Origin of the sequence: Massilia pseudoviolaceinigra, from assembly GCF_030846505.1 — a bacterium.
In the GTDB taxonomy this organism is placed as follows: domain Bacteria; phylum Pseudomonadota; class Gammaproteobacteria; order Burkholderiales; family Burkholderiaceae_D; genus Telluria_A; species Telluria_A violaceinigra.
Genome location: NZ_JAVCWL010000029.1, coordinates 56,433 through 99,142, shown reverse-complemented (window position 1 = coordinate 99,142; position 42,710 = coordinate 56,433). Strand labels below are relative to the sequence as shown.

Sequence of the window (42,710 nt, the reverse complement as noted above, 5' to 3'; positions counted from 1 at the left end):
ATTGTTCATCCAGGAATCGATGATTTTCTGGTCGCTCAGTGGTTTCATGATGGGACGTTGTCCGGGTCGGATTGAGGGATGCGTGTGTACATCGATGACTGCCCGGCGATTTTACCGTGTCGATCGCCGCGCGCCTGCTGCCCTATAGGTTAGGTGCGCCACATACCGCCCCGCCGTTGTTACGTACCATGAAGCCTGCCTGCTTCGCTACCGAAGCGCATCGAACGTATTGACACTGAAAGCGGAGACGACATGGACTCGATTAACAAGAACCAGCCGGAAGATAATTACAAGGATTTGGGCGGCAGCGAAGCGCTCGAGAAACTGAAAGAGCTAGTCGATAGCGCGGAAACATGCTTCTTCTGCACCCGGCATGAAGGCAGTGCAAGGCCAATGAGCGTGCGCCAGGCGGATGAACAGGGCAACCTGTGGTTTCTCAGCGCCGACGACAGCCACAAGAATAAGGAGATCGCCGCCGATCCGGCCGTGAAGCTGTATTTCCAGGGCTCGACCAACTCCGAATTCCTCGTCCTCGACGGCGTGGCCACCATCACGCGCGACAAGGCCAGGATCAAGGAACTGTGGACCTTCATCCTGAAAACCTGGTTCACCGAAGGCGAAGACGATCCGCGCATCACGGCCATTAAAGTCACGCCGGGCCAGGGCTACTACTGGGATAACAAGCACGGCAAGGCCGTCGCGGGCGTGAAAATGCTGGTGGGTGCGGTGATCGGCAAGACCCTCGACGATTCGATCGAAGGCAATATCGCCGTATAACGCCGCGCCGCCCAGCCGGCGACAAACCGCGCGTGGCGAAACGTTGGCGGCGGCCGTTCTCCAGTCAGATTAAAAGGCAGCTCACGCCACGCCCATCGCCCGCGCCAGTTTGCATAGATAGTCATAGAGTCGCGCACTGGAGTGCGGCATGTGCGGGAGCAGCGATTTGTAATCGAAGTTGGGGCGAGTGGTCGCCCACGTCAGCGCCGCCGCTATCCGTTCGAGCGTCTCATCGTCGTGATCGGCCCTGATCAGGCTTGCCTGGGTTTGCGCCAGCCCGGCAAAATCGGTGACGTCTCGCGTGAATAATATGCGGTAGAGAACGAGGCGCAAGGACTGGACGCGTCCGAGGTCGCGCTCCGCACGGGTCTGCATCAAGCGGGCACTCCGGCCTGAACGCTGTCGACGTCCTCGAAGAAAACGCCGATCCAGGCATCGAGCGCTGCCCAGAAATTGACCACGTCGGGGTGCCCCGGATCGTCATGCCACCAGATCAAGCCCGTTGCGATGCCGTCAGGCGCCGAAAAATCGAGGCACAGGTAATCGCCACCGCCGTTGTGAAAGACGGTCAGGACCTTGCCGATATCGACGGGCATGCCGGCGGCCGTCTCGTCATCGATATCGAAGCGGTCAGCGGACAGGTAAGCCCAGTCCCCGACAGGCAGCGGCCCCATGGAATTGGCGGACAAAAAGGTCCAGCCCTTATGGACCATGGTGTAAAAGTCGCGCAACTGTTGCGGGATGCGCGCCCACACCGCCTGGAACTGTCCAGGCGCAGCCGGCAGCGGCGGATGCCCCCGATACGCGTACACCTCGCCGCCGGAGGTAAACGGATACAGCAGCGACACGGCACGGTCCACATCGGCCAGCAATAGCAGCGGCCTGGCCTGTTTGTTGAAAAAAGCCGCCACGTTCGGCAATTGCGCCGAAAAATCGCGCCAGCCGGCGGATGCCTCCAGGCGCCCGCTCGCCTGCTGCGCCTGCAGGATCGCCACCCATTGCGGCGGCACCGCCAAGCCGGACGGGAGTTCAGCCGCCGTTTCCGCCAACACCGACGCCCGGATGAAGCGCGGCAGCGCATCCCACATCATTTGCTTGCTGATATTCATGATCATGCCGAATGACCGAGACGACCGGGCTTGCTATCTGGTGCTTGAAAGGACATCCGGCGTTGCTCCCGCAAGTGTGAAAAACAGATCGATCCGGACCGCAGCCCGGGCCCGAACGGCCGCGCAACATGTAAAAAAAGGAAGCTTATCGTTTTGGAAATTGGCTATACTAGCATGATTATGTTGATTTTTAGATACTGAATTCAGCCTTCCGACGACCACGACCAAGCACGAGCCCGCATGACAAATCATTTCGATTCAAACGGTTGGACCAGTTTCAATAGTACCTTGCGAAAAATGCAGCAGAGCTACGAGATGGCGGGCGACCAGGCGCGGCGCGACATGCACCGGCGCCTGCGGTGCCTGTCGAATCACATGGTGGAGTCGCTCGAACGCATCGGCGACGCCACGCTGCAGATCGAAAGTGTGCGTTGCGGCATGTTTGTTTCGACAGCGCTCGACCAGTCCGAACACCGTTTCACGGAATTGCTCAAGGCCCAGCTGGCCGGCCTGGACCTGTCGCAGGTGTGGGTGGTGCTGTGGGCGGCGGCCAAGGAAGTGGCGCTGTATGTGGGCGGCGGCGCCGTGCTCGGCGGCGCCATCGGTGGCGGCCTCGGCGCGCTGGGCGGCGGCATCGGCGCGGTGCCGGGCGCTGCGGCCGGAACCACCTTGGGGGCCCAGCTCGGCACCGAAGTCCTGGTCTGGATGGGCTTGGGCGAACTGGTCATCCACATCGGCAAGACCATTCCCGACATGGCCGTCAAGATGATCGAAGGCTTTGCCCTCGCGTGGCAGGCAGGTCGCCTGCCGGAAAACGCGCGCGCGCAGTCCGCCACCATGATGCAGCAGTCGGTCGACGCGTTTGCCCAAGGCAAGATGCTGCTGTTTATCGCGATCCTGTCGGCCATCGCGCTCTATCTGTCGCGCGGACAAGCCAAGCAGACCATGCTGCTGCAGCATCTGAGCAACAGCAAGCTGGGACCCAAATTTTCCAGCTGGGTTGGCGCCAACCGCGACAAACTGGTCAGCCATCCGGCCCTGCAGCCGCGTAGCGCCGCCGCCGATGTCAACGCCGCCGCGTCCGCCGCCAAGGCCAATCCTGCGCCGCCGGCAAGCAAGTCGGCGAGCGAGCCGGTGAACAACCCGGCGCCGGTCAAGGAAAAGCCCCGCAAGGAAGGCCAAGCCGCCGAGTCTTGCCCGGCGTGCCTGCTGGTGGCCAATCCAGTCAACCCGATTTCCGGCAGCAAGATCCTGGCAGGAAACAGCGAGCGCGATTTTGCGTTGCCCGCCGCCCTGCCCCTGGTCTGGCAACGCATCTACAGCTCGGCGCAGCGCAAGGCTGGCTGGCTTGGCCAGGGCTGGAGCACGCCGCTGTCGGACGCGCTGCACATCAGCGACGGCCAGGTGGTCGTGCTGGACGCGTTTCATCGCGAGATCACCTTTTCGCTGCCGCGCGTGGGCGACGCCCTGTATTCGCTGTCGGAAAAAATCACCCTGGAGCGCACCGGCGAACGCAGCTTCGAGCTGATCGATGAAAAGGGTTTGCGCAATCAGTTCGCCATGCTTGGAAGAGCGTACGACACCGCGGTGCTGGTCGGCATGGTCGACGCCAACGGCAACAAGATCAGCATCACCTGGAACGCGCGGCAACTGCCCGAATCAATCGAAGACAGTGCCGGGCGCGTGTTCGTGCTGGACTTCATCGAGCATCGCGGACAGATGCGGCTGGGCAGCGTCAGCGTGCAGCGCGACCCGGTCGATTACGAGGAAGCGACCAATGAGGTGCTGGTGCGGTACGCGTACGATGAACTGGGCAACCTGTCCGGGGTGCGCAACCGCATGGGCCAGGTCGTGCGCCAGTTTGCGTACAGCAATCATGTCATGGTCGAGCACGCGCAGCCGGGCGGACTGGTATCGCGCTACGAATACGATGAATATGAATGGACCGGCAAGGTCACGCGCAACTGGACCAACAATGGCATGTCGTGGGATTTCCGCTACCTTGCCGGCGAAACCATCGTCACCGATAACCTGGGGCGCCAGCAGCACTACCGCTTCGACAAGAAACGGCGCTTCACCGGCATGGTGGACGCCATCGGCGGCGAGACCACGCGGCGCCTCGACAGCAACGGCAACCTGATCGGCATCGTCCATCCGGGCGGACAGAGCACCAGTTACCGCTATGACGGCCGCAGCCGCGTGGTGCGGGTGGAAAGCGGCGGCAAGGGCACCGGAATCGTGTACGACACCGTGTTCGACAAGCCGGCCCTGATCACCGATGCGCTCGGCGCCACCACCGCGCTGCGCTACGACGAGCGCGGCAACCTGCACAGCGTGACCGACGCGCTCGGCCAGCGCACCACGTACCAGTACGACGAACAGGGTCTGCCGGTAAAGGTGGTCGACGCCGCCGGCGGCGTCAAGCGGCTGGCGTTCAACCGCGCCGCGCAACTGATCAGCTATACCGATTGCTCGGGCCAAAGCAGCTACTACAGCTACGACGTGGACGGGCGCCTGCTGCGCGTGACCGATGCCCACGGCGGCGCGACCTCGTACGCGTACGACGCCGCCGGACGATTGATGAGCGCGGTACAGCCGGACGGCAAGACCGAGCGTTACGAATACGACGCGCTGGGCCGCCTGCTGGCGCGCATCGACGCTGCCGGCAACCGCACCAGCTACGAGCTCGACGAGGACGGCAAGCCGCGCAAACGCATCGATGCGCGCGGCGGCGTGCTCGAATACCGTTACGACGACGTGCGGCGCATGGCCGAGCTGATCAACGAAAACGGCGACGTGCACCGCTTCGTCTACGATGCGCTCGACCGCCTGATCGAGGAAACCGGCTTCGATGCGCGCCTGACGCGCTACCGCTACGACGACGGCGGGCAACTGGTCGCCAAGGAAGAACACGGCAGCGGCGCGCGCACCGAATACACCCGCATCGACACCAGCTTTGTGCGCGACAGCGCGGGCCAGCTGGTCGACAAGATCATCTCGCGCGTGACCGGCGAAGCGCGCGCGGAACAGTTGCGCCTGCGCTACGCCTACGACGAGCTGGGCCGGATGACCCAGGCCGCCAATGCCGATGCGCAGGTGTCGCTGCAGTACGACGCGCTGGGCCGGCTGGTGGCCGAGCGGACCGACACCGACGGCGGCACCACGCTGCTGCGCCATGCCTACGACGAGATGGGCAACCGCATCCAGACCGTGCTGCCCGATGGCCGGGTGCTCAACAACCTGTTCTACGGCTCGGGCCATCTGCACCAGATCAATATCGATGGCGAGGTCGTCACCGACATCGAGCGCGACCAGCTGCACCGGCCGGTCAGCCGCACACACGGCGCCCTGACCAGCCAGTTCCGCTACGACTCCGCAGGGCGGCTGCTGTCGCAGGTGACCGGACAGATCGGCGCCGGCGAAGGCGCAGGTCCCGTCATCGCGCGCCAGTACGAATATGACGACAGCGGCAACCTGCTAGCCATCGACGACAAGCGCAACGGCCGCACGGCGTACAGCTACGATGTGATCGGACGCATTTTGTCGGCGGTGCAGCCGCGCTCGGACGAGCGCTTTGCGTTCGACCCCGCGCATAATCTGCTCGATGACACCATCGCCGGCGTGGGCCGGGTCGAAGGCAATCGCGTGCGCGTGTTCGAAGACAAGCGCTACGACTACGATGCGCACGGCAACCTGAGCGAAAAACTGGTCGGCGGCCACACGCGCATGCGCTTCGAGTGGAATGGCGCACATCAGCTGGTCAAGGCGGTCATTACGCGCAATGCGCAGGGCGATCAGCCGGCCGTGCACACGGTGAAGTATGCGTACGATCCGTTCGGGCGCCGCATCGCCAAGCGCGACAAACAGGGCACCACCCGCTTCTCGTGGGATGGCAACCGCCTGCTCGGCGAATCGCGTGGGGGCCACAGCCGCACCTACATTTACGAGCCGGATTCGTTCGTGCCGCTGGCGCAGTTCGACCTGACCACGCCGTCGGGCGCAGATGCGGGCACCGAGGCCCGTTCCGTTCTCCACTATCTGCACACCGACCACCTCGGCACGCCGCGCGAAGCGACCGGGCCCGATGGCGAGCTCGCGTGGGGCGCCACCTTCAAGGCATGGGGCGCGGTACTGGAAGAGACGGCGCCGCAAGCGGCAGCGCTGCCGGACGGCCTGGACCAGTTCCAGGCAATCCGTTTCCAAGGCCAATACCACGACATCGAAACCGGTTTGCACTACAACCGCTTCCGCTATTACGATCCGGATGTCGGCCGCTTTGTGTCGTGCGACCCGATCGGTCTGCAGGGTGGCAACAATCTGCATGCCTACGCCCCGAATCCCACCCAATGGGTCGATCCGCTCGGGCTGACACCGTGCCAATGCGGCGCTGATCATACGGGAATGTCGTTCGAGCAGATTTTGGTCGCCCATGGCGCCGAGAAGCGTGCCCTGATCGTCGCCGAAATCGAAGCGGCGGTTCAGCCATCGATTCAACGCATCCTGGCGCTCGATCCGAATGCGCGGGTTGGCTTCCGGGGCAGCCTGGTCGATGGCTTGAAAAACGATACGAAGCTTGGGCCGCAGGGAGAGCGGGTCGCATTCGACGGTCATGTCGCCACCAAAAACGGCGAGCCGTACACCGGGCAGCAAGGCTATGACGTCGATTTCCTTGTCGTCAGCAATGCACTGGCCAAAGGGTTCAAGAAGAACGTCTTCTTCAAGGATATCAGCAAACTGGACAGATCATTGAAGGACACGTTCCGCGAGCTGCGAACCACCTTGGAAGGCAAGGAAGTGCTCAGCGGGATGAAGAGTGAGCTGCCTGTTTTCCGGGTGTTTACCGAGAGGCAAATCGCTAATAAACCGGACGCCCCCCACTATTTCACGCCAGTCGAATAAGGATCAATACAATGTCAGACAACAGCATGCTTGCGGTCGTCGAAATTCCCGCCGCCGCGTCTCTCGAAGAAACGGCGCGCCAACTCGGTCGCGCGATGGATGGGATCGAATTCACGATCGACGACACCGGCCGTTACGAGGAGGTGCCGGCCTTCGTTGCCGGTGATCCGGACGAGGGCGCAAGCTTCATCCTGTTCGGCATACCCGAGGGTGAAGAAGGCGACGCCTATATCCTCGAATTCTCCGCCGAGACGGATGTATCCATTCCGGAGTTTCAAAAAACCGCTCCGGATTTCGTGCGTCACTTCCTGTGCGAGAAAGATGTCGATGCCAGCGGTTATCTGGACTATTCCGACGAGCTGGCAAAGGCCTTGAACCTGCGCGGCGTCTTAGCCTCGGTACCCATCGAATAGCGCTCCCGGGGTCCGCATTATTGACCCTGCGGCGCCCGCAAGAGCATTTCCAAGTCAACAAACGGTAACAAACATTCTGTAGTATTTACCGGCGCCCTGTTCGATTGAGCAGCGACTCAGTCGAACAGGCCGCGCCGGCCCTGTTGCAGCACTTCACCAGCGCCAACAGCACCAGCCATGCAACATCGGCAGGCATGAACAGCACCGGCAGGCATCACGGAATACAAGCGACGTTCCCGCGATATTGGTAGTCTTTTAAAGGCGCATCCCATGAATCGAAAATCAAACTCCGTCAACACAAATAAATCAATATGGTTCAAAGCCGCGCTGGCCTCCGGCATCGCCTTGAGCGCCGTAGCGGCGCATGCCGACGACTTCCCGAAGTGGAATGCGGCCATTACCAAATACAATGAAAAGCAGGTCAGGAATTTTCATCCGACCTTCGACTTCGATTCGGATGGCTGCTACGCTGCCACGCCATTTCACCGCAACGAGCATCTGCGGCAGAATCCGGGCAAGAACGCGACCGGTTCCGTCTCCGGCGGATGCCGCGACGCCGACTGGACCGTCTACGCCAACACCGTGCACCGGCAAATATGCAAGGCCAGCATCGAAGGCGCCGACAAAATCGAACGCTGCGCGCATTTTTACGAGCTGTATTTCGAAAAAGACCAGGCTATCGGCCTGAGCTTCCTCGGCGGCCACAGGCACGACGTGGAAACGGTCATTGTCTGGACCGGCAAAGTGAACGACCAGCCCGACTTCGTCTCGCATGTATCCACCAGCGCCCACGGAAAATACACCACGCGCGCCATTGGCCAGCTGCAGACCCATAAGGGCCACCCGCTGGTCGTCTACCACAAGGACGGCGCCGGCACCCACGCCTTCCGCTTCGCCAATGCCGAAGACAAAAAGCGTGTCGAATTCCTCGGCAACTGGGGTGAATTTTATGCGCCGGACATCATCAGCCATTACAGCGCTGTCGTCGATTGGAACAGCGATGAAACCGTCCGCTATCAAGCCAACCGCCAGTACCGGATGGCGCTGGAAGCGTCCAATTTCGGCAGCGCCACATTCAAGACGCGCAACGACAACGAGATAGCCAACGTCGCCAACAACACCGTGCCGCGCAGCGACACCTTCTGGCAACATACGTCGTTTTCGCTGGACGACGTCTGGAGCACCAGAGCGAGCGAATTCAAGGCCAACTATCCGCATACCTACCTGCAAATCCGAGAATAGAAGCACTCAGCGGCGGCGACCGGCTGTGCCGCCGCATTGGCGCCACACGTCATCCCCGGTCAGGTTGATGTGTTCCCAGAGCCCGGCGGCGACACGTTTGCAGCATCTCGTCGTCGGGCATCTTGCCGAACTTCGCGCACGGCCGGCGTTGCCCGTTCAAGGGACACGGTATTCCACAGCACGATGGCGGCCGTCACCAGAGCTGGGCGGTGGCCCCCTACTGCACAACGACACCGCCGTGAGGTGTCCAGAACAACGAGCCTCCTTGGAACCTCTGCAGCCGACCACCTGCGTGATCGCGTTCCGCATCGACCGGGTAACCGAGGTGGCTTGTTTCCCACCCCATCGAGGCCCACTTGTCCCGGATGGCACCATAGGTTTCATGTGCGCCGGATGCAGGCGACCAATGAATGGATGCCTCGGGTTTTCCTGGCAGCTGGATTGCCCGGAAGTGATTGTAGCGGCCCCTTCCATCTGCAGTCGGCGATTCATCGGTGATGGGGTAACCGAACTGTTCCCGCCCGATTTGCAACCACCGCTCACCGATCAACCCCCACACGATATGGGCACCGGTTTCCGGGTGCCACGAGACGATGCCCCCAGCGAAGTTTCGGAACCGGCCGATGCCGTCATAGGTCGGAATCTCCCCGGAGGTAGGTATACCTAGCGGACCTGCAGCCCGACCGGTTTGCGCCCACTTCTCTCCGATGACGCCAAAGACGCCAAAGTCGTTAAGGGCGTGAAAGGTCAGGCTGTAGTGGCCGCCGTCACCGTGAAACGACAGCGTTCGACTAACCAGCACGCCGCGTTCCGCGAGTGCCAATTCTTCGGTGGAGAATCGCAGTTCCTGCGGCGCCCCGACCAGATCGTCCGTGTTGGGGAACCCAGTCACGGTTTGCGAGGCCGAATTAATTTCCCTAAGCAGGGCAGTGACTTTATCTGCACGATTGAGGCTGAGACTGCTGAAGAGAGCGCCGCTAACGGATCCGGCGACGATTCCTCGTAGATTTCCCGCATTGCCGTTATCGTTTTCAATCAGGGAGACGATAAAAATAGTCGTTTCCGGGTCACTCAATTGGGCAGGAGCGCCGTTGATCCCCCAAAACGACTGGGAAATACCAGGAGCGTAATGCGTTTCGCCCTCGTCGACATCGTCAAACGGGCCATAGCGAACCACTTGGGAACCGGGCAGCGGCACCGCAAACCCCGCGACGTTTACCATCGACGCCAGATTGACCGAGGTGACAAGAACGTACGGCTCATCCGCGCCGACCTCGTCCGTCTCTTCGTGGCAGTGGATGCTGTGAAGATAGATTCGGATCATGATTTTCTCCTATAGCTGAAAGAAACTTCTAGCGGGCATGTTATCCATCGCCGCTACGACTACGTGGCCCCACCGAACTGGTACTTATGCAAAGTATTTCGGATCGCCATGCTTGCCAACGACCTTGCCGCAGTCGACATCATGGAGCCACCGTTTCTACGAAGGGTATGCCCCTGGGTATGGCGCCCATACGATTGGGCCAAATCCGAAACCGGCACGGCTTGCGGAGGATCGAACCAATATGCTTATCAGTTCGGCGCAGTCCACAGCATTAGGAGCAAGTAGGATGCTAAGAATTTTCCTGGGTTGCCCAGCTATTTTGCGAGCTTGTTGCGTTTCAACAATCGTGCCATGGTGGACGGATGGACAGTGAAACGAGCGCGAAATCGATGGCCGCTTTCTGACCGGAATCGACCACGTGGACGATTTCCTTTTGTTACCGTGGCGTGAGCTTGGGGCGGCGGCCAATGCGGCCTTCTCCGCGGCGAAACAATGCCACGATCTGCATCGTCATGCGCCCGAGCGGCGATCTAGTGTCGACGGCCTCGGTCGGGCAGAGGAATCCCTCGTCCGCCTTGCCACCGTTTGCACGAGAGTCGGCACGTCCTTGGGCGAACGTGACAGGCGGTCGAGCCTCCAGACGACGCGCACATCGTCCTTGCGCAACGGATCGAGCAGGCGGCTCAGTTCGGGACAGCCCCAGCTGCCGCCGGACAATTACGTCGACAGGTGTCCCAGCCACGATATTCGCCCGGCCGGCGTAACGTCGATCGACAGTTTTTGGCAGATCCGGAAAACTATTCCACCGGGGTCACTCCCTATATCCGCCGCGCGCGCGCCACACACCGGGCATCGACGGTTTGCTTGCTGCGTTGTATAGTCCCATCATCGACACTTCAAAAAAGCGAGCCATGGCCGAGAAATCTGACATCCTGTTCGGCGTTGCCGAAGCCAATGACGATACCCTGGCCGCCGCGCGCCTGCGCGCCATGGCCGACGAACTCGGCGAACCGGATCACATCGATCTGGACGAGGACCGCGCATTTCGCGTCAATATTTATGCGTTCGGCCGCAATTTTGTCGAGGAATGCGACGTCGATGCCGCAGATCAGGAGGGCTACGTGCTGGTCACATCGGGCATGAGCGACCGGCTCATGACGGGGCCGGACAATGAAGACCTGGACGAGTCGCTGGCGAGCGAGCTGGTCTGGTACGTGCCCGATCTCGATCCGGCCTATTTTTCCACCTTGCGCTGGCTGGCGAAACTGCCCGAGACGGACCGCACCTGGTTCGGCCAGGGCCACACGGTACCGCTGCCGGCCCCGCCGCTGGAGGGCTGCCCGTTTCAAACCTTCCTGTTCCTGCCGCCCATCATCCGCACCGACCGCGAACTGTTCGAGCATATCGAACACGGTGGCCATGACATCGGAACGCTGTGCGTGCACCTGATCGCCGACAGCGAGTACGCATTGGCCAAAAACAGCGAGGAAGGCCTCGGCGAGTTTCTCGACCTGCTCGACGACAACGATCACCCGCACGTCTTCAACCCGGCGCGCCGCCCCTACGTTTAAACGATGCACAGGATAGATTGATGCGCAGACTGATGAAGAGCCAATGGCACGATCTGCGTATAATTTCTCATGCGGACGACTATCGGTACAGCGCGTCGCCCGATCCATCGATTCGACAAGGAAAGCGTTTGAAAATGTACGACTATGTGGGTCCGAAAGACATCGCCGATGCCGTGGCCGATGTCGCCCCCGGCTTTGCGGTCCTGGCGCCGGGCGACTTGCTTCAATGGCTGGCCGATGACCAGCAAGCCGATGCGAATGGCCATGTGATCGCGACCTTCATCGTGGACCGCCACGGCACCCTGCGGGTTGCCGACCGTTGTAGCGAGCACGTCGCCTGCGCCGGGGGCGGCCCGGTTCAATCCGCCGGCGAAATGACTTTTCACGTCGACAAACAGCAGGTGCGCGTCCACGCCGTCACCAACCAATCCACCGGCTACTGCCCCGAACCCCAATCATGGCCGCGCGTGGCCGACGCCATTGGCAAAGCCGGCATGGCCCCTCCGGCCGGTTTCCATGTCGCTTACCTGTTCCGGAAATGCGTGGATTGCGACGCCCTGAACGTGATCAAGGAGGGCGTATTCGTTTGCGCAATGTGCGATGCCGATTTACCTGCGCAGTGGAATATAGCCTGACAGTCGGCACGCGAACTTTGCCTAACGTTTCCATGGTGATCACCTATTAATTCTCCCGCCTAATGATTAGGCAGGAGTAGTAGAACACCTGGGTCAGTTTTGGGTCGGCGCGAGGCCTATAGTTGGGTCAATTTTCGGTCGGCGTCAACAGATGAAGCTCCGATGGCATGACCTGCGCGATCGCTTGCTCAGGCATTCGCCACGCATCGGCGGCCCGGTCCCGATAAGGTCGGCCTACTGCACCAGCGGACTGTCCGCCCCTTCCATGCTCAAGCCCTCGATCCGCGCCTGCCCCACCAGGATATGCAGGTACTGGTGCGTTGCGCGCTGGCTCGACTGGCGGTCGAGATAGGCCGCGATCTCGCTTTTCACCGCATCGAACGGCAACAGCCGTCCTTCCACCCGGCGCAAGGCCTGCACGATATGCAAGCCGAAGCGCGTTGCCAGCAAACGCCCGGCCAGCTCGCCTTCGCGCAGGCGGAATACCAGTTCCTCGAACTCCGGCACGCACTGTCCGCGCGACAATTGCCCCAAGCTGCCGCCTACCTTGCCGGAACTGCAGTTCGAATACTCGGCGGCCAGCTCGTCGAAGCGCTCCGGATGCGCCTGCAACTCTTCCAGTACCGCTTCACCGGTGGCGCGCAGCAATTCCAGCGGCGCGCCCGGCGTCACCTGGAACAGGATATGGCGCGCTTCCACCATGTCGCCGCTGGTATAACGCTGGGCATTGTTGCGATACCACGTCGTGCATGCGGTCTCATCGGCCTTCGGCACCTTCACTTGCAGCGCCAGCAAGGCGTCGATGCGGGCATCGTCATCTTCCCCGGTGATTCCCAGCGTATCGGCCTGCTGCAGCAGCAGGGTCCTCAGCACCAGTTCATGCACCGCTTCCTTGAGCGGATTATCCGCCCCCTGATGATGCGGCAACTCTTGCTCGATCGCGACGTCGTCGATATCCACGCCATTGACTGAAATACCCATGATGATTCTCCCGATTAACGGCTACGCACAAGCTGGTAAGCGCGGCCAAGATACGTCAACGCGCCGAATCCGCTCCACACGTGCACCAGGCGGGTGAACGGAAAGATGACGAACAGCGACATGCCCATGAACAGATGCAGCTTGAACAGCAGCGGCGCGTCAACGATGAAGGCGGCCGCATCGCCGCGCAAGGTCACGATGTGCTGCGCCCAGTTCATCAGCAACACCATCATGTGCCCGTCCATGTGGCCGGCCGAGACGAAAATCGACGACAGCCCCAGCAGCAAGGTCGCCAGGATCCACAGCAGCACGATCTTGTCCTTGAAGGTCGTCGCATGGCGCAGGCGCTCGTTGCTGAAGCGGCGCACCAGCAGCAGCGCGATGCCGGCCAGGCACAGCAGCCCCATGACGCCGCCGGCCACCATCGCCACCAGCTGCTTGAGGCCGTGGCTCACGCCCAGCGTATCCCACACCCACACGGGCGTGAGCAGCCCGGCCATATGCCCGAAGAACAGGCCGATGATTCCGACGTGAAACATGATGCTGCCGGCCCGCAGGCTGCCCTGGTGCAGCACCTGGGTCGATTCCGACTTCCACGTGTACTGCTCGCGGTCGAACCGGATCAGGCTGCCGAGCAGGAAGATCGCCAGCGCGATGTAGGGATAAATCCCGAACAGAAATTGATGCAGGTAGTCCATGATGCTTCCTTTACACGCTGGCAGCGGCGCGCGCCGTGCGGGGGTAGAAATTGATCGGATGCGTGCCGGGTGCGCCGGTCGGCTTGAGCAAGGGTTCGACCCCGTCCATGCCGGGACCGAAGGTTTCCAGCGCCTCGTCCATGTCGCGCACCGGCGGCTCGCTCAGTTCCTCCGCCGCCACCGGGCTCAGATGCTCCAGCACGGCGAATACGCCGGCGTAGGCACTGCCGTTGGCGGCCAGCTTGCGCCCGATATGGGCCAGCACGTGCACCGCGTCCGACAGCAGGCGGGCCGCCTCCTCCGTGGTTTGCTGCGACAGAAATTCGAGGAACAGCGGCACGAAATCGGGCAAGTCGTCGCCCGTCATGTGCAGGCCGTGCTTCTTGTACTCTTCCATCAGGTCGACCATGGCCTGGCCGCGGTCGCGCGACTCGCCGTGAATGTGCTCGAACAGATGCAGCGAATGCGACGGATTGCGGTCGAACGTCATCACATAGTTTTGCTGCAGGTCGATCAGGGCGCCGTCGCTCAGGTAAGCGAACAGCGGCAGCAGCGGCGCGTGCAGTGCCGGCGAATGGGCCATCGCGTTCGCCAGCGCGGGCAACTCCGCGATCATCTCCGGTTCCGGGTACAGCAGCAGGCTGGAGAGCACCTGGTAGTGTTGATTGGTTTTCATCATGCCTCCTGACCGTCTTTCTTCTTGCGTGACTTGGGCATCGCCATGAAGATGGCCGACCCCTGCTTTTTCTTGCCAAACAGACTGGTTTCCGTCACGCCGTCCGAGCATCCGTTGCCGAAGCTGAAGCCGCACGAGCCTTTTTCGTTGAAGCTGTCTTCCGCCATTTCCTTGTGGCTGCTCGGAATCACGAAGCGGTCTTCGTAGTTGGCGATCGCCATGATGTGGTACATGTCCTCGACCATATCTTTGCTCAATCCGACCTGCTCCAGCACTGTCAGGTTCTCGACCTTGTCGACCGTCTTGCTGCGCATATAGGCACGCATGGCCAGCATGCGGTCGAGCGCGCGGATCACGGGCGGCTGGTCGCCGGCGGTCAGGAGGTTGGCCAGGTACTGCACCGGAATGCGCAGGCTGTTGGTATCCGGCAAAATGCCGTTCATGCCCATCTTGCCGGACTCGGCCGCAGCCTGGATCGGCGACAGCGGCGGGATGTACCACACCATCGGCAAGGTCCGGTATTCCGGATGCAGCGGGAAGGCGACCTTCCAGTCGACCGCCATCTTGTAGACGGGCGACTTCTTGGCCGACTCCAGCCACGAATCGGGAATGCCCTGGCGCCGCGCTTCCTCGATGATGGCCGGGTCGTGCGGATCGAGGAACAGGCCCAGCTGCGCCTGGTACAGGTCGCGCTCGTCCGGAACCGACGCGGCCGCTTCGATCTTGTCGGCGTCGTACAGCAGCACGCCCAGGTAGCGGATGCGGCCAACGCACGTTTCCGAGCACACCGTCGGCTGGCCCGCTTCGATGCGCGGATAGCAGAAGGTGCATTTTTCGGCCTTGCCGGACGACCAGTTGTAGTAAATCTTCTTGTACGGGCAGCCGGAAATGCACATGCGCCAGCCGCGGCATTTATCCTGGTCGATCAGCACGATGCCGTCGTCCTCGCGCTTGTACACCGAGCCGGACGGGCACGATGCCACGCAGGTCGGGTTCAGGCAGTGTTCGCACAGGCGCGGCAGGTACATCATGAAGGTGTTCTCGAAGGTGCCGTACATCTCCTTCTGCATGTTGTCGAACAGCTTGTCCTTGCTGCGGGCGGCGAATTCTCCGCCCAGATCGTCTTCCCAGTTCGGACCCCATTCGATCTTGTCCATCTTCTTGCCGGTCAACACCGAGATCGGGCGCGCCGTCGGCGGCGTTTCCGACAGCGGCGCGTTCTGCAGGCGCTCGTAATCGTAGGTGAACGGCTCGTAATACTCGTCGATGGCCGGCAGGTTCGGGTTGGCGAAGATATTGGCGAGGATTTTCAGCCGGCCACCCTGGCGCGGCTCGATCGTCCCGGCGGCATTGCGTTTCCAGCCGCCATTCCATTTATCCTGGTTTTCCCATTCTTTGGGGTAACCGATGCCCGGTTTGGTTTCGACGTTGTTGAACCACGCGTATTCGACGCCGTCGCGGCTGGTCCAGACGTTCTTGCAGGTGACTGAACAGGTGTGGCAGCCGATGCACTTGTCCAGGTTCAACACCATGCCGATTTGGGCTCTGATCTTCATACGTGTGCTCCAGTCGTTTCTTCCACCAGGGGGCCTTCCAGCCACTCCACCTTGTTCATCTTGCGTACCAGCACAAACTCATCGCGGTTCGAGCCGACCGTGCCGTAGTAGTTGAAGCCCCACGACAACTGTGCGTAGCCGCCGATCATGTGGGTCGGCTTGGTCACGGTGCGCGTGACCGAGTTATGAATCCCGCCGCGTTTGCCCGACAATTCCGCGCCCGGCGTGTTGATGATCTTTTCCTGGGCGTGGTACATCAGGGTCATGCCTTCCGGGATGCGCTGGCTGACCACCGCCCGCGCCGTCAAGGTGCCGTTGACGTTGAACACCTCGATCCAGTCGTTGTCGACGATGCCGGCATCCTTGGCGTCGATTTCCGATATCCACACGTGCGGCCCGCCGCGCGACAGGGTCAGCATGCGCAGGTTGTCCGAATACGTGGAGTGGATGCCCCATTTCTGGTGCGGCGTCAGGAAGTTCAGCGCAATCTCCTTGTTGCCGTTCGGTGAAGCGCCCAGCATCGCCGCCGTGGTCTTGGTGTCGATAGCCGGCTTGTACACGCACAGCCCCTCGCCAAAATCGCGCATCCAGCGGTGATCCTGGTAGAACTGCTGGCGCCCGGTCAGGGTGCGCCATGGAATGAGCTCGTGCACATTGGTGTAGCCGGCCGTGTAGCTCACCTCTTCCGATTCCAGTCCGGACCAGGTCGGCGACGAGATGATCTTGCGCGGCTGCGCCTGCACGTCGCGAAAGCGAATCGTGTCGTGTTCGCGCGGCAGCGCCAGGTGCGTGTGGTCGCGTCCGGTCATGGTCGACAGCGCGGCCCAGGCCTTGACGGCCACGTGGCCATTCGTTTCCGGTGCCAGCGAGAGGATCATTTCAGCGGCGTCGATCGCCGTATCGAGGCGCGGCTGGCCCTGCGAGACGCCCTCTTCCGTTACCGTGCGGTTGATACCGCGCAGCACGTCCACTTCATGGCCCGTCTTCCAGCCGATGCCCTTGCCGCCGTTGCCCAGCTTTTCAAGCAGCGGGCCGATCGAGGTGAACTTCTTGAACACCTCCTTGTAATCGCGCGTCACCACGGTCAGGTTGGGCATGGTCTTGCCAGGAATCGGCTCGCACTCGCCGGCGCGCCAATCCTTCGGATCGAAAGGCTGGCCCAGTTCGCCCGGGGTATCGTGCATCAGCGGGGTCAGCACCAGGTCTTGCTGGGTACCCAGGTACTCGCCGCCGATTTCCGAAAATTTTTCGGCGATGCCCTTGTAGATTTCCCAGTCCGACTTCGACTGCCACAGCGGTTGCACGGCTTCCGACAACGGATGGATGAAGGGATGCATGTCCGACGTGTTCAGGTCGTCCTTTTCATACCAGGTGGCGGTCGGGAGCACGATGTCGCCGTACAGGCAGGTGGTGGACATGCGGAAGTCCAGCACCACCACCAGATCCAGCTTGCCTTCGGCGGCGGGACGGATCTTCACGTCGCGCGGCTTGACGCAGTGGGTTTCATCGCTCATCAGCGCGTTCTGGGTGCCCAGCAAGTACTTGAGGAAATACTCGTGGCCCTTGCCCGAGCTGCCCAGGATGTTCGAGCGCCATACAAACATATTGCGCGGGAAGTTGGCCGGGTTGTCCGGGTCGTCGCAGGAAAAATTGAGCTTGCCGGCCTTGATCTGCTCGACCGCGTAGGCGGCCGGGTCCATGCCGGCGGCCGCCGCGGCGCGCGTCACTTCCAGCGGGTTGGTTTCCAGTTGCGGCGCCGATGGCAGCCAGCCCATGCGTTCAGCCTTGGCGTTGTAATCGATCAGCGACATCGGCGCGACGTCGTCCCCGGCCGATGGCGAGGAAATTTCGCTCGTGTGCAGCTTTTCGTGGCGCCACTGGCTGGTGTGGGCGTAGAAGAACGAGGTACCGTTCATCTGGCGCATCGGACGGTTCCAGTCCTGGGCGAAGGCGAGCGGGGTCCAGCCGGTTTGCGGACGCAGCTTTTCCTGGCCGACGTAGTGAGCCCAGCCGCCGCCCGACTTGCCGATGCAGCCGCACATCATCAACAGATTGATGATGCCGCGGTACGTCATGTCCATGTGGTACCAGTGGTTCAGCGCGGCACCGACGATGACCATGCTCTTGCCTTGGGTCTTGTCGGCGTTCTCGGCGAACTGGCGCGCCACGGTGATGACGTCGGCGGCCTTCACCCCGGTGTGCTTGACCTGCCATGCGGGGGTGTAGGGAATGTCGTCGTCGTAACTGGTAGCAACGTTGGCGCCGCCAAGGCCACGGTCGATGCCGTAGTTGGCCAGGGTCAGGTCGAATACGGTGGTGACCAGCGCGGTCGTGCCGTCGGCCAGCACCAGCTTCTTGACCGGCACCCGTCGCGTCAGCATGTCGCTCGCATCCTTGCCGCCGAAGTAGGCGAAGCCGACTTCCTCGACCGCATCGCTGCAGCCAATCAGCGACAGCAGCGGGTCGATGGCCTTGCCGCTGGTGCCCTCTTTTTGTTCCAGGTTCCAGCGGCCCGACTCGCCCCAGCGGAAACCGATGGAGCCGGCCGGCGCGCAGATGGCACCGGTCGCTTCATCGATGACCAGGGTTTTCCAGTCGGGATTGTTGGTTTCGTCGAGATTGTTGGCCAGGTGCGAAGCGCGCAGGAAGTAATCGGGCACGAGGGAGCCGTTGGTTTCCTTGAGCATGACCAGCATCGGAAAGTCGGTGTACTGCTTGGCGTAGCCACGGAAGTAATCCGAACCGCCGTTGGCGTGGAATTCCTTGAGCACGACGTGGCCCATGGCCAGCGCCAGCGCCGCGTCGGTGCCCTGCTTCGGCGCGAGCCAGATATCCCCAAACTTCGCCATTTCGCCGAAATCGGAGGACACGGCCACCGTTTTCGTGCCTTTGTAGCGCACTTCCGTGTAGAAGTGGGCGTCCGGCGTGCGCGTCATCGGCACGTTCGAGCCCCACACCATCAGGAAAGTGGAGTTGTACCAGTCGGCCGATTCCGGCACGTCTGTCTGTTCGCCCCACACTTGCGGGCTCGCTGGCGGCAAGTCGCAGTACCAGTCGTAGAAACTGAGGGCCACGCCGCCGATCAGCGAGAGGTAGCGCGTGCCGGCTGCGTAGCTGACCATCGACATGGCCGGAATCGGCGAAAAGCCGACGATCCGGTCCGGGCCGTATTTCTTGATGGTGAAGGCATTGGCGGCGGCGATGATTTCATTGGCATCATCCCAGTTGGCGCGCACGAAACCGCCCAGGCCGCGGATCGATTTGTACGATTTGGCGCGTTCCGGGTCCTGGCTGATGTAAGCCCAGGCGGCGATCGGATCCATGGTCAGGCGAGCTTCGCGCCACATCTGCATCAGGCGGCCGCGCACCATCGGATATTTGACGCGCTGGGCCGAGTACACATACCAGGAATAGCTGGCGCCGCGCGGGCAGCCGCGCGGCTCGTGGTTAGGCAGGTCGGGACGGGTGCGCGGGTAATCGGTCTGCTGGGTTTCCCAGGTGATCAGGCCATTTTTCACGTACACCTTCCAGCTGCACGAACCGGTGCAATTGACGCCGTGGGTCGAGCGCACGATCTTGTCGTGCTGCCAGCGCTGGCGATAGGCGTTTTCCCACGTACGGTCCTCGTGGACGACGGCGCCGTGGCCGTCGGAAAACGTCTCCTTGGGGCGATTGAAGAACTTCAGACGATCCAGAAAATGACTCATGCTGCCTCCGCTTGAATGAGAGCGGCGCCTTCGACAACGGCGCAACCCGATTGAGCCCAGTCTACGCAGCGGCAGTCATGGTGCATATTGGCAAGAAGGTGGTGCGGCGCGGCGACAAGGACTAGGCTGCCTAGTCCTTTGTGGCTATGGAGGGTGCCGGATGGATACGGTATACATGCGCTATCCGAACATGAACCTGAAGGAACCAGCAATGAACATCACCAGTTATGACGACCTGATCCAAGCCGCGCGCGCGCAGCCGCAACCGCAGCGTGTGCTGTTTGCCTTTGCCCGGGCGGAGTTGCCCGACGACGCAGGCGCCGACCAGCGCGCCGGTTTCGCCGAGCGGCGCGGCGGGGCCTTGGCCCCGGTCATGTGCGTGGATAAAACTCTCGACGAGCTGGGCAGCTTTGCCGATCTGGTGACCGAGTCGGCATACACCGGCAAGGAGTGGGATATCGTCTTCGTGACCACCATGTCGGGGCGCAACGGCAAGCCACCGGCATCGACCGAAGCGGAAGCGCCGCTCAATATGATGGTGACGTATATTCACACCGGACAGATCGGACAGTTCCTGGCGTTTGGGCGCGATGGGGAATTGCGCCAGTTTGCGCCGGCATAGGGTTCGTTGCGATTGCGACGCGGTCGCTCCGCAGGTGCGCATCAAGCGCTAGCGCCAGGCCCCATGCGGGGCGCCGGGGCTCGCTGGCGATCCATCAAGCGCTGGCCAGGCCTGCGCGCAAAGGTTCGCACCGGTCCCGCGCAAGCGCCAAGACGTCGTCCAATTTGGCGCGCGCGATTGCCAGCGGGAACACGCCGCAGTCCGCCTGGCCCTCCTGATGAATCTGCATCATGCATGCCTGCGCCTGGGCCGGCGGCATGGCCAGGACCGATTCGAGCACCTCGACCACAAATAGCATCGGCGTATAGTCATCGTTAAAAATCACCAGCCGCGCTTCATCGCTGCCTGGCGCGAACGCGTGGTCCCGCTCCGCGTCTTCCGTGGCCGCACCGTGCGCGATGCGACATGCCAGACGGTAGCGATCAAGGCCATGCTCTTCCAGGGCACTGGCTGCAAGGCCAATGCGATGGCGAACGATGGCAAATAGCAGGACGCGGAGGTCGACCGGGCTCGCCATGTTGATAGCGCGGACGGTCGCCTCCAACATCGCGTGCTGCAAATGCTCGCCAGGTGATATTGTTCGTTCCAGCAAGTTATCCAACTTCGCTGCCCCGATCGTCATGTATTGCGCGAGGCGCGCACGCAAGCCGCTGGGCCCGCCGCTTGGCCATTTCAAGGCGTTCGCCCTTGCAGCAAGCTGATCAGCCACAACGGTGCGCATATTCCCGTGCAGGGCGGCCACCTTCCCCGCCGGCATACAGTCATTCAAGATCGCGCGGGCCCCATCGTCCTCGATCACATGGACCAGAACGCGTTCCAGCGTGAGGCGTTTGTCGTAGTGGCGCCGGCATGAGGCAAACGATGCGTTCAGCACGCGTTCGAGGTCGGGGGCGGGATCGCCAGCGGCGATACGCAAATTGGTCATGACGCGATCACCTCTTATCCCTGCGGGAAGAATTATAAAAGTTTCAACAAAGAACGGGATGTTATCGAGTCTTTGCATAGCGGTCAATCCGGACCGCTGGTTTGAAGGGTGATAACCTTTCCGTCGCGCGCGGCCGGGCGACACGCCTGACGTTCCGGGCTGTCTCCACGAAGCCCGCCGCGGCGGCGCCCATCAGCATCCCCGCGCACGCGCCGGCGAGCAGCGACAAACGTTGTTCTGACGCCTCATGACAAGAGATTAAACAATGGCCGGCTCTCCCGGCTCCGGCACTGCGAAGCGCGCAAGCGCAAGCCGTTTTCGCTCCCTCCACCGTCCACCCGCCCGAAACCCATTTAACTTGTAATGTGTTGACATGGATCAATGAGTTCGCGAGACTGCATTCATCACTACAGTCGCTTGCGATCTGACGGCAGCGACATCTTGTCGGGATTCTCAGACAAAGTTGAACTCATCGGGAGCTCCCATGTTAAAAAACTATTCGATCCGCGTCATTTTTACCGCGTTCTTTCTCGTCAACGTGGCGCTGTCGGTGTGCTCCCTGATGGCCTTCTCGCGCGTCTCCACAGAGCAGGGCAACACCATGCTCGCCAGCGAAAATCGCTACCAGTCCTTCCTGCTTGCCGACGAGCTGCGCCAGAGTTCCGACGACCTGACCCGCCTCGCGCGCACCTTCGTCGTCTCGGGCGATGCTGCCTACGAACGCCAGTACATGGACATTCTCGCGATCCGCAACGGCGCCAAGGCCCGTCCGCAAAACTATGAACGCATCTACTGGGACTTCGTCGCCGCCGGTGTCGACAAGCCGACGCCGGACGGGCCAGCCATCGCGCTGGCCGACCTGATGCGCAAGGCGGGATTTACCGATGCCGAATTCGCCAAGCTCAAGCAGGCCCAGGACAACTCGGATGCCTTGGTCAAGACCGAGGTGATCGCCATGAACGCCGTCAAAGGCTTGTTCGATGACGGCACCGGCAAGTTCACGCAGAAACGCGAACCCGACATGGACATGGCGCGCAAAATCATGCACGACGCGAATTACCACAAGAACAAGGCGACCATCATGGCGCCGGTCAATGAATTCCTGGCCATGCTCGACAAACGCACCGGCGAAGAGGTGCGGATCGCCGCCGCCCGCGCCGATACCGCTTTCTGGATGGCCGTTGGCGTGCTTGGCGTGTCCTTGTGCCTGTCGCTGGTCACCGTGCTCATGATCTACCGGCACATCAAGCTCGGCTTCACCCACGCGATCGATACCGCCAGCAAGATCGCCTCGGGCGACCTGAATGGCGAGGCCGCGCAAGACCGCAGCGATGAAGTCGGTGAGCTGCTGCAAAGCATGAACACCATCAGCATTAACCTGAGGCAGACGGTGCAAAAGATCCGGGAAAGTTCCGACGAAATATCGGCCGCCACCCACGACATTGCGGTCGGCAACGCCGATCTGTCCGCGCGCACCGAATCGCAGGCCAGCTCGCTGGAGGAAACCGCCTCTTCCATGGAAGAGCTGACCAGTACCGTCAAGCAAAATGCCGACAACGCCCGTCAGGCGAACCTGCTCGCCTCGTCCGCGTCCGAGGTGGCGATCAGGGGCGGCACGGTCGTCTCGCAAGTGGTCGATACAATGGGCTCGATTAACGAATCGGCACGCAAGATCGTCGACATCATCAGCGTGATCGACAGCATTGCTTTCCAGACGAATATTCTTGCGCTCAACGCGGCTGTGGAAGCGGCACGCGCCGGCGAACAAGGGCGCGGCTTCGCGGTCGTGGCCTCGGAAGTGCGCAACCTGGCCCAGCGCTCGGCCGGTGCGGCGAAGGAAATCAAGGCCTTGATCAACGATTCGGTCGACAAGGTGGACCTGGGCAGTAAACTGGTCGATCACGCCGGCACGACCATGAACGAAGTGGTGGCCAGCATCCAGCGCGTTTCCGCGATTGTCGGCGAGATCGCGACGGCCAGCCAGGAACAGTCATCGGGCATCGAGCAGGTCAACCAGGCCATCGTCCAGATGGACGCCGTTGTGCAAAGCAATTCCTCGCTGGTCGAACAAGCCGCCGCCGCTGCCGAATCGCTGGAGGAACAAGCCGGCAATCTGGTCGAGACGGTCAAGATCTTCAAGGTTGATGAGCTGGGAACGCAACGCCATGCAGCTACGCGAGCCCCTGCTGCCAGGAAGAACGGCCCCCCTGCGGCCCGGAAGAAACCTTCACCGGTGCTGATCGGCGCCGACTAGAGCGACCAGCCAGCGGGGTTTGCGTCTGCCCGTTCCGGGTCACTTTAAGGGTGCGGCGGCTGTTTCATTGCGTGCGCTTATAAAAGCGATCGCGCGCTGGGTGCTGGCGATCTTGTACTTGAAATCCCCGCCCTTCGACTTCCACCTGTAGGTGCGTCCACCCGTGGTGACGGTGATCAGATGGCGTTTCGGTCCGCTCATCAGCACGCCGCCAAAGATCAATCCGAACGCCAACGCGCCGACCGGGATGCGAGTGCCGGCCTCGACCGAACCAAACACGAACAGGGCGATAATGCCGGCCACAAGCGCGGCGCCGAACAGCATGGGAACCAGGGCCCACTTGACCTTGTACGTCATCGCGGCAGTCGGTCCGAGGTGAATGCGAACCAGTTCATACCCATTCAGGGAAAGGACTTTACGTTTCACCACAACAATTTGGTGGGTCCGGATGCTGGCGATCTGATTGTAGTGCTTTCCATACTCGTCAGTATGGACGAGCGTGGCGATATTCTGGTCTTCGGTATGGATGTCGGGCATGGCAGGGATGGCTGGCGATGAAAGACAACACTGTATGCATTAATGCAACTTTAGCGAAAGCATGTTGCAGCGATTGCTCACCTTTTTGTTCTACGCGCGGAGAACTCAAGGCGGTGACATCACATAGACAAAACCCGCGACTGCCCATGAGGCCATGATCAGCAAGGTGATCCAAGTCAAAAAGTGCTGCGTACGCGGAAACATCGGGGCACGCGCGTAAAAAGCCTCTACGACTGTGACGATAAGCTGTATGCCGCATAAACTACCCAGGGGAAGCAGGTTGAAAGCAGCCATCTTCGCCGCCGTCAGGCCCAGCACGAAACCGAACGACTGCTGCGCCAGCGCGGCGTGATAGGCAGCCAGGTACGCCTGGGCACGGGTCAAGGGGCTGAGCGCGCCGGTCAGTATCTGTGAAAAACTGCTCGCAAAATAGCGCGGAGCGTCGACACCGAGCAGCACGCAAGCGATGGCAAGCAAACAGGCAGGAATGCAGGCCGTCACCAGCAACTGCGCCCACACTGGCTGGACCTCGAGCGCGCCCTCTTTTTCGTGCGTGGTGAGCAGCGGCATGAATTGAGATGTCTTGAACCGCACCGACGAGTTGATCGGAATCAGGCGCAGAGTCACGTTTTTGCGCTTCAGCAGCACGGGGCCAGCCCCGAGCGTCAGCGCCCCCACCACAATCCCGAGGGATCGCGCAACCCAGGCAGTGACCAGGACCGGCGCGTGCGAGATGATCGCCCAAATCAGGTAAACGGTCAGCAACATCACGGGAGGGGCTGCCCCATGGTCGCAGCCGGATGTGTGCACCAGGCCAGAAGCGCATCGACCAGCGGCCCGTACAAGTTACTTCCCCTGAGCTGTTCCCGCCAGCGGCAGGGAATGCCGTGTATGCCGACGCGCACGCCCGCAATGCCGCCGGCGATGCAGGCGGTCGTATCGGTGTCGTTGCCCAGGCTGACCGCCGCGCGCACTACCTCTTCGTAGGTGCCTGCAGCCTGCACCAGCCGCGCCGAGCGCAGGGAATCGACGACGTAGCCGGAACCGCTGCCGCCCGGTGGATCGTCGGGGCGCACTGCCCATTCCAGTTCTTCCAGCGCTTCAGGCATCGACGCGTAGATGGCGCGCAGCGCCGCCACCGCATCACCCCAGGCATCGCCCGATCCCGACAGCTCGCGCCGCGCCCACAGGCAGTACAGCGCGCAGCACACTTGGGAGCGCATGTGGCCATGGGTGGGAAGGGATTGCTGGTGGGCGTCGCGCACCAGGCTGGCGTCCGACCCGCGATGCCACAGCGCCAGCGGCAAGGCGCGCATCAGCGATCCGTTGCCGTTGTCGTACTGGTCGCATGGGCCCGCCTGCGCCGCAGGCGTGCCGGACCGCAGTGCGCGAATGGCGGTTCCGGTGCTCACGCCGACATCGAACACCACGCCATCGACCGCCATATAGCCCTCGTCGTACCATGCGAGCAGCCGGGCGCCGAAGTCATGGAGGGCGAGGCTGCCACGCTCGAGCAGCGACGCCAGCAGGCACAATGCGTGGGCGCCATCATCGGACCACGTTCCTGGGGCCACTGCCTGGTGCGAGCGCGGGAACTGCGGCGGGGGTGTGAAATCGATCAGGGCGGCGGGTGGAATATCCGCTGCCTTGTGAAACTCGTAGGGAACACCCAGCGCATCGCCGACCAGCAGGCCGACGATGCCGCCAGCCAGCCTTTCCTCGTACGTTGGTTGGCGCCGCGTCATGGGGGCGTGCCTGCGGGCGAAAAGGACATCGGTACAGTTTTCTCTCGTCGAATAAGCCTCGCATTGTCTTGAATACGCTGGCAGACGGCAAGAGAAAATTAGAAGTGAGCAAAATGATGCCCGAAGCCGGTGTCAGCCGGCCCGGCCCGCTCACCGTACCGTGCACTCAGGCGGTGCCGGAATCATCATTGGCCGCCTTGATGGGCTCAGCCGGTGACATGCCATCCTTCTCCCAGCGGTCGAAGGTGGCCATGATGGCGTCACGGGTTTTCTGGCTGAGTTCGGGCAGCGTTCCGCCGAGGGCCTCGGCGGCTTCGTCAAAGCCCTGCTGCACGGCAGCCCGGATCGCGGCCAGCCTGGATGGGTCGTCGCCGATCGCTCCCTTGGCCATATTGAGGATACGCTCGGACACCTGGGCAACGCCAAACTCGCCGTCGTCGGCCGTGGCCGCCTTGGCCGCTTCGATGGCTGCCGGATCGGCATCGAGCTTTTGCTCGCCGCTGACCACTTTGGACAGGTTCAGCCCCTGCTGTTCGATCGCGGGCAGGATCAGGTTGATGACTTCCTGCGCCTGGCGGTCCGACTCGGCCAGCAGGGCGTCGAGGTCGGGCAGCGTATCGACCGCCGCCGCGGCCGCACGCGGCACGCCATAGGTCAGCGGCGCTTCGGCCGGTCCGCTCAGGGTCACCTTGTCGGTCTTGACGCTGCCGTCAGCCTGAAGGCCCTCGTTCGGCCGGCGCCCCGCTTCTCGCGGCGCGATCGGCGTGGCGCCGTTTGAGGGGGTTGTATTCGAAATGGTAATGCTCATGACCTCTCCTTCTTGGCGCGTTGCACGCCGTAACGTTAGATCTTCATAGGCAAAAGACGGCAGTGTGCCGTGCTCGTTAATGATTAACGGCAGGATTGGTAAAAAGTTGAATGATCAAACGGCGAAGGTGAATCCAGGGTCGACAGCGCGAGCAGCTCCCGCGTGGCATCGCCTGGCGCCTCGATCCACGACATTGGCAACTCGATGTATTTTGCGGAAAACCAGCGGTATCAGATGGCGTGATGAATTTCCGGTAAATTGAATTGAATTTGGCTGGGACAATAAAGATCCCAGCCATACGAGATAATTGCAATTCCGTTGACCTGACATGAGCCAGACAGTGGCTTTAGCCTAAATTGAGCGTCCAGGTGGGAACGCCTTCGTCGTCATCGTTGGATAAGGCGACGTCCTGGGTCCAGCTGGCAATATAAGTCCAGTGAGTATCTTCCAACCAGGCCAGGGTACCGAAATCGATGGCGCGCAGGCGGATGAATTTGACATACAGGTCGATGTTATCCTTGATCCACATGTCGTCGCCGTTAACCCGCAGTTTAATCTGCAGGTGCCCGCTCAAGCCGTGTGAAAACTCGAGCCCGTAGCCCGGATAGGGCATCGGAATCGTTCCTATGCCGGCTGGTAGTACCGGCGTCAGGTCGTTACGGCGGGGCAGTTTGGTCGGCCCGCTGTAGGTGTAGCCGCGGCTGTCGCCACGTTCGTGGTCATCCACCTCCGCATAATCCAGGTTGAGCACGCGGATTTCCGTTCCATTTCTTATAATGCTAGCCTGCACGAGGTTATCGGTTTCGGCGTTAGGAACATTTTTGGTTGCCGCAACCAGCCCGATCGAACCGATCCACATAATATTCTCCTCAGAATAGATGGCGATTAGCATGTGCTTTCTTTAGGAAAAGCTTCATGCATATGGGGAGTGATCGGATGCAAGCCCTCTGGAAACAGCGGGAATACCGCCAACCACCCTCATCCATTATTCTGTGGAGTCCAATGCCGGCGTTTGCGCCACATTAACCGCAGGCCAGCGCCCACCCGTGACCATCAGCGGTATGACTGGTTACCGATACATCAGGCGCCGGGGAAATCAATCAAGCGGATAACTATTTCCAATCAACCTCTTGCGAAAACGAAAATGGCGCCGGATTGCCATTGACCAGATGGGGCGTAAACTTCCCGTCTCGATAATATTTGTCGAATACCGGCAGAAGCAAATCCAACGATGCGAAGGTTTCCCCGTTCGCACTGGTAACATGTGTCGGGATCAGACTGTTCCAGGCCGCAACCACGCCAGAAACGTTGCCAGCCTCGTCCACGCTGACTTTCACGCTGACCGCGCCCGTCACACCACGCCGCTCCAGTAATTCGGGAAGAGAGACGAAGGCCTTGCCCGGGGTAAAACCCGGCCTGGCCCGCAGCGGCGCGCGCGCAGGTGCCAGCCTGTCAAATGCGGTCGAGTATTGCGCATGCGTCACACTTTTCCTGAACAAACTGGCATCGCTGACGGTTGCGTCGAGGATGGCATGGGTGGTCAGCCAGTCGCGGTCGCACTGCTCCTGCGGTGTGCCAGGAGCGCGTTTGCCGTAGGAATATTCGTTATCAAGAATTGCCGCATCAGCAGCCGGTAGCGACTTTCCGAGTTTTTTAAACGCTGCCATGACACGCATTGTCTGCACCTCCCCCACAGGCCGGTCGCCCGGCCTTGGGTTTTGAATACGCGCCAGTTCCCGCACATACGCCGCCGCGATCACGCCCGCAAGCCGATCTTTGTGTTCATCGATCAATGAATGACGGGTACGCTGCACCAGCGCTGAACTGTCGTCCGCGCTACGCGTCTGGCAGCCCTCGCGGGGACTCCCATACAGCGCCTGCGTGCCCGGCAAGCGAAACAGAATGGAAACATCCCGGTCGTCCAAAAATTCAAATGAAGCCAGCCTGATTTTCTGGTAGTGTCGCCACCAGTTGCTCACCAGTTCTTCCTGCGTGGTCGCCGCATTGGCGATGAGCCATTCCTGCAACGCATCCCGATAAGCTTTCTGCTCGCCGAGCCTGGTCAGAATCGCCGCGGCAAACTGTCGTCCTTGCTCATCGGTGCTTAAGCCTGTGACCGCAAACTGATCCTTTTCATCGCTGGCTACCTGTTTCTGCAAGATCTGAAGGAACTGGCCGGCGGTCGGCGTGGTCGCCGCGCCCGACGCCAGCGCCGCAGTGGATAGAAAAATCGCCGCAACTGCCCGCGCGGCGCGCAATCGTTTGTTCATCATGGGGGGCAGATTCGAAAATTGGCAATCATAAAGTGTGCCACGTGGAAATTTTCCATGCAAGCCTTTTACCTCCACCGTATTTGAACGGCACCCCATCACGCTGTTCCGGCCGGCAGCACCCGCCCTTTGACCGCATCGATCGGGCACACCATCGGCAAAAACTGCTGCCGGCGCGCCGAATAGCCCATCAGCGCACCGCTGTCGATATCGAAATACCAGCCATGCAGCACCAGCTTGCCCTCCTCCACCCTGCGCTTGACCCACGGGTAGGTCAGCAGATTGTCGAGCGACTGCAGGATGCTGGCCTGTTCGCACGCCTTGTGCCGCTGTTCCGAACTCTTGTGCGCCAGCTCGCGCATGACGCGCACCCGCACCGGTTCGGCGATACGCATCCAGCGCTCGACGAATCCGGTTTCGCGCTGCTCCGGTTCCAGCGGCTGCGGCGCGAGCAAGGCGCGAATGCCGCCGCAGCGCGCATGCCCGAGCACGATCACGCGCGCCACTTCCAGGTTGCAGATGGCGAACTCGATCGCCGAACTGACGCCTGGCGGTGCGTCCGGCGTGCAGGGCGGCACCAGATTGGCGATATTGCGCACCACGAACATATCGCCCGGACCGCTGCCGGTCAGCAGCATCGGATCGACCCGCGAATCGCAGCAGCCGATCAGCAAGGTGCTGGGACGCTGTCCGCCGCGCAAGGTGTCGTAGACGCCATGATCCTCGCTGAAATACTGCTGCTGGAAGCGGCTGAAACCGCGTACGAACTTCTCGATGTCTTGCATGTCGTGCTCCGTTCAGCCGGCGTGCTCGCGCAAGCCGTCGATATTCATGATCGTCACATTCCTGCCCTGCACGCCGATCAATCCATGCATGGTCAGATCGCCCAGAATGCGCGAGAAATGTTCGGGCGTCAGGTTCAGGCGCGACGCCACCACTGCCTTGCTGACCGGCAGGGTCACCTGCGCACCCTGCCCGGTCGCCTCGTCCTGCAGCAGGTAACCGATCACACGCTGCGTGCCCGACTGCAAGGCAACCGATTCCAGGTCGCAGATCAGCCCGTGCATGCGCCGGCTCAGGCCAGCGAGCATCTTGCGGGCAAAGCCGGGGTCGTGCGCGATGCCGTCGAACACCGCTTCCTTGGTCACGTGCAGCAGCAGCGAATCGGCCAGCGCCGTGGCCGAGACGATGTAGGGCTTTTCCATGAACATCAGCGCTTCGCCGAAGCTGTGCCCCGGGCCGATCAGCTCGATGATCTTTTCCGCGCCGTTGGCCACCCCGGCGGCGAGCTTGACCTGGCCGAAAATGACCAGGTGAAAGCCGCGGCAGGTATCGCCGCGCTGGAAGATGATGTCGCCGCGCGCCACATGGCGCTCGCTGGTGCCGGCCGCGATGGCGTCGAGCTCGCTAGGCGACATCGCATCGAACAGCGGCACGCGCGCCAGGAAGGTCTGGGGCGAGAATCGGGTCTTTTCCATGACCGCTCCGGCTATCAGCACGGCATGTCCGCACGGCGCCGCGCGTAGTACCACCACGTGACCGCGATGCACGAGACGTAAAAGCCGACGAAGCCCCACAGTGCCGCATCCGGACCGCCGGTCAGGGCGATCGAGGTGCCGTAGCACTTGGGAATGAAGAACGCGCCGTAAGCCGCCACCGCCGAGGTGAAACCGAGCACCGCCGCGCCTTCTTTATTGGCGTCGAGAATTGCCTGCTCCTTGGCGGCGTGGCCCTTGCCTTCGGCTGCGCGCTGGCGTTCGGTGAGAAAAATCACCGGGATCATGCGGAAAGTCGAGGCATTGCCCACGCCGGTGCCGGCGAACAGCAGCATGAACATCCAGAAAAAGCCCATGAAGTTGCCCGCCGCGCCGCCATGCGGCAAGAACTGGATCACGCCGATCACGGCCCCGATCATCAGCACAAAGGTCCACAAGGTCACGCGCGCGCCGCCCAGCTTGTCGGCCACGATGCCGCCCGCCACCCGCGCCAGCGCCCCGACCAGCGGCCCGAGGAAGGCGTAATCGAGCGGATTGACATCCGGGAACTGGGTCTTGATCAGCAGCGGAAAGCCGGCCGAATACCCGATGAAGGAACCGAAGGAGCCGGTGTACAGCCAGCACATCAGCCAGTTATGCTTGCGCTTGAAAATGATGGCCTGCTCCGAAAACGAGGCCTTGGCCGAGGCCAGGTCGTTCATGCCGAACCACGACGCGAGCGCGGTGAGCGCAATGAACGGTACCCAGATGAAGCCGGCGTTCTGCAGCCACATGGCCTTCGATGCGCCGCCCTTGACCCACAGCTGGGATTCGCCGCCCAATGCGCCGAACACGCCGGCAGTGATTACCAGCGGCACCACGAATTGCACGGCCGACACGCCCAGGTTGCCCAGGCCGGCATTCATGCCGAGTGCGTAGCCTTTCTGCGCCTTGGGATAGAAAAAGCTGATATTCGCCATCGACGAAGCAAAATTGCCGCCGCCAAAGCCGCACAGCAGGGCCAGGATCAGCATGATCGGGTAGCTGGTGTTGACGTCTTGCACCGCAAAGCCGATGCCGATGGCGGGAATGAGCAGCGAGGCGGTGGAGACGGTGGTCCACTTGCGCCCGCCGAAAATCGGCACCATGAACGAATAGAAGATGCGCAAGGTCGCGCCGGACAAGCCCGGCAGCGCAGTCAGCCAGAACAGCTGGTTGGTGCTGTACTTGAAGCCGATATTGGGCAGGTTGACCACGACCACGCTCCACACCATCCAGACGGCGAAGGCGAACAGCAGCGCCGGAATCGAAATCCACAGATTGCGGTTGGCGGTCGCCTTGCCGCTCTTTTGCCAGAAGGCCGGCACTTCGGGCTCCCAGGTGGCAATGACATATTTACTCATTTGATTTCTCCTTTAAATTAGGCGACGACAGCCAGCCGGGCCGGCGCGGCGGGCCGCGCACTGTCTTTGAAGCTGAAATGCATCCACACCAAAGACACGCACACCGTGCCGTAGAGCAGCATGAAAGCGGACGAGCGCACGCCGGTCAGGTCGACCAGGGCGCCGAACAGGATCGGCAGCACGAAGCCGCCCAGGCCCCCGGCCAGCCCGACCACGCCCGAGACGGCGCCGATGTTGTCGCTGAAGTCGTCGCCGATGAACTTGAACACCGACGCCTTGCCGACCGCCATGGCTACCCCGACCACGAACAGCAGCACCGTAAACATCACCGGCGTGAGGCCGATCTGCAGCGTGGTGCTGCCGGTCACGGTCTTGATGATCATGTTGGTCTGCGGGTAAGACAGCAGGAAGAAGCAGACCCAGCACACCCACATGACCCACCAAGTGACCTTGTAGGCGCCGTACTTGTCCGAAATCCAGCCACCGAGCGCGCGCAGCACGCCGCCGGGCAGCGAGAAGCAGGCCGCCAGCAGCGCGGCCAGGCCCATGTCGAAACCGTATTCCGTGACGTAATACTTGGTCATCCACAAGGCCAGGCCCACATAGCCGCCGAACACGACCGAGTAGTACTGGCAATAGCGCCACACGCGCGGGTCCTTGAGCACCTTCATCTGCTCCCTGAACGACACGCCGGCCGGCATCTTGTGGGCGGGGTCGCTGTAGGTGCCGAGCCAGAACACGGCGGCGGTCAGCAGCATCGCCACCGCGTACACCTTGGGCAGCATCTGCCAGCCGAAGGCGGCGATGATGGCGGGAGCGACGAACTTGGTCAGCGCCGAGCCGGAGTTGCCCGCGCCGAAGATGCCCATCGCCAGCCCGCGCCGTTCCTTGCCGAACCAGCGCGCCACATACGGCGTGCCGACAGAGAACGAGCCTCCGGCCAGGCCGACGAACAGGCCCAGCACCAGGAAGTGCCAGTAAGCGGTGGCGTGCGAGATCAGCCAGATCGGCAGCGCGGTAACCAGCATGAGGATGAAAAACACGATGCGCCCGCCGTAGCGGTCGGTCCAGATGCCGAGCGGCACGCGCACCAGCGAGCCGCTCAGCACCGGCGTTGCCGCCAGCAGGCCGAATTCGGTCTCGTTCAGGCCCAGCTGGGCCTTGATGGGAATGCCGAGTACCGCGAACATCATCCAGATCGCGAAGCAGATGGTGAAGGCGAAAGTACTGCTGGCCAGCACCGCTATTTGTTGTTGATTCTTGCTAGACACGTTCTTCTCCCGGACCGATGACCTGATACAGGAAGCTTACGTGCTGCCGTAAGGCACGACTATTAGCCTGAGGGCGAGTTTTCCGCGGCAATCTGGCTAGTCTTCTAGCCCAAAAGAACTAGTCAGCACACGTCAGGAAAGCTGTATTGATATGAATCAATGATGCGTTTGCGGATTTTGAGGTATAAGGACAGACCAAGACTATGTGAGGCCGTCCATGCAAGACATTGCAACACCCGATTCCAGCTGCGAACCCGGCTGCGCCACGCAGGATGCCGCCCAGCTCAATGCCAGCTGCTTTTGCGCCGGCCCTTCCGCCGCGGCACTGGCCGACGCGCTGCAAAACGATAGCGCCGGGCCGGAAGTGCTTGCATTGATCAGCGAACGCTGTCCGCATCTGTTCGCAGCGCTCCCGGTGTTCGTGTCGCCTGAGCAGTCGGCGCGCATGGCGCAGCTGATCGGCGCGATCGAAGAAGTGATCGCGCTGCCGGCCTGGCAGGCCGCGGTACTGGCCGACGCACCGGCCATCGCGCGCCACGATCCGGGCGCGCGCGGCGTCTTTTACGGCTACGATTTTCACGTGGGCGAAGACGCCATCGGCCTCATTGAAATCAACACCAATGCTGGCGGCGCCCTGCTCAATGCGGCGTTGGCGCGGGCCGGCCACGGGTGCAGCGCGATCGGCGAGGCCGGCAACGGTGCCGCGCGCGCGCTGGCGCTGGAAGAGGCCATCGTCGACATGTTCCGCGCCGAGTGGCGCCTGGGCGGGCGCACTACGCCGCTGCGCACCATCGTGATCGTCGACGACGACCCCGAAAACCAGTACCTGTATCCGGAATTCCTGATGTTTCGCCAGCTGTTTGCGCGCCACGACATCGAAGCGCTGATCGTCGACCCGTCGATGCTGCGCTGGGAAGCCGGCAGCCTGTGGCGCGGCGACCTGATTGTCGATCTGGTGTACAACCGCCTGACCGATTTCATGCTCGACGCGCCCGGTCACGCGGCACTGCGCGACGCCTACCTGGCATGCGCGGTGGTGCTCACGCCGCATCCGCGCGCGCACGCGCTGTACGCCGACAAACGCAATCTGGCGCTGCTGACCGACGATGCGCAACTGGCGGCGCTGGGCGTGGCCGATGAAACGCGCGCCATCCTTCTGCGCGGGATTCCGCATACGGAGCTGGTGCGGGCAGACCAGGCCGAGCGCCTGTGGCGCACGCGGCGCGAGTGGTTCTTCAAGCCGGTGGCCGGCTACGGCGGCCGTGCGGCCTACCGCGGCGACAAGCTCACCAAGCGCGCCTGGCAGGACATCCTCGATGGCGACTACGTGGCGCAGGCGATCATGGCGCCGCCGGCGCGCACCGGCGGCAGCGCCGAGGCGCCGGATCAGCTCAAGTTCGACATCCGCAGCTACACCTACGACGCCAAGGTGCAATGGACGGCCGCGCGCGTGTACCAGGGTCAGACCACCAACTTCCGCACGCCGGGCGGCGGTTTTGCGATGGTGTACACCGCGCAGGCTTAGCAACGCGTAGCGCCCTACTTCCAGACGATGATGGCCTTGTCCGCGCGTCCGCCAGGGGCCGCGCTGTGCGCAATCAGGTCCGCCAGCGTCACCGCATCGAGCACCCGCAAATACGCCGCCGTCGCCGCCCCGAGCACGCCCTTGAGCGCGCACGCCGGCGCCAGCGTGCAGGCGTTACTCGCCGGATCGAAGCACTCGGCCATGTAAAAATCGGTTTCGCTGTGGCGCACCACTGCGCCGATATTGATCTGTTCGGGCTCGAGCTTGAGGCGCAGCCCGCCGTTGCGGCCCCGTACCGTCTCCACCATGCCCGACAAGCCAAGCTGGTACACCACCTTCATCAGATGGTTCTTCGAGATCGCGTGCACGTCGGCGATGTCCTGGATGGTCGCCAGGCGATCGCGGTGCATGCCCAGGTAGATCAGGGTGCGCAGGGTGTAATCGGTATAGGCGGTCAGTCGCATCGGCGTCGGAATGGTTGGATGACAGGTTAAATGAGGCATCCAGTATACATCTATTGATCCGGATGGCATCGTGAAGACGTAAAGAAGTATTTAACTTGCTTGTTTAAATAGATGTATCTAGAATCCTTCTTTAACGGGGCGGACTGTACCGCGCCGTTCTAATAATAAGGAAACCACGCCATGCACGCCTCACGCAAACTATGGACCTGGCTCGCGGTCATCTGCGTCCTGTCCTTCGCCGTCCTCGGCTGGGTCGGGACCGAAATCTACCTGAGCGCTCCCCCGATTCCACAGCAAGTCACCAGCCGCCAGGGGGAAGTATTGTTTTCCGAAGGCGAAGTCCAGCGCGGCCAGCAAGCCTGGCTCTCGGCCGGCGGCCAGCAACTCGGCTCCGTCTGGGGTCACGGCAGCTATCTGGCGCCCGACTGGTCGGCCGACTGGCTGCATCGCGAAGCGCTGGCCCTGCGCGAGATCTACGCCACCAAACAGTTCGGCAAACCCTTCGCCCGGCTGGACTTCGAACAGCAGGCTGCCCTGGGCGAGCGCCTCAAGCGCGAGATGCGCGCCAATACCTGGGACGCGCGCACCGGCATCATCCTGCTCTCGCCGGAACGCGCGCAAGCCGTGCGTGAAGTGGCGGCCCATTACAGCGCCCTGTTCGGCGCCGACCCCAAACTCGACGCCCTGCGCGAGCAGTACGCCATGAGCGCCGGCAGCCTGTCCACTGCGCAAGACCTGCGCGCCCTGCCCGCCTTCATCTTCTGGTCTTCCTGGTCGGCCGCCACCGACCGTCCCGGCGAAACGGCAATCAGCTACACCAGCAACTGGCCGCACGAACCGCTGGTCGGCAACGGCCCCACCGCAGGCGCCGGTATCTGGTCGATCGCCAGCGTGATCCTGATGATCGCCGCCATCGCCGCCATGATCTTCTATCACGGCCGCGCCGGCGAAGGCGACGACCCCGTGCCGCCCAAGGCCGACCCGCTGTTCGACATGAAGCCGACGGCATCGATGCGCGCCACCCGCAAGTACTTCTACGTCGTCATCGCGCTGATCCTGACGCAGGTCGGCATGGGCATCATCACCGCCCACTACGCGGTCGAAGGCCAGAGCTTCTTCGGCTTCCCGCTCGGCCAGATCCTGCCGTTCGTCGTCAGCCGCACCATCCACACCCAGTTCGCCGTGCTGTGGATCGCCACCGCCTGGCTGGCCACCGGCCTGTATATCGCCCCCGCGATCTCGGGACACGAACCGAAATACCAGGCGCTCGGCGTCAACGTGCTGTTCTACGCGCTGCTGTTCATCGTGGCCGGCTCCACCATCTCCGGCTGGCTGGGCACACTGCAGCACCTGGGTAACGGCTTCAGTTTCTGGGTCGGCAACCAGGGCCTGGAATTTACCAGCATGGGACGCGTGTGGCAGATCCTGCTGTTCGTCGGCCTGCTGTTCTGGGTCCTGCTGCTCGGACGTGGCCTGCTGCCGGCCCTGCGCAAGCCATCCGAAAGCCGCGGCCTGATCGCCATGGTGTTCCTGGCCGCCCTGTGCATCGGCGGCTTTTACGCCACTTCGCTGACCTGGGGTCCGCGCACCCACTACGCCATGGTCGAATACTGGCGCTGGTGGCTGGTGCACCTGTGGGTCGAAGGCTTCTTCGAGGTGTTCGCCACCGCCGTCATCGCACTGCTGTTCACGCGCCTTGGCCTGATCGCCGCAAGCACCGCCAACAGCGCCATCATCCTGGAGACCATCGTGTTCCTGTTCGGCGGCATCCTGGGCACCCTGCACCACCTGTACTTCACCGGCACGCCGACTTTCGTCATCGCCATCGGCGCCATGTTCTCGGCGCTTGAAGTCGTGCCGCTGGCGATGATCGGCGTCGAAGCATGGCGCAACTACAAGCGCTCCAAGGCGGCCCCATGGGTGCAGGCCTACAAATGGCCGATCCTGTGCTTCATCTCGGTCGGTTTCTGGAACGTGGTGGGCGCCGGGCTGCTCGGTTTCGCCATCAACACCCCGATCGCGCTGTACTACATGCAGGGTATGAACATGACGGCGGCCCACGGCCACGCAGCGCTGTTCGGTGTCTACGGCATGCTCGGCATCGGCCTGATGCTGTTCTGCCTGCGCGGCCTGACCGAGCGCGCCGCCTGGTCCGACAAACTGCTCGCACCGATGTTCTGGTGCCTGAACATCGGCCTGGCGATGATGGTGTTTATTTCGCTGGTGCCGGCCGGGATCTACCAGGCCTGGGCCAGCGTCACGCAGGGCACCTGGTATGCGCGCTCGCCCGAGGTGGTCCACTCGCAGCTGATGGAAACGCTGGTGTGGCTGCGCGTGCCGGGTGACGTGGTGTTCTCGGTCGGCTGCGCGTTCCTGGCGCTGTTCGCCTTCAAGCTCGCCACCGGGGCACGCGGCAGCAATTACGTCGTCGGCTCGGTAGCACCGACCACGCGTTGACGTATTTTCCCCCGGCAGGGACTTCCTGCCGGGGGCTGTATCGTTTACACTACACAAGGAGTATCAACATGACACACGCTGTTTCATCGACCGCCTCGATTGGACTCTACCCGTTCGACGCGCGCGGCGTCGCCAAGCGCTTTCGCCACGCCGCCCTTTTCGGTGCGCTGGCCGCGCTGGAGCCGGGAGAGACCATGCGCTTTTATAACGACCACGATCCGCTGCCGCTGCTGGCGCAGATCGAGGCCCATTTCGGATCGCGCGTGACCATCGCCTACGTGGCGCGCGCGCCGGGCGAAATCATCATCGACTTCGGGATCGCCTGAACAGAAAGGACCACGCATGGAGTACCTCGCCGTCAAACACCTGCATATGAGCTGCGCCGCGCTCAGCATCGGCCTGTTCTTGCTGCGCGGCGTCTGGATGCTGAACGACGCGCCGCAGCTGGCGCAGCGCTGGGTGAAGGTAGCGCCACACGTGGTCGACACGGTGCTGCTGGCCAGCGCACTGACCATGGTGGTGTGGAGCGGCCAGTACCCGTTCGTCCAGCCCTGGCTCGGCGCCAAGGTGGTGGCGCTGGTACTCTACATCGTGCTCGGTGCGGTCGCGCTCAAGCCCGGCCGCCCGAAACAGGTACGCGCCATCGCTTTCGGTGCGGCCCTGCTCACCGTCACCTACATCGTCGCGGTCGCGCTGACGCGCCGGGTCTTGATCGTCGGCTGACACCAGCCGCCAATTGCCCCGAAATGTAATGCACATCAAGGAATTTACAGAACGCAAACCTTAGCATTCTGTTGACGACCGCTTCCGCGACGTCCAACAGAAAAAGAAAAGGTCACATCATGCGTTCGCTTCCTCTCCGCCTCGCCGGCACCTGCCTTGCCACCGCTTCCGCCTTCATCGTCCTGTGCTCCGCCTCCGCCAATGCCGCGCAGCCGGCGCTGCCGGTCGTCGTCCAGGAACTGGTGGCTCCGCCGGCGCTGCCGCCGCAGATCACGCGCAAGACACCGGCGCGCGTGGTGGTCAACCTGACGGTCGAGGAAATCGAGCGCGAAATCGCGCCGGGCACGCGCTACACCTTCTGGACCTTCGGCGGCACCGTGCCGGGCAAGATGATCCGCGTGCGCGAAGGCGACACGGTCGAACTGAACCTGCAAAACCTGGCCGGTAACAAGCTGCCCCACAATATCGACCTGCATGCGGTGACCGGTCCCGGTGGCGGCGCCGGACAAACCCTGATCGCACCGGGCAACCAGGCCAGCTTCACCTTCAAGGCGCTGGCTCCCGGCCTGTACGTCTACCACTGCGCCACCGCCCCTGTCGGCATGCACGTCGCAAACGGCATGTACGGCATGATCCTGGTTGAACCCAAGGAAGGCATGTCCAGGGTCGACAAGGAATACTACGTGATGCAGGGTGACTTCTACACCACCGGCGCATATCGCGCGCCCGGCCTGCAGGGCTTCGACATGCAAAAGGCGATCGACGAGCGGCCGACGTATGTACTGTTCAACGGCGCCGATGGCGCCCTCACCGGCAAAGGCACGCTGACCGCCGCCGCCGGCGACAAGGTGCGCATGTTCTTCGGCGTGGGCGGGCCGAACACCGTCTCGAGCTTCCACGTGATCGGCGCCATTTTCGACAAGGTCTATACCGAAGGCGGCACGCGCTTCCAGGAAAACGTCCAGACCACCCTCGTGCCGGCCGGCGGATCGACCATCGTCGAATTCGTGCCGCGCGTGCCGGGCAACCTGACCCTGGTCGACCACTCGCTCACGCGCGCCTTCAACAAGGGCGCGGTGGGCCTGATGGCGGTGAGCGGCCCGGAACGCCCTGAAATCTATGGCAAGGGCATCAAGACCGCTTTGCCCGGAACCAAAGCGCCGCCTGTCGTCGCCAGGGCTGCGCTACCCGCCGCCACCGATGCGCAACGCCTGCGCGGCAAGGCCGTCTACGACAGCACCTGCGCCTCGTGCCACCTGCCCGACGGCAAAGGCGTTCCCGGCGTGTTCCCGCCGCTCGCCAATTCCGACTTTTTCCAGCAGCGTCCCTACGAGATGGCCCATATCGTGCTGCATGGCCGCAGCGGCGAAATGGTCGTCAACGGCGAGCATTACAACTCGGTCATGCCACCGCAGGACCTCAATGACGAGGATGTCGCCGCCGTCATCAACTACGTGAGCACCGACCTGAATGCCGGGAAAACCGTCATCACGCCGGCCCAGGTCAAGCAGATGCGTCAGGTCAAGGCCAATTGAGCGCGCCATGAAACACCACCTGACCACCTTCGCCTGGGCGTCGCTGCTGTGCGGGGCGGCCGGCGCCGGCGACTACGTGGCGCTGCCCGGCGGCGAGCTGCGTTCGGTGATGCCCGCCGACGGCAAGGAAGCGCCGGCCGTTGTCGCGCCGTTTTCGATGCGCGCCACGGCGGTCACCAACGCCGAGTTCCGCGCGTTCGTCCTCGCACATCCGCAATGGCAGCGCGGCCAGGCAGCGGCCGTGCTGGCCGCGCCCACCTATCTGGCGGCGTGGCGCGGCGCCGCCGATCACGGCACACTGGCGCCGGATGCGCCGGTGACCAACGTCAGCTGGCACGCGGCAAACGCCTTTTGCGCCAGCGAGGGAGCGCGTTTGCCGCACTGGTACGAATGGGAATACGCCGCCGCGGCCGACGCCACCCGTGCCGACGCGCGCGACGACCCGCAATGGCTGGAGCAAATCCTCAACTGGTACGCCCATCCGGCCAGCACGCCGCCGGCCCGTGTGCGCGCCAACGCGCCAAACTATTACGGCCTGTACGACATGCATGGACTGGTGTGGGAATGGGTCGAGGATTACAGCGCGCTGTTCGTCAGCGCCGACAGCCGCAGCCAGGACCCGCGCAAGGTGCTCGACTACTGCGGCGGCGCGGCGCTGTCGCTCGGCGACCGCCGCAACTACGCTGTGCTGATGCGCATGGCCCTTCTGGCCGCGATGGACGGCGCGCAGGATGGCGGCTATCTGGGCTTTCGCTGCGCGCGTGGCGACGCCGGCCACACACCTACACCGGGACTATCGCCATGACTACCTTTAACCCCCTGCGCCGCCTCCTGCTGCGCACAAGCGCGCTCGCCGCCAGCATGATCGCGGTGCCACTGGCGCATGCCAACCCGCTTCCCGCCGAATCGCTCTACCGCCTGTCGGTGCCGCTCAAGGATAGCCAGGGCCGCCAGTTCGACTGGCGCGCGCTGGCCGGCCGTCCCCTGCTGGTAACGATGTTTTACGGCGACTGCAATGCGGCTTGCCCGATCATCATCGAAAACCTGCGCCGCACAGTCGACCAGGTCAAGCCCGCGCCCGGGCGCCTGGCGGTGCTGATGGTCAGCCTCGACCCGCTGTACGACAGGCCCGACTCCCTGGCCCAGCTGGCACGCTTGCACAAGCTCGATCCCGCCATCTTCCGCCTGGCGGTGGCCGCCAATGAAACGCATACACGGGCCATGGCGGGCGCCTTGCAGATCAAGTATCGCGCCGTCACCAACGGCGAAATCAACCACACCACGCGCGTGTGCCTGCTCGACGCCGGTGGCAAACTGCTGGCCAGCAGCACCCAACTGAGCCCACTTCCCGATCCGGCCTTCGTTGCGCAGATCAGCCTGGCGCTTAATAGGGGGGCTACTCATACGACAGATATCAGTTAAAGGCACACACGCAATGTATTGCAGAAAAAATTGATCACATCGACACCCAGTATGGAAGATTGAAAGAGCTTGTGTTCGCCCGGCAGGATTTTTTGAGTCAGCGGTTGCGCCAGTTCCAATCCATTTTCACTGTTGGTCAGCATGACAAAGCCGTCTCCCGTTCGAACGGAGGCAATGGCGAATGCGCGGTAGCCCGTATTGTTACCCCACTGCCAAATATAAGCGTCATCGGGACCATGCTCAATTCCCCAGCTTAAGCCCCAGCTGAGACCCAGGCTTGGGTCGACCGTGACGGGTGATGCGGTTATCTGTTTCATCACATCGTCATCGTTAAGCACCTTGACGAGAAATTTCCCATAATCCGCCGCGCTGGTGTGAAGGGAAAAAGCGGCGTTCGGGTTCTTCAAATCCATCGTCGCCCTGGGGGTTCCATTCGCTTTCGTCCCGGGCAGAAGATTTTTCGCGATTCGTTCGTTCCATACGTAGTCGCTGTCATTCATGTCCAGCGGCTTGAAGACCTGCGAGGTCATGAATTGATCCAGTGGCTGATTGGTGACCGCCTCCACGGCCCGCTGCAGCAGCACGTAGCCTTCCCCCGAATAATTCCATTTTGTCCCGGGAGTCGAGTCGACATTCAGTGGTCCGGAGGCCCAATTTGGCAATCCTGAAGTGTGGTTCAACACCATCCGGACGGTAATTGCCTGAAGTCGCGGGTCGGTCACCAGAGCGGAAGGCTCCGCTTTCGACGGATCGAATGGGTGCCGATAGCCTTGCGGCAGATACTTCACGACCGGCACGTCAAGCGCCAATTTTCCTTGTTCCACCAACTTCAGCACAGCATACGCAAAGACCGGTTTACTCAGGGATGCCGCTTGAAAAACGCTGTCTGCATTCAGCGTGGAGGCTGGCATGCAACCCGTCGCCGAATCGAATGAATCAAGCTGCCGGTTCTTGATGACGGCAACCGCCACAGCGCAAACATGGTGCCTTTCCGCAAGAACTTTCAATGTGTCGCGCACATTCGCTGGCGCCAAATCAGTCCGCGTGGAAGAAGCACACCCGGACAAGAATAGGGATACAACCGGCATCAGAAGCAAGTAGCCGCCATGGCCCGTGAAAAAGGCACTTCGATTGAACATCAGCACGCGTGAGGGTCGCATGAGCACCTTTTCATATCAAGACTCGCCGTGAAAAGTAGGGAGAATAACATTTCCCGAATTAATATTGGGAATCACAACGCCGCCTGCGTTGACGCCCCTGAACAGGCACTCCAGAGGGCAAAAACCAACCTGTATCAAGGATTTTACGATCGCTTCAAAACGCCGTTGACCCCACTAGATATAGTCAATAACCTCTCTGCATGCACCACATATTGTGTTTCACGGAGAGCAAATGACCATCCCACCGCTACACTTCCCTACCCAAATCCGCAAGCGAGACGGCGCCGTCAAACCGTTCGACGCCACCCGTATCGAATCGGCCATGCAGCGCGCCGCGCTGGCCAGCGGCGAATTCGATGCTGGCACTGCCCATCTGCTGACATGGAACGCGGTCCTGCCCACGCTGTCCGCACTGTGCACCGATACCCCCGGCGTCGAGCAGGTGCAGGATGCCGTGGAGGCAGCCCTGTTCGAGGCCGGCCACCGCGCGACCCTGCGCGCCTATGTCGTCTATCGCGAGCAGCAC

The 42,710-nt window shown here is 62.1% G+C and carries 37 protein-coding genes and 2 pseudogenes (1 of these 39 only partly in view); 16 read left to right on the top strand and 23 right to left on the bottom strand.

Going from position 1 to position 42,710, the window contains the following annotated elements; all coding sequences use genetic code 11:
• The first annotated feature begins 252 nt into the window (after positions 1-252).
• Entirely contained in the window at positions 253-777 is a 525-nt protein-coding gene (locus tag RBA40_RS24900) for a pyridoxamine 5'-phosphate oxidase family protein (protein ID WP_306650823.1), read from the top strand.
• Between the two features lie 81 nt (positions 778-858).
• On the opposite strand, the gene RBA40_RS24895 is transcribed toward RBA40_RS24900, so the two are convergent.
• Both RBA40_RS24895 and RBA40_RS24890 read right to left on the bottom strand, forming a co-directional pair.
• A complete protein-coding gene (locus RBA40_RS24895) occupies positions 859-1,155 on the bottom strand; it encodes a hypothetical protein (protein WP_306650821.1) in 297 nt (98 codons plus the stop codon).
• Positions 1,152-1,886, bottom strand: a complete 735-nt coding sequence (locus RBA40_RS24890) for an SMI1/KNR4 family protein (RefSeq protein ID WP_306650820.1) — start codon at positions 1,884-1,886, stop codon at positions 1,152-1,154. The genes RBA40_RS24895 and RBA40_RS24890 overlap by 4 nt, the downstream gene beginning before the upstream one ends.
• Before the next feature lie 240 nt (positions 1,887-2,126).
• Here RBA40_RS24890 and RBA40_RS24885 point away from each other — a divergent pair, with 240 nt between their 5' ends.
• The 3 genes from RBA40_RS24885 (at position 2,127) to RBA40_RS24875 (ending at position 8,440) form a co-directional block, all read left to right on the top strand.
• On the top strand, positions 2,127-6,785 hold the full coding sequence (locus tag RBA40_RS24885) for a DUF6861 domain-containing protein (protein WP_306650819.1): 4,659 nt from the start codon (positions 2,127-2,129) through the stop codon (positions 6,783-6,785).
• Between the two features lie 11 nt (positions 6,786-6,796).
• Positions 6,797-7,198, top strand: a complete 402-nt coding sequence (locus RBA40_RS24880; protein WP_306650817.1) for a hypothetical protein — start codon at positions 6,797-6,799, stop codon at positions 7,196-7,198.
• Between the two features lie 270 nt (positions 7,199-7,468).
• Entirely contained in the window at positions 7,469-8,440 is a 972-nt protein-coding gene (locus RBA40_RS24875) for an NPP1 family protein (protein WP_306650815.1), read from the top strand.
• 6 nt (positions 8,441-8,446) lie between these two features.
• Here the strand turns inward: RBA40_RS24875 and RBA40_RS33615 are convergent.
• From RBA40_RS33615 to RBA40_RS33610, 3 genes and pseudogenes are all read right to left on the bottom strand, one after another.
• A pseudogene (locus tag RBA40_RS33615) lies at positions 8,447-8,640 on the bottom strand (Tn3 family transposase); the annotation flags it as partial.
• Between the two features lie 17 nt (positions 8,641-8,657).
• Positions 8,658-9,764, bottom strand: coding sequence for an LGFP repeat-containing protein (locus RBA40_RS24870; RefSeq protein ID WP_306650814.1), 1,107 nt, complete (start codon positions 9,762-9,764; stop codon positions 8,658-8,660).
• A gap of 510 nt (positions 9,765-10,274) precedes the next feature.
• Positions 10,275-10,481 (bottom strand): recombinase family protein, encoded by a 207-nt coding sequence (locus RBA40_RS33610; RefSeq protein WP_374710549.1) that lies wholly within the window; start codon positions 10,479-10,481, stop codon positions 10,275-10,277.
• 194 nt (positions 10,482-10,675) lie between these two features.
• Between RBA40_RS33610 and RBA40_RS24865 the strand changes: the two genes are divergently transcribed.
• Together RBA40_RS24865 and RBA40_RS24860 are read left to right on the top strand one after the other, a co-directional pair.
• Positions 10,676-11,335 carry a suppressor of fused domain protein gene (locus RBA40_RS24865; protein WP_306650813.1) on the top strand — a complete coding sequence of 220 codons (660 nt, stop codon included), beginning with the start codon at positions 10,676-10,678 and terminating at the stop codon, positions 11,333-11,335.
• A gap of 17 nt (positions 11,336-11,352) precedes the next feature.
• Positions 11,353-11,970, top strand: a complete 618-nt coding sequence (locus RBA40_RS24860; RefSeq protein ID WP_306650811.1) for a hypothetical protein — start codon at positions 11,353-11,355, stop codon at positions 11,968-11,970.
• Positions 11,971-12,204: 234 nt separating this feature from the next.
• Here the strand turns inward: RBA40_RS24860 and RBA40_RS24855 are convergent, their stop codons facing one another.
• From RBA40_RS24855 to RBA40_RS24835, 5 genes are read right to left on the bottom strand one after another with little or no spacing between them, the layout of a single operon-like run.
• Complete coding sequence (locus tag RBA40_RS24855) at positions 12,205-12,951, bottom strand: peptidylprolyl isomerase (RefSeq protein ID WP_306650809.1); 747 nt, start codon at positions 12,949-12,951, stop codon at positions 12,205-12,207.
• Between the two features lie 14 nt (positions 12,952-12,965).
• The gene (narI, locus tag RBA40_RS24850) at positions 12,966-13,649 is read right to left on the bottom strand and encodes a respiratory nitrate reductase subunit gamma (RefSeq protein WP_306650807.1); all 684 of its coding nucleotides are present in this window, start codon (positions 13,647-13,649) and stop codon (positions 12,966-12,968) included.
• Between the two features lie 10 nt (positions 13,650-13,659).
• Positions 13,660-14,325: a nitrate reductase molybdenum cofactor assembly chaperone gene (gene narJ / locus RBA40_RS24845; protein ID WP_306650805.1), complete on the bottom strand. Its 666-nt coding sequence runs from the start codon at positions 14,323-14,325 to the stop codon at positions 13,660-13,662.
• On the bottom strand, positions 14,325-15,881 hold the full coding sequence (narH, locus tag RBA40_RS24840; protein WP_306650803.1) for a nitrate reductase subunit beta: 1,557 nt from the start codon (positions 15,879-15,881) through the stop codon (positions 14,325-14,327). Before narH ends, narJ begins: the two co-directional genes overlap by 1 nt.
• On the bottom strand, positions 15,878-19,588 hold the full coding sequence (locus RBA40_RS24835) for a nitrate reductase subunit alpha (protein WP_306650802.1): 3,711 nt from the start codon (positions 19,586-19,588) through the stop codon (positions 15,878-15,880). Before RBA40_RS24835 ends, narH begins: the two co-directional genes overlap by 4 nt.
• Positions 19,589-19,748: 160 nt before the next feature.
• Between RBA40_RS24835 and RBA40_RS24830 the strand changes: the two genes are divergently transcribed.
• Positions 19,749-20,210 carry a ribonucleotide reductase subunit alpha gene (locus RBA40_RS24830; RefSeq protein ID WP_306650800.1) on the top strand — a complete coding sequence of 154 codons (462 nt, stop codon included), beginning with the start codon at positions 19,749-19,751 and terminating at the stop codon, positions 20,208-20,210.
• A 94-nt stretch (positions 20,211-20,304) separates the two neighbouring features.
• Here RBA40_RS24830 and RBA40_RS24825 read toward each other — a convergent pair whose 3' ends face one another.
• Positions 20,305-21,135, bottom strand: a complete 831-nt coding sequence (locus RBA40_RS24825) for an ATP-dependent Clp protease adaptor ClpS (protein WP_306650799.1) — start codon at positions 21,133-21,135, stop codon at positions 20,305-20,307.
• A gap of 484 nt (positions 21,136-21,619) precedes the next feature.
• Here RBA40_RS24825 and RBA40_RS24820 point away from each other — a divergent pair, with 484 nt between their 5' ends.
• On the top strand, positions 21,620-23,389 hold the full coding sequence (locus RBA40_RS24820) for a methyl-accepting chemotaxis protein (RefSeq protein ID WP_306650798.1): 1,770 nt from the start codon (positions 21,620-21,622) through the stop codon (positions 23,387-23,389).
• Positions 23,390-23,428: 39 nt separating this feature from the next.
• On the opposite strand, the gene RBA40_RS24815 is transcribed toward RBA40_RS24820, so the two are convergent.
• From RBA40_RS24815 to RBA40_RS24770, 10 genes are all read right to left on the bottom strand, one after another.
• The gene (locus tag RBA40_RS24815) at positions 23,429-23,926 is read right to left on the bottom strand and encodes a hypothetical protein (RefSeq protein WP_306650797.1); all 498 of its coding nucleotides are present in this window, start codon (positions 23,924-23,926) and stop codon (positions 23,429-23,431) included.
• Positions 23,927-24,031: 105 nt separating this feature from the next.
• Positions 24,032-24,694, bottom strand: a complete 663-nt coding sequence (locus tag RBA40_RS24810) for a site-2 protease family protein (RefSeq protein WP_374710550.1) — start codon at positions 24,692-24,694, stop codon at positions 24,032-24,034.
• On the bottom strand, positions 24,694-25,671 hold the full coding sequence (locus RBA40_RS24805) for an ADP-ribosylglycohydrolase family protein (protein WP_306650794.1): 978 nt from the start codon (positions 25,669-25,671) through the stop codon (positions 24,694-24,696). Before RBA40_RS24805 ends, RBA40_RS24810 begins: the two co-directional genes overlap by 1 nt.
• Before the next feature lie 166 nt (positions 25,672-25,837).
• Positions 25,838-26,479 (bottom strand): hypothetical protein, encoded by a 642-nt coding sequence (locus tag RBA40_RS24800; protein WP_306650792.1) that lies wholly within the window; start codon positions 26,477-26,479, stop codon positions 25,838-25,840.
• Positions 26,480-26,825: 346 nt separating this feature from the next.
• Positions 26,826-27,371, bottom strand: a complete 546-nt coding sequence (locus RBA40_RS24795) for a hypothetical protein (RefSeq protein WP_306650790.1) — start codon at positions 27,369-27,371, stop codon at positions 26,826-26,828.
• 220 nt (positions 27,372-27,591) lie between these two features.
• Positions 27,592-28,752 (bottom strand): energy transducer TonB, encoded by a 1,161-nt coding sequence (locus RBA40_RS24790; RefSeq protein ID WP_306650788.1) that lies wholly within the window; start codon positions 28,750-28,752, stop codon positions 27,592-27,594.
• 95 nt (positions 28,753-28,847) lie between these two features.
• On the bottom strand, positions 28,848-29,534 hold the full coding sequence (locus RBA40_RS24785; protein ID WP_306650786.1) for a carbonic anhydrase: 687 nt from the start codon (positions 29,532-29,534) through the stop codon (positions 28,848-28,850).
• Positions 29,535-29,546: 12 nt separating this feature from the next.
• Positions 29,547-30,227 (bottom strand): Crp/Fnr family transcriptional regulator, encoded by a 681-nt coding sequence (locus tag RBA40_RS24780; RefSeq protein WP_306650784.1) that lies wholly within the window; start codon positions 30,225-30,227, stop codon positions 29,547-29,549.
• A 14-nt stretch (positions 30,228-30,241) separates the two neighbouring features.
• Positions 30,242-31,627: a NarK family nitrate/nitrite MFS transporter gene (locus RBA40_RS24775; protein ID WP_306650782.1), complete on the bottom strand. Its 1,386-nt coding sequence runs from the start codon at positions 31,625-31,627 to the stop codon at positions 30,242-30,244.
• A gap of 17 nt (positions 31,628-31,644) precedes the next feature.
• Positions 31,645-32,898, bottom strand: a complete 1,254-nt coding sequence (locus RBA40_RS24770) for an MFS transporter (RefSeq protein WP_306650780.1) — start codon at positions 32,896-32,898, stop codon at positions 31,645-31,647.
• A gap of 217 nt (positions 32,899-33,115) precedes the next feature.
• On the opposite strand from RBA40_RS24770, the gene RBA40_RS24765 reads away from it, so the two are divergent.
• On the top strand, positions 33,116-34,423 hold the full coding sequence (locus tag RBA40_RS24765) for a hypothetical protein (protein ID WP_306650779.1): 1,308 nt from the start codon (positions 33,116-33,118) through the stop codon (positions 34,421-34,423).
• Positions 34,424-34,437: 14 nt separating this feature from the next.
• Here the strand turns inward: RBA40_RS24765 and RBA40_RS24760 are convergent, their stop codons facing one another.
• Positions 34,438-34,887, bottom strand: a complete 450-nt coding sequence (locus RBA40_RS24760) for an RrF2 family transcriptional regulator (protein ID WP_306650777.1) — start codon at positions 34,885-34,887, stop codon at positions 34,438-34,440.
• 180 nt (positions 34,888-35,067) lie between these two features.
• Between RBA40_RS24760 and RBA40_RS24755 the strand changes: the two genes are divergently transcribed.
• The 6 genes from RBA40_RS24755 (at position 35,068) to RBA40_RS24730 (ending at position 41,024) form a co-directional block, all read left to right on the top strand.
• Complete coding sequence (locus RBA40_RS24755; RefSeq protein ID WP_306650776.1) at positions 35,068-37,344, top strand: nitric-oxide reductase large subunit; 2,277 nt, start codon at positions 35,068-35,070, stop codon at positions 37,342-37,344.
• A 68-nt stretch (positions 37,345-37,412) separates the two neighbouring features.
• Complete coding sequence (locus RBA40_RS24750; RefSeq protein WP_306650775.1) at positions 37,413-37,670, top strand: DUF2249 domain-containing protein; 258 nt, start codon at positions 37,413-37,415, stop codon at positions 37,668-37,670.
• Between the two features lie 16 nt (positions 37,671-37,686).
• Positions 37,687-38,067, top strand: a complete 381-nt coding sequence (locus RBA40_RS24745; RefSeq protein WP_306650773.1) for a SirB2 family protein — start codon at positions 37,687-37,689, stop codon at positions 38,065-38,067.
• A 119-nt stretch (positions 38,068-38,186) separates the two neighbouring features.
• Positions 38,187-39,602 (top strand): copper-containing nitrite reductase, encoded by a 1,416-nt coding sequence (nirK, locus tag RBA40_RS24740; protein WP_306650771.1) that lies wholly within the window; start codon positions 38,187-38,189, stop codon positions 39,600-39,602.
• 7 nt (positions 39,603-39,609) lie between these two features.
• On the top strand, positions 39,610-40,407 hold the full coding sequence (locus tag RBA40_RS24735) for a formylglycine-generating enzyme family protein (RefSeq protein WP_306650770.1): 798 nt from the start codon (positions 39,610-39,612) through the stop codon (positions 40,405-40,407).
• The gene (locus RBA40_RS24730) at positions 40,404-41,024 is read left to right on the top strand and encodes an SCO family protein (protein ID WP_306650769.1); all 621 of its coding nucleotides are present in this window, start codon (positions 40,404-40,406) and stop codon (positions 41,022-41,024) included. Before RBA40_RS24735 ends, RBA40_RS24730 begins: the two co-directional genes overlap by 4 nt.
• Here RBA40_RS24730 and RBA40_RS24725 read toward each other — a convergent pair.
• A complete protein-coding gene (locus RBA40_RS24725) occupies positions 41,021-42,184 on the bottom strand; it encodes a serine hydrolase domain-containing protein (RefSeq protein ID WP_306650767.1) in 1,164 nt (387 codons plus the stop codon). The two genes, RBA40_RS24730 and RBA40_RS24725, sit on opposite strands and share 4 nt — an antisense overlap.
• A 232-nt stretch (positions 42,185-42,416) precedes the next feature.
• Between RBA40_RS24725 and RBA40_RS24720 the strand changes: the two are divergent.
• Positions 42,417-42,710: pseudogene (locus tag RBA40_RS24720) on the top strand (ribonucleoside triphosphate reductase); it runs 1,935 nt beyond the window's last position.

Bases quoted from the DNA above. Each gene is read 5' to 3' on its own strand.
- RBA40_RS24835 (WP_306650802.1), bottom strand. From the start codon at position 19,588: ATGAGTCATTTTCTGGATCGTCTGAAGTTCTTCAATCGCCCCAAGGAG.
- RBA40_RS24820 (WP_306650798.1), top strand. From the start codon at position 21,620: ATGTTAAAAAACTATTCGATCCGCGTCATTTTTACCGCGTTCTTTCTC.
- RBA40_RS24760 (WP_306650777.1), bottom strand. From the start codon at position 34,887: ATGCGACTGACCGCCTATACCGATTACACCCTGCGCACCCTGATCTAC.
- RBA40_RS24755 (WP_306650776.1), top strand. From the start codon at position 35,068: ATGCACGCCTCACGCAAACTATGGACCTGGCTCGCGGTCATCTGCGTC.
- narJ (WP_306650805.1), bottom strand. From the start codon at position 14,325: ATGAAAACCAATCAACACTACCAGGTGCTCTCCAGCCTGCTGCTGTAC.
- RBA40_RS24780 (WP_306650784.1), bottom strand. From the start codon at position 30,227: ATGGAAAAGACCCGATTCTCGCCCCAGACCTTCCTGGCGCGCGTGCCG.
- nirK (WP_306650771.1), top strand. From the start codon at position 38,187: ATGCGTTCGCTTCCTCTCCGCCTCGCCGGCACCTGCCTTGCCACCGCT.
- RBA40_RS24795 (WP_306650790.1), bottom strand. From the start codon at position 27,371: ATGCTAATCGCCATCTATTCTGAGGAGAATATTATGTGGATCGGTTCG.
- RBA40_RS24865 (WP_306650813.1), top strand. From the start codon at position 10,676: ATGGCCGAGAAATCTGACATCCTGTTCGGCGTTGCCGAAGCCAATGAC.
- RBA40_RS24825 (WP_306650799.1), bottom strand. From the start codon at position 21,135: ATGACCAATTTGCGTATCGCCGCTGGCGATCCCGCCCCCGACCTCGAA.
- RBA40_RS24745 (WP_306650773.1), top strand. From the start codon at position 37,687: ATGGAGTACCTCGCCGTCAAACACCTGCATATGAGCTGCGCCGCGCTC.
- RBA40_RS24800 (WP_306650792.1), bottom strand. From the start codon at position 26,479: ATGAGCATTACCATTTCGAATACAACCCCCTCAAACGGCGCCACGCCG.
- RBA40_RS24805 (WP_306650794.1), bottom strand. From the start codon at position 25,671: ATGACGCGGCGCCAACCAACGTACGAGGAAAGGCTGGCTGGCGGCATC.
- RBA40_RS24785 (WP_306650786.1), bottom strand. From the start codon at position 29,534: ATGCAAGACATCGAGAAGTTCGTACGCGGTTTCAGCCGCTTCCAGCAG.
- RBA40_RS24725 (WP_306650767.1), bottom strand. From the start codon at position 42,184: ATGCGACCCTCACGCGTGCTGATGTTCAATCGAAGTGCCTTTTTCACG.
- RBA40_RS24900 (WP_306650823.1), top strand. From the start codon at position 253: ATGGACTCGATTAACAAGAACCAGCCGGAAGATAATTACAAGGATTTG.
- RBA40_RS24815 (WP_306650797.1), bottom strand. From the start codon at position 23,926: ATGCCCGACATCCATACCGAAGACCAGAATATCGCCACGCTCGTCCAT.
- RBA40_RS24855 (WP_306650809.1), bottom strand. From the start codon at position 12,951: ATGGGTATTTCAGTCAATGGCGTGGATATCGACGACGTCGCGATCGAG.
- narI (WP_306650807.1), bottom strand. From the start codon at position 13,649: ATGGACTACCTGCATCAATTTCTGTTCGGGATTTATCCCTACATCGCG.
- RBA40_RS24775 (WP_306650782.1), bottom strand. From the start codon at position 31,627: ATGAGTAAATATGTCATTGCCACCTGGGAGCCCGAAGTGCCGGCCTTC.
- RBA40_RS24880 (WP_306650817.1), top strand. From the start codon at position 6,797: ATGTCAGACAACAGCATGCTTGCGGTCGTCGAAATTCCCGCCGCCGCG.
- RBA40_RS24810 (WP_374710550.1), bottom strand. From the start codon at position 24,694: ATGTTGCTGACCGTTTACCTGATTTGGGCGATCATCTCGCACGCGCCG.
- RBA40_RS24765 (WP_306650779.1), top strand. From the start codon at position 33,116: ATGCAAGACATTGCAACACCCGATTCCAGCTGCGAACCCGGCTGCGCC.
- RBA40_RS24735 (WP_306650770.1), top strand. From the start codon at position 39,610: ATGAAACACCACCTGACCACCTTCGCCTGGGCGTCGCTGCTGTGCGGG.
- RBA40_RS24750 (WP_306650775.1), top strand. From the start codon at position 37,413: ATGACACACGCTGTTTCATCGACCGCCTCGATTGGACTCTACCCGTTC.
- RBA40_RS24730 (WP_306650769.1), top strand. From the start codon at position 40,404: ATGACTACCTTTAACCCCCTGCGCCGCCTCCTGCTGCGCACAAGCGCG.
- RBA40_RS24875 (WP_306650815.1), top strand. From the start codon at position 7,469: ATGAATCGAAAATCAAACTCCGTCAACACAAATAAATCAATATGGTTC.
- RBA40_RS24790 (WP_306650788.1), bottom strand. From the start codon at position 28,752: ATGATGAACAAACGATTGCGCGCCGCGCGGGCAGTTGCGGCGATTTTT.
- narH (WP_306650803.1), bottom strand. From the start codon at position 15,881: ATGAAGATCAGAGCCCAAATCGGCATGGTGTTGAACCTGGACAAGTGC.
- RBA40_RS24870 (WP_306650814.1), bottom strand. From the start codon at position 9,764: ATGATCCGAATCTATCTTCACAGCATCCACTGCCACGAAGAGACGGAC.
- RBA40_RS24885 (WP_306650819.1), top strand. From the start codon at position 2,127: ATGACAAATCATTTCGATTCAAACGGTTGGACCAGTTTCAATAGTACC.
- RBA40_RS24830 (WP_306650800.1), top strand. From the start codon at position 19,749: ATGGATACGGTATACATGCGCTATCCGAACATGAACCTGAAGGAACCA.
- RBA40_RS24890 (WP_306650820.1), bottom strand. From the start codon at position 1,886: ATGAATATCAGCAAGCAAATGATGTGGGATGCGCTGCCGCGCTTCATC.